The organism is Roseomonas sp. BN140053, from assembly GCF_047690175.1.
In the GTDB taxonomy this organism is placed as follows: domain Bacteria; phylum Pseudomonadota; class Alphaproteobacteria; order Acetobacterales; family Acetobacteraceae; genus Roseomonas.
Genome location: NZ_JBLLEB010000002.1, coordinates 333,414 through 387,572, shown reverse-complemented (window position 1 = coordinate 387,572; position 54,159 = coordinate 333,414). Strand labels below are relative to the sequence as shown.

Sequence of the window (54,159 nt, the reverse complement as noted above, 5' to 3'; positions counted from 1 at the left end):
TCCACCGCCGAGCAGCCCGCGCCGGAGCTCGCCGGGGCGTGACCCGTCCCCTCGCCGTTGCGCTCGCGGGCCTGGGCACCGTGGGCGCGGGAACGCTCGCGCTGCTGCGCGCCAACGCCGATCTGATCGCCGCCCGCGCCGGGCGCCCCATCGCCGTGACCGCCGTGGCGGCGCGCGACCGCTCGCGCGACCGCGGCCTGCCGATCGACGGTTTGCGCTGGTACGACGACCCCGTGGCGCTCGCCGCCGACCCGGCGGTGGACGTGGTGGTGGAAGCCATCGGCGGCGCCGAGGGCCCGGCCCGCGCCACGGCCGAGGCCGCCATCGCCGCCGGCAAGCCGCTGGTCACCGCCAACAAGGCGCTGCTGGCGGTGCACGGCGCCGCCCTGGCCCATGCCGCGGAATCGCGCGGCGTGCCGCTGTTCTTCGAGGCCGCGGTGGCCGGCGGCATCCCCGCCATCAAGGCGCTGCGCGAAGGGCTGGCGGCCAACCGCATCGGCCGCGTGTCCGGCATCCTCAACGGCACCTGCAACTACATCCTTTCCACCATGCGCGAGCGCGGCCGCGAGTTCGGCGAAGCGCTGGCCGAGGCGCAGAAGCTCGGCTACGCCGAAGCCGACCCGAGCTTCGACGTAGACGGCGTGGACGCCGCCCACAAGCTGGCGATCCTGGCGGCCCTGGCCTTCGGCCGGCCGGTGGACTTCGCCGCCGTGCACGTCGAGGGCATCCGCGGCGTTTCCGCCCTGGATATCCGCCTGGCGGAGGAGCTGGGCTACCGCATCAAGCTGCTGGGCCTGGCGCGCTGGACCGAGGCGGGGATCGAGACGCGGGTGCACCCCTGCATGGTGCCGCTGGCCTATCCGCTGGCCCACGTGGAGGGCGTGTTCAACGCCGTGGTGGCGGAAGGCGACTTCGTCGGCCGCGTGGTGCTGGAAGGCCGCGGCGCCGGCGCCGGGCCCACCGCCAGCGCCGTGGTGGCGGACCTGATCGACCTCGCGCGCGGGCGGCACACGCCCGTCTGGGGGGCGGGGCTGGAAGCGCTCTCCCCCGCGCCCTCCGTGCCGATGAGCGCGCGCAGCGGCGCCTATTACCTGCGGCTGATGGTGGTGGACCGCCCCGGCGTGATCGCCGACGTCACCGCCGCCCTGCGCGACGCCGGCATCAGCCTGGAAACCCTGCTGCAGCGCGGCCGCGCCCCCGGCGAGGCGGTGCCTGTCGTGCTGACCACGCACGACGCCACCGAGGGCGCGATGGCCGCCGCGGTGGCGCGCATCGAAGCCCTGGATACGGTGGTGGAGCGGCCCGCGCTGATCCGCATCGAGACGTTCTGAAGGAGCCGGAAGAAGTTATCATGTCCGACATCAAGCGCGACCCCACCCCCGTTGACCGCAACCTGGCCATGGAGCTGGTGCGCGTCACCGAGGCCGCGGCGCTGGCCGCCTCCGCCTGGGTGGGCCGCGGCGACAAGAACAGCGCCGACGGCGCCGCCGTGGACGCCATGCGCCGCGCCTTCGACACGGTCGCCATCTCCGGCACGGTGATGATCGGCGAGGGCGAGATGGACGAGGCGCCGATGCTCTATATCGGCGAGAAGGTCGGGCTCGGCGGGCCGCAGGTGGATATCGCCGTGGACCCGCTGGAGGGCACCTCCATCACCGCCAAGGGCGGGCCCAACGCCATCGCCGTGCTGGCGGTGGCGGAGGCCGGCGGCTTCCTCCATGCCCCCGACATCTACATGGAAAAGATCGCCGTCGGCCCCAACCTGCCGGCCGGCGTGGTGGACCTCGACGCCTCGCCCGAGGAGAACCTGCGCGAGCTGGCCCGGGCCAAGAAGTGCTCCGTCAACGACCTCGTGGTCTGCATGCTCGACCGTGACCGGCACCAGGAAACCATCAGGGCCTGCCGCGCCGCCGGGGCGCGCATCATGCTGCTGGGCGACGGCGACGTGGCCGGCGTGGTGGCCTGCTCGCAGCCCGATGCGGGGGTGGACATGTATCTCGGCTCCGGCGGCGCGCCGGAAGGGGTGCTGGCGGCGGCGGCCTTCCGCTGCATCGGCGGCCAGCTGCAGGGACGCCTGCTCTACGAGGACGACTCGCAGATCGAGCGCGCCAAGGCCATGGGCATCACCGACCCGCACCGCAAGTTCGCCACCCACGAGATGGCGCGCGGCGAGGTGATGTTTGCGGCCACCGGCGTGACCACCGGCGCCTTTCTGCGGGGCGTGCGCCGCACGGCGGCAGGGGCCATCACCCATTCCATCGTGATGCGCTCCAAGACCGGCACGGTGCGCTACGTCGAGGGGCACCATAACCTGACCCTGAAGCCCGGGGCCTTCTTTGGCTGAGGGCAGTTTCCCGCCGGCCGAGGCGGTGCTGGGCGTCACGCACAGCATCACCGGCCGGCGCTGGATCTGGCGCGGCGCCGACGAGCGGCTGGGCCTCGCGATCGCGCAGCGCCTCGCCCTGCCGGAAATGGTGGGGCGCATGCTGGCGGCGCGCGGCGTCGGCGTGGACGGCGCCCCGGACTTCCTGGAACCGACCCTGCGGGCGCTGCTGCCCGACCCGTCCTGCCTGCGCGACATGGATGCCGCGGCCTCGCGTATCGCGGACGCCGTGCGCCGCGGCGAGCGCGTGGTGGTCTACGGCGACTACGACGTGGACGGCGCCTGTTCCGGCGCGCTGACCGTGCGCGCCCTGCGCGGCCTGGGCTGCGAGGCGGCGCATTACGTGCCCGACCGGATCAAGGAAGGCTACGGCCCCAACGCGGCGGCCATCGCGCGGCTCTGCGACCAAGGGGCCGGGCTGATCATCTGCGTGGACTGCGGCACGGCGGCGGGCGAGGCGCTGGACGCCGCGCGCGGCCGCGCCGATGTCGTGGTGCTGGACCACCACAAGGCGGAGGGCGTGCTGCCCGACGTCGCCGCAGTGGTGAACCCGAACCGGCTGGATTGCTCCTCCGGCCTCGGCCACCTTTGCGCCGCGGCGGTGGCCTTTCTGACGGCGGTGGCGACGCAGCGCGTGCTGCGCCGCGCCGGCTTCTTCGAGCGCCAGGCGGAGCCGCGGCTGCTGGAGCTGCTGGACCTCGTGGCGCTGGCCACCGTCTGCGACGTGATGCCGCTGACCGGGCTGAACCGCGCCCTGGTGGCGCAAGGGCTGAAGGTGATGGCGCGGCGGGAGCGGGCCGGGATCGCCGCCCTGCTGGAACTGGCGGCGGTCAAGGATGCCCCCACCGCGCACACGCTGGGCTTCGTGCTGGGCCCGCGCATCAACGCGTCGGGGCGCATCGGCGAGCCCGACCTGGCGCTGCGGCTGCTGGTGGGGGACGACCCGGTCGAGGCGCGCGCCATGGCCGAACGCCTGGACGTCACCAACCGCCGCCGGCAGGAGGTCGAGGCCGACGTGCTGGGTGCCGCTTTCAGCGAGGCCGAGCGCCAGGCCGATGCCGGCAGCCCCGTGCTGCTGGTGTGCCGTTCCGGCTGGCACCCCGGCGTGGTCGGCATCGTCGCCGGCCGGGTGAAGGAAAAGTTCAACCGTCCCGCCCTGGTGGCCGGCATCGCCGACGGGGTGGCGCGCGGGTCCGGCCGCTCGGTGCCGGGGGTGGATCTCGGCGCCGCGGTGATCGCCGCGCGGCAGGCCGGGCTGCTGCTGACCGGCGGCGGCCACGCCATGGCGGCCGGCTTCTCCTTCGCCGAAGCGCGCGAGGCGGAGCTGCGGGCCTTCCTGGCGGAGCGGCTGAGCCATGCCAACAGCCTGCCCATGGCCGCGGACCTGCCGGTGGAAGGCACGCTGTCCGTGCAGGCCGCCACCACGGAGTTCGCCGGGCAGGTCGGACGGCTCGCACCCTTCGGCGCCGGCAACGAGGAACCGGTCTTCGCGCTGCGCCGCGCCCGGATCGTCCGCGCCGACCGCGTCGGCAAGGAGGGCGCCACGGTGCGGGCCTTCCTGGAAGGCGAGGAAGGCGGGCGGCTCAAGGCGGTGTGCTTCCGTGCCAAGGACGGGCCGTTGGCGCAGCTGCTGCTGGGCTCCGGCGGCGCGCCGCTGCACCTGTGCGGCACGCTGCGGGCGGAAAGCTGGAACGGCACGGTGACCACCAGCCTGCACGTGCAGGATGCGGCGCGGGCCTGAGAAGTGAAGCCGGGGGGAGGTATCCTCCCGGACCCCCTTCTATTTTCGGGAGTCTGCGGCTGCGCCCGTGGCGGCCGTCGCTCTTTTACTCCTGAAAAAAGGAGGGGGTCCGGGGGAGTTCACTCCCCCGGCCTTATTCCGCCGCCACCACGCTCACATGCGCCGACACCACCCGCCAGCCTTCGGGAAAGCGCACCCAGGTCTGGCTCTGCCGCCCCACCTTTCCCGGCGCCGTGTCGCGCGTGAACATGGTGTTGGCGGTCGCGAGGTCGCGGCCGTAGGTGGTGATGGCCGTGCGCTGCAGCGTCCGCGCCAGGCCCACGGACGGCCGCGCCCGGCGAAAGGCGCGGATCTCCTCCATGCCGTAGAGGTTCTCCGCGGCGCCGTAGCGGATGGTTTCCGGCGCGTCGCGGAACAGCTCCTCCAGCACGGGCACGTCGTTGGTCACCAGGGCAGTCTCGTAGCGGGCGAAGGCGGCCTCCACTTCGGCCACGATCTCGGGAATGTTGATCTGCACGGGGTTCTCCTCGGTGTCCGATGGCGGGAGCACGCGGTATGCCACGCCCCGGCGCGGCGGGCGCGCCCCGGCCGCGACGCGGCGGCGCGCACCGCCGGAAACACGGGCAGGAGAACACGAGGCATGCGGCTCTATCGGCTTCCCAAGAGTGGCGCGATCGAGGACCTGACCCTGGCGGAAGTGGAGCAGCCCCGCCCCGCCCGTGGGCAGGTGCTGGTGCGGATGCGCGCGGCCTCGCTGAACTACCGCGACCTGATGGTGGTCACCGGCCGCTACGGCGGCGGCGGGGTGAAGCCCGGGCTGGTGCCGCTCTCGGACGGGGCGGGCGAGGTGGTGGAGGTCGGCGCCGACGTGTCGCGCGTGGCGGTGGGCGACCGCGTGGCCGGGACCTTCATGCAGAACTGGATCGCCGGCGGCGTGGCCGAGGAGCACAACGGCACCGCCCTGGGCGGCGCGGTGGACGGCGTGCTGGCGGAATACGTGCTGTTCGAGCAGGACGGGCTGGTCCGCCTGCCCGAACACCTCAGCTTCGAGGAAGGCGCCTGCCTGCCCTGCGCCGGGGTGACGGCCTGGAACGCGCTGAACACCGAACGTCCGGTGGGGCCCGGTCAGACCGTGCTGCTGCTGGGCACGGGGGGCGTTTCCATCTTCGGGCTGCAATTCGCCCGCGCGGCGGGGGCGCGGGTGATCATCACCTCTTCCTCCGACGAGAAGCTGGCGCGGGCGAAGGAACTGGGCGCCGATGCCGGAGTGAACTACCGCGCGCACCCGGACTGGGAAGCGCAGGTGCTGGCACTGACCGACGGGCGCGGGGTGGACCACGTGGTGGAGGTGGGCGGGGCCGGCACGCTGCCGAAATCCATCCTGTCCACCCGCGTCGGCGGTTCCGTCCACCTGATCGGGGTGCTGACGCAGGGGCAGATCAACCCCAGTCTGATCATGCGCCGCCGCGCGGTGCTGCGCGGCATCTATGTCGGCTCGCGCGAGATGTTCGAGGCGATGAACCGCGCCATCGCCTTCCACGGCATCCGCCCGGTGATCGATCGGGTCTTCTCTTTCGCGGAGACCCTGGACGCCTTCCGTCACCTTCAGGGGCAGTCGCACCTGGGCAAGGTGGTGATCCGGATCGGCTGAGGCCCGGCGCCGGTCGCGTCAGAGCGCCGCGACCGGCGCCCGCGCCACGCCGTCCCGTTCCAGCTGGCGCGCCACCCGCAGCGCCACGTCTTCCCGCCAGGGCGCCGCGATCACCTGCACGCCCAGCGGCAGCCCGCCGTCGAGCCAGACCGGCACCGCCGCCACGGGCAGGCCGATAAAGGAGATCGGCTGGGTGAAGACGCCCAGGTTGGGGCGGACGGGTAGGGTGACCCCGTCCAGCACGAAGCTCGCCTGTCCCAGGGCCGGGGCGCGGCAGGGGGTGGAAGGGGCGAGGATCACGTCGACCGAGTCGAACAGCGCCAGCACCCGCTCGCGATACCACCGGCGGAAGCGCTGCGCCGCCTGCACCCAGGCCGCGGGGATCGTGGCGCCGGCGATCAGGCGGTCGCGCGTGGCAGGGTCGAAATCCCCCGGGCGGCGTTGCAGCCGCGCCAAGTGCAGCGCCGCGCCCTCGGCAGCGGTGATCGTGAAGGCGGCGGCGCGGGCGCGGTGCGCTTCGGGCAGTTCCACCCGCGCCGTGGCGCCCAGGGCCTCCGCCACCCTGGCCACGGCGGCGAAGACCTCCGGGTCGCCGTTGCGGGCGAAGTGGCCGCCTGCCACGGCGATGCGCAGGCCGGCGATGCCTGCCTCCAGGCTGGGCAGCACCGGCTCGGGCGCGCGGTCGGCCAGGACGGGGTCCTCGGGGTCGGGGCCCTGCAGGGCGTCATAGGCCAGCGCGAGGTCCGTCACCCCGCGCGCGAAGGGCCCGAGGTGGTCGAGGCTGTCCACGAAGGGAAAGGTTCCGGCGCGGCTGAGCCGCCCATAGGTGGGCTTCAGCCCGAAGATGCCGCACAGCGCCGCGGGCACGCGGATGGAACCGTTGGTGTCGGAACCCAGCGCGATCGGCACCAGCCCTGCCGCCACCGCCGCCGCCGAGCCGCCGGAGGAGCCGCCGCTCATGTGGCCGAGGTCGTGCGGGTTGCGCGAGGGCCCGTCATGGGCGTTCTCGCCGGTGAAGTCGTAGGCGTATTCGCCCATGTTCAGCGCGCCGACGAGGATCGCTCCCGCGCCTTCCAGCCGCCGGATCAGGGCGGCGTCGCGCGCCGCGGGCGGGCGTTCCCGGTTGATGCGCGACCCCGCGCGGGTCGGTAGCCCCGCCACGTCGAACAGGTTCTTCACCGCGAAGGGCACGCCGGCCAGGGGGCCGGTCGCCTCGCCGGCCGCGTGACGGGCATCGAGGGCTCCGGCGGTGGCGAGGGCGCGGCTGGCGAGGAGGTCGGTGAAGGCGTTGGTGCGGCCGTCGATGGCGGCGATGCGGTCCAGCGTTGCCGCGGTGGCGGCGCGGGCGGTGATGGTGCCCGCGGCGATCCCGGCCGCGAGGGCGGCGGCACTCCCGGTATTCATGCGCGGAACACCGGGGCCGCGGCGGCCTCCTCGTCCAGCGGGAAGTCCAGCACCAGCGCGGCGGCGTTGCGGATGCCGCGGAGGTTGGCCAGCGCCTCAGCCCGCCAGGACGGGTCCATCGGGATGCCGGCCAGGGCCACCGCCGCGTCCAGATAGGCGGCGAGCGTCTCCTCCTCCGGGGAAGGCGGGATGGGGGCGGGACCGCTCACCGGCGCACCGGCGCAGCGGGGAAGGGGCATGGCCGGAATGCGCCGCGGGGTGCGGCCGGACGGGCGGTGGACGGCCCGGTGCCGCCGGTTCCTGCATCGATGCGCATGATGGCCCTTTTCCCGAACAGTCCGGGCCGGAGCATCCAAGCCGCGTGCCAACCGCCGGGCGGGCGCGGCCCGGGGCCTTCAAACGCTGTCGGCGTAGCGCTCGTAGGCGACCTCGACCGTGGTGATATGGGCCCGCATCTCGCGGGCGGCGGCGTCGCGGTCGCCGCACAGGATGGCAGTCACCACGCGCTCGTGCTCGGCATGCGATTGCGCCAGGCGGCCGAGGGAGCGGAACTGCGCCCGGCGAAAGGGCGACAGGCGCCCGCGCGTCGCCAGGGTGATCTCCGCGAGGTAGTCGTTGCCGCTACCGGCATAGATCGCCTCGTGGAAGCGCTCGTTGCCCTCGTGGTAGGATTGCGGGTCGCCGCCCCGCACCAGCGCGGCGAGGCTCTCGTGCAGCGCTAGCAGTTCCTGCCGTTCCGCCGGGCGCATGGTGGTGGCGCAAAGCCCGGCGCAAAGGGCTTCCAGCTCCGCCATCACGTCGAACATGCCGCGCAGCTGTTGCAGCGATGGACGCGCCACCAGCGCGCTGCGGTGGGAGCGGGTCTGCACCAGGCCGGAGGCGGCGAGGTCGCGCAACGCCTCGCGCACCGGCGTGCGGGACACGCCGAAGCGCCGGGCGAGCTCCACCTCCTCCAGCGGCGTGCCCGGCGCCAGCGCGCCGCGCAGGATCTCGTCCGCGATGGTGGCCCGCAGCTTCCCGGTCCGGGTCGCGGCGGGGCCGGTGCGGCAGGTGGTCTCGGCGGCCATGCTGGGCAGCAGGTAGCCCCGATCCGCCGGCGCGGCCACCCGCGCGGCCCGCTCAGCCCTTCAGGCCGGACATGTTGATGCCGCGGACGTAGTAGCGCTGCAGCAGCAGGAACAGGATCAGCACCGGCGCCGTGCTGACCGCGATGGCCGCCTGCTGCAGGGATTGCTGGCCCACGTCGTCGAAGGCGTTGCGCAGCAGGTAGATGCCCACCGGCACGGTTTGCAGCGCCGGTGCCGCGCGGGTTACCGTCATGGTCCAGATGATCTCGTTCCACTGGTAGATGAAGACGAAGATCCCCAGCGTCGCCAGGGCCGGCTTGGCCAGCGGCAGCACGATGCGGAACAGGATGCGCAGTTCCGAGGCACCGTCGATGCGGGCGGCGTCCAGCAGCTCGTCGGGGATGGTCAGCATGAACTGGCGCATCAGGAAGATGCCGTACCAGGACACCGCGAAGGGCAGGATCAGCGCGACGTAGCTGCCCAGGAACCCGCTGCCGCCCTGGCCGAACAGGTCGTTGCCGCCGACCAGCGGCCAGTAGCGGATCAGCAGGAAGATCGGGATCACCAGCAGGAAGAAGGGCACGATCTGCGCCGCCAGCACCACGCGCAGCAGCGCCTCGCGCCCGGGGAAGCGGTACTTGGCCAGGGCGAAGCCGGCCATGGAGCTGGTCAGCAGCTGGATCGCGGTGATGGACACCGTGACCAGGGCGGAATTGCCGAGCCAGAGCAGCATCGGCAGTTCCGTGAAGACCCGGCGGAAGTTGGTCCAGGCGGGGTCGCCGGGCCAATAGGCCGGGGGCCGGGCCAGCAGCTCCGCGGGGGTGCGCAGTGCGCCGATCACCGTGTCGGCGAAGGGCAGCAGCATCGCCACTGCGCCCAGGGTGAGCAGGGCATAGCGCAGCGCAGCCCCCAGCGAGCCGCGCCAGGACCGGCCGCGCCGCCGGCGACGCGGCGCAGCGGCCGCGGATCGCCCGCTAATGCGCATCCAGCCCACCCCGGCGCAGCACCCGCACCTGCAGCAGCGTCAGCAGCAGCACCAGCACGAACAGGATCAGCGCCGCCGCCGAGGCGCGGCCCATGCGCAGGTGCTCGAAGGCCATCTGGTAGATGTAGAGGGCGGACACGTTGGTGCTGCCTTCCGGCCCGCCGGCGGTGAGCAGCAGGATCAGCGCGAAGGTGCCCAGGCCGCTGATCAACCCGGTGACGCTGGCGAAGAGCAGCGTCGGGCGCAGCAGCGGCAGGGTGACGTGGCGCAGGATGCGCCAGGGGCCCGCGCCATCCAGCCGCGCGGCCTCGTAAAGGCTCTCGTCGATGCTTTCCAGCCCGGCGGCGAAGAGCAGGATGTTGTGCCCCAACCCCATCCACACCGAGACCGCCACCACGGAGATCATGGCCGTCGTCGGCGAGCCCAGCCATTCCGGCCCGCCCAGCCCGACGAGTTCGAGCAGGCGGTTGAGCAGCCCGTAGGATGGGTCCAGCACGAAGCGCCAGGCATAGGCGACGGCGACGACGTTGGTGACCATCGGCAGCCAGAAGATCACCCGCCAGTACGCCTTGCCGCGGCTGAGCGAGATGGCCCAGGCCACCAGCAGGGCCAGGGGGATGCCCACCACCGCGCCGCCGATCGCGAACACGAAGGTGTTCAGCAGCGTGCGGTAGAAGGTCGGGTCGATGCTCAGCAGGTAGGTGTAGTTGCGCCACCCCACCCAGCGGGGCGCCGAGAGCAGGTTCCAATCCGTGAAGGACAGGATCAGCGAAACGCCCACCGGCAACAGGTAGAACAGCACCCCGGGAACCAGCGCGGGCGCGAGGAACAGGTAGGGCGCGAAGCGCGGCCCGAAGTTCCGGCGCCGCCGGCGGCGGGGCAGGCCCACCGTTCCCGTTGCGGGGCGGGAAGCGACAGCGCCCGGCCAGGCTTCGCCCGTGCCGGCGGGAACGCCCGGCGGCGTCACGGGGCGGCCCGCAGCCTCCTAGCGCTCATCCGCCAGCAGCGGCGCGATCTCCCGGTCCGCCTGGCGCAGCGCCTGGGCGGGGGTCAGCGCGCCGCTCCAGGCCTTCTCGATGGCGTTGCGCAGCTGCTGCTGGATTTCCGTCATGCGGATCAGGTTGGGCGCCGCCACCGTATGGCCGGAAGCGATGGCCTCGACATAGGGGCGGGTGAAATCGTCGCCCAGGTCGCTGGCGGAGGCGGCGATGTCGGCCTTGTTGCCGGTCAGCCCGCCCATCCGCACCAGCATCTCCCCGGTGCAGGAGCGCTGCCCGGCGGCGCGCGGCGTGTTCAGCCAGCGCAGCAATTCCCAGGCGGCTTCCTTGTTGCGGCTGCGCGCGTCCACGCCCCAGGAAAAGGAATACTGGAAGGTCCGCCAGTCCGCCGCAGCCGTGGGGATCGGGGCGACGCCCACCGTGTCGGCGAAGCGGTCGCCGAAGCCCTGGCGCAGCGTGTCCTTGAACCAGTTGGCGATGATCGCCATGCCCACCGTGCCGCTGGGGAAGTCGCGCACCTGGACGGCGTTGCTGGTGGCGCCGTCGGTGAACAGGCGGGCCATGCCCGACAGCACCGCCTCCGCTTCCGGCCGCGCCAGGTTGGTGCCGCGGGCGCCGTCCTGGAACGGGCTGACGCCCTGCGACAGCATCAGCGAGAAGAAGGGGTGCACGGCATTGGCCACGGTGGGGCCGAAGGCGTAGCCGGCGGTGGTGATGTTGCCCTGGGCGTTGCGGCGCGTGATCTTGCCGGCCATCTCGCGCAGCTCGTCCCAGGTGCGCGGCGGTGCGTCATAGCCGGCCTGGCGCAGCAGCGCCTTGTTGTAGACCAGCATGTAGGTGCTGATCTCCGCCGGGATGCCCCAGACCTGCCCGCGCGCGCGGACGCCTTCCACCGTGCTGGGGACGTAGTTCTCCTCGATGAAATCCAGGATCGGCCGCGGCGGCACGTCCAGCAGCCCGGCTTCCGTCATCTGCCCGGACCATTGGGCATAGACGCTGTAGATGTCCGGCGAGGTGCCGCCGAGCCGTGCCGTCATTACCGTTTGCAGGAAATCGGCGATGGCCGATTGCTGGTACACGATGCGGATGCCGGGGTTCAGCCGCTCGTACTCGCGGTAGCAGGCCTCCAGGGGTCGCATCTGGTCGGCAGTGTAGTGCGCCGCCACGGTGATCGTGCGCCCCTGCGCCCGCGCGGGGCTGGCCGTGGCCGACAGGGTGGCCAGGGCGACCATGGCCAGGCCGGCCGCCGCTGTTCCGCGCAGTGCCATGTCTCGACGTCCTTTTCTGCCCGCCCCGAACCGGCCGTGCACGCCGCACGCCGCGCTTCGCGACTCCCCCGCCCGCATACTGCCCGTGGCCCGCCGCACCACCAAACGGCGCCGCGCCGGGCCACCCCGGGGTCCTGCGAAGCCGAGTAGATCGGCGCGAAGCTCGGTCCGGCAAGGGCGGCGCTTGGCCGGCCGAATGCGCCGGGCTGCGGCCCGGGCCCGGGCGCGGGGTCGGGGGGCGCCGGTAGCGGGCGGTTAACGCGGCCGCGCCTAGGGTGGTCCGATCGGGTCCGGCTCCCTGAACCCCCGGCCCCGCACAGGTCCGCGACGCCCATGTCTTCTCCCCACAGCCGCAGGATGCTGCTGGCCACCCTCGGCGCGCTGCCGGGGCTGGGCTTCCAACGGACGGGCCGGGCCCAGCCGGCGACGCTGCCCACCCGCATCGTCGGAGCTTTCGACACGCTGTTCGCCGGCCCGCACGAGGGACGCCGCGCGGTGCACGGCAACGGCCTGCTGGTGTCCGGCGGCTTCACGCCCGCGCCCGATGCCGCGAACTGGTGGCGCGCCCCGCACCTGCGCGGCGGAGAGGTGCCGGTACTGGTGCGCTTTTCCTGCTTCGCCGCGGTGCCGGGCCTGCCCGAGAACGACCCCGCCGCCAGCCCACGCGGCATGGCCGTCCGGTTCCTGCTGCCCGATGCCGAAGCCGACATCGTCGCGCATTCCTTCAACGGCTTTCCCGCCGCCACGCCGGAGGAGTTTCTGGGCTTTCTCGGCGCCCTGGCCTCCGGGCCGGCTGGGCTGGAGGCCTTTGCCACCGCCCATCCCGCCGCGCGGAACTTCCTCGACACGCCGAAGCCTGCCCCGGTCAGCTACGCCACGGAGGAGTTCTTCGGCGTCAGTGCCCTCCGCTTCATCGGCGCGGACGGCGTGCGGCGGGCCGGGCGATACCGGCTGGTTCCGGCGGCGGGCAAGGCGCATCTGGATGCCGCCGCCGCTGCGCTGGAAGCGCCGGACTTCCTGTCGCGCGAGCTGCCGCCGCGGATGGCGCGCGGGGAGGCCGATTTCCGCCTCCTGCTGCAGCTGGCCGGCCCGGGCGACCGCACCGATGACGGCACGCGGCCCTGGCCCGAGGACCGCCCCCTGGTGGAGCTCGGCCGCCTGCGGCTGCGGGACATGGTGCCGGATGGGGAAGCGCGGCAGCGGCAGCTGCTGTTCACGCCGCTGAACCTGGTGGACGGGATCGAGCCGGGCGACGACCCCATGCTGCTGGCACGCACCCGCGCCTACCGGGTGTCGGCGGAGCGCCGCCTGGCGCCGGAGGCACGCTGATGCCCGACGCTCCCCTCGGCCGCTTCTGGCACTCCCCGGCGGCAACGCTCGGGCTCTTCGCCGCCCTGTTCCTGGGCACGCAGCCCCTGCTGGTCGCCCTCGCCGCCGGGCCGGTCACCGTGTCGCAGCAAGGGCGCAACTTCGGCCAGAGCGCGGTGGAGATCCGCCGGGGCGAAACCGTCCGCTTCCTCAACCAGGATGAGTTCCCGCACCAGATCCTGGTATCCGGCGCCAGCACCGTGCTGCTGGACTCGGACCTGCAATCGCCCGGCGTGGTGCTGGACGTGCCCTTTCCCGAGAGCGGCCTGTTCTCGGTGCAGTGCGGCATCCATCCCCGCATGCGGATGACCGTGCGGGTGCGCTGAGGAGCCGTTCTTCAGGGTCCGGAAAGCTCCCTGCCCCAGCATGGCGGGCGAGGCGTCCGGTCGCCCCCGGCCGGACCGTCCCGTTTGTTGCAGGAAGCACTCCCGGCCATGCCGATCCGCCTGAAGATCCTGCTGGCCTGCCTGGGCCTGACCGCGCTGACCCTGGCCCTGGGCGGCTATACCCGCACCGCGCAGAAGGAGCTCGGGGACGTCGCCATCCGCATCTACGACGACGCCTTCCTGGCCGTCAGCTATCTCCGCTCGGCGCAGAACAACCTGGTCCGGTCGGAGGCCTCCTTTCTGCGCGGCGGCCCCGACAGCGAGGAGGCGCTGGCCGCGGCCCTGCCGGACGTGCTGGAAGACCTGGAGGTCGCCAAGGCGCGCGCGATGTCCGAGGCCGGGCGCCGTTCCACCGCACAGCTGGCGGAGGACGTCACTGAGCTGGCCCGGCAATCCCTGCAGGACCGCGACGCCACCCTGGCGACGCTGAACCGGATCGAGGACCGCTTCCAGACGGCGGTGGAGATCTTCGCCGGCGACGGTTTCCGTTACCGCCGCAGCGTCGGCGAGATCGTGGAGCGTTCGGCGCGGCGGACCTGGTTCGCCATCCTGTTCTCCGTGCTGGTGGCGCTGGTGATCACCGTGGTGCTCACCCGCTCCATCGTGCCGGCGCTGCGGCGCGCGGTGGCCATCGCCGATGCCATCGCGGAAGGGCGGCTGGAGAACCGCATCCCCATACGCGGCGGCGGCGAAACGGGGCAGCTGCTGCGGGCGCTGTCCACCATGCAGAACAGCATCGCCGCCTCGCTGGCCCGCATCCGCGCCCTGATGCGCGAGCAGGAATCCAGCCATGCCGGCAAGATCGCGGCGCAGCACGCACAGCTGGACGCCGCGCTGAACAACATGACCCAGGGCCTGTGCCTGTTCGACGCCAACCGGCAGCTGGTGGTGTCCAATCACCGCTTCGCCGAGATGTTCGGGCCGCCGGCGCCGGGTGCTGCGCCGGAGGCCGTGTTTCCCACGCCGGAACTCGCCAGCCTGCTGATGGGCCGGGGCACCGCGCAGGAGGTGTTCCAGTGCGACCTGCCGGACGGGCGTTCGGTGGCGGTGTCGCGCCAGCCCGTGGCCGGGGGCGGCTGGGTCACCACCTACGAGGACGTGACGGAGCGCCGCCGCGCCGAGGCCAAGCTGTCTTTCATGGCGCATCACGACGCGCTGACCGGCCTGCCCAACCGCGTGATGTTCCGCGAGCACATGGAGCACGCCCTCGGCCGTGCGCGGCGCGGCCACGGGCTGGCGGTGCTGACGCTGGACCTGGACCAGTTCAAGGCCGTGAACGACACGCTCGGCCATTCGGTCGGGGACGGGCTGCTCTGCGCGGTGGCCGGGCGGCTGCTCGGCTGCGTCCGCGACTCCGACCTGGTGGTGCGGCTGGGCGGCGACGAGTTCGCCGTGGTGCAGGAACAGGCGGTGCAGCCGCAGGATGCCGCGGCGCTGGCGCGGCGGCTGATCGAGGCGCTCGCACCGCCTTTCCTGATCGAGGAGCATCAGGTGGTGATCGGCACCAGCATCGGCATCGTCCTGGCGAATGGCGGCGAGGACGGGCCGGATGCGCTGCTGAAATCCGCCGACCTGGCGCTGTACCGGGCCAAGGCGGAAGGGCGGGGCACCTTCCGCTTCTTCGAGGCCGAGATGGACGCCCTGGCCCAGGCGCGACGGAGCCTGGAGCTGGACCTGCGTCGCGCCCTGGTGCTGAACCAGTTCGAGCTGTTCTACCAGCCCCTGGTGGACGCCACCCACAGCGTGATCACCGGCTTCGAGGCGCTGCTGCGCTGGAACCACCCCGAGCGCGGCATGGTGTCGCCCGCCTTGTTCATCCCCCTGGCCGAGGAGATCGGGGTGATCGAGCAGATCGGCGGCTGGGTGCTGCGACGCGCCTGCCAGGACGCGGCGGGCTGGCCGGGCACGCTGAAGGTGGCGGTGAACCTGTCGCCCGTGCAGTTCCGCAACCGCGACCTGGCCAAGGAGGTGACGGCCGTGCTGGCGGCGACGCGCCTGCCGGCCTGCCGGCTGGAGCTGGAGATCACGGAATCCCTGCTGCTGCAGGACAGCGAGGGCGTGCTGGCCATCCTGCATGAGATGCGCGCCCTGGGCGTGCGCATCGCCATGGACGATTTCGGCACCGGCTACTCGTCGCTGAGCTACCTGCGCCGCTTCCCCTTCGACAAGATCAAGATCGACCAGTCCTTTATCCGCGGCCTGGCGGAGAACGAGGATTGCGGCGCCATCGTGCGCGCCGTGATCGGGCTCGGACGCTCGCTCGGCATGGCCGTGAATGCCGAGGGGGTGGAAACCGCCGAGCAGCTGGAAGCCCTGCGGGTCGAGGGTTGCTCGGAGGTGCAGGGCTACTTCTTCAGCAAGCCCCGCCCCGCGGGGGAGATCGCCGGCCTGCTGCAGGGCGGGTTCGGCCCGGGCAGCGCGGACAGCAGCACGGGCGCGGTGCTGGCCGAAGCGTCCTGAGCGGCCTCCGCGCCCCTCGCCGCCGTCAGCCGGCGGGGGCGACGGAGAGGCCGCGCACGCCGTGCCGCTCGATCAGGCTGGCGACGAGGCCGCTGGCCTTCGCCTCGGCCACGAAGTCCTGCAGGAAGGCCGCGCCGGCCGACTTGCCGCGGGCCGTGCCGATGGCCTGCTGCACGGCGGTGAAGCGGCCTTCCAGCACGCGGGCGCCGGGAAGCTTTTCCGCATCGCTGAGCAGGCGCGGGCGCAGGCCGGCCAGGACTTCGAGCTTGCCTTCGGTGAAAGTGTCGAAGGAGGCGTCGATGCTGTTGGCGCGGACCAGGGTGGCGTGGTGGATGTTGCGTTCCAGCCAAAGGTCGTAGGCCGACCGGGCAGCCACGGCGATGCGCGTCCCGGCGCGGTCCACCTCGGCGAGCGTCGTGATGGGGGAACCGGCGGGGACGAGATAGGTGGCCTCGATCTCCGCATAGGCGGCGGTGAAGGCGATGGTTTCGGCCCGCTGCGGTTCGGCGCCGATCAGCCCGATATCCCAGGCATCCCTGTTCGCGTCGTCGGCCAGCTCGCCCGGCCGGGGATAAGGCACGTAGCGGATCGGCACGCCCAGCCGGTCGGCGATGGCGCGCGCCATGTCGGGCGCCACGCCGGCGGGTTCGCCGGCCGGGCCGCGGCCCGTGACCAGCAGGAAGTTGCTCATGTTGATGCCGGCCCGAAGCACACCGTGCGGGGCGAGTTGCGAAAGGACGTCCGGGGACATGCGGCGGCGCTCCGTTGCACGGGGGAGGAATGGTGGCGGGATCAGCGCGGCGCGCTGACCACCACGCCGCGTTCGGCCAGCCCCGCGATCTCCTCCTCCGAGTAGCCGTGCTCGGCCAGCAGGGCGGCGCCGTCGGCGTTGAAGCCGGGCGGTGGGCGGCGGGCGCCGCCGGGGGTGCGGGACAGCTTGATCGGCGTGTTGAGGCCGCGGAACCAGTCCAGCTCCGCCACCATACCGCGGGCGGCGGTGTGGGGCGCCTGCACGGCCTCGTCCACGTGCAGCACGGGGCCGGCGGGGACACCGGCGCGGATCAGGCGGTCGCAGAATTCGTGGCCATCCTCGGCGAGGAGGCGGGCGTCCAGGATGGCTTCCAGCTCGGCGCGGTTCTCCACCCGGTTGCCGTTGGTGCGGAAGCGCGGGTCGTCCGGCAGTCCGGGCAGGTCGAGAAAGGCGCAGAGCTTGCGAAAGGTCGGGTCGTTGCCGCAGGCGATGAAGATCTCGCAGGTCTGGGTGCGGAACTTGCTGTAGGGGCTGATGTTGGGGTGCGGGTTGCCGGTGGCGCGCGGCCGCTTGCCGTTGAGGAAGTGGTTGGCCGCCTGCGGGTGCAGCAGCGCCAAGCCGCAATCGTGCAGGGTCATGTCCAGGTACTGGCCGCGGCCGGAGCGCGCGCGTTCCTGCAGCGCCATCAGGATGCCGATGGCGGAATACAGCCCGGTGGCGAGGTCCACCACGGGGGTGCCCATGCGCACCGTGCCGCTCTCGGCGTCGCCGTTGATGGACATCAGCCCGACCATGGCCTGCACCACCGCGTCGTAGCCGGGCAGCCCGCCCAGCGGCCCTTCGGCGCCGAAGCCGGACACGCGGCAATGCACCAGGCCGGGGAAGCGGGCTTCCAGCGCGGCGTAGCCCAGGCCCCAGCGTTCCATGGTGCCGGGCTTGTAGTTCTCCACCAGCACGTCGGCGCCTTCGAGGAGGCGCAGCAGCACCTCGCGCCCCGCGGGCTGCGTCAGGTCCAGCGCCAGGGCGCGCTTGTTGCGGTTGACGCCCAGGAAGTAGCTGGCGTCCTGGGCGCCGCGCGCGTCGGTGCGGAAGGGCGGGCCCCAGTGGCGGGTCTCGTCGCCCTGCGGCGGCTCGATCTTGATGACCTCGGCGCCGTGGTCGGACAGGATCATAGTGCAGTAGGGGCCGCCCAGCACGCGGGTGAGGTCCACCACCTTCAGCCCCGCCAGCGCGCCGCCGGAGGAAGCGCTGCCGGAGCGGGCGCCGGCAGCGGGCGGGCTGGATGCGGCATCGGTCACGTCGGCACTCTCCCCTGATCGCTCGGTCGGGTTGCCGCTCGCGAGCGGCGCCCGGCCTGTCCGCTCTTCTAGAGGCTGTTGCGGAATTCGCCCAAGCCTGCGGCGTCCGGGGCGGCGGGTTCGCCTTGCTTCCTTACGCTCTTACTTCCTGGCCGGCGACCACCGCGTCAGGCCGTCTTTCGGAAGATAATCCGATAACAACAAGGGCTTGATGGTTAAGCCCGGCCTTGCCTGTGGCAGATTCCGCGTATTCTGCCATTTCGCGCCGCCGCGCCGAGGAGCCATCCCGCCATGCCCGATCCGGCCATTGCCGCCACTGCCACGACGGGCGACGCCGCGCGGTCCCGGTCGACTGCCTTCCGTTCCGGCAGGCGGGAATCGCTCCACCAGGACGGTTCGGCGGGCCACCGCGGATGACGCCGATGGTCCTGGAAGGGGCGCGGCTGCGCCTGCGGCTCTGGCGGGCGGAAGACCGCGTGCCCTTTCTCGCCCTCAACGCCGAACCCGCGGTGCAGCGCTACCTGCGCCCGATGAGCCGCGAGGTGCTGGACGCCATGCTGGACCGCGTGGAGGCCGGCTTCGCCGAGCGGGGCTGGGGCTTCTGGGCGGTGGAGCACCGCGCGGAGGGCCGGCTGATCGGGATGTGCGGCCTGATGCCGGTGATCTTCGAGGCCTTCTTCACCCCGGCGGTGGAGATCGGCTGGCGGCTGGCGTCGCGCTGGCACGGGCAGGGGCTGGCCCGGGAAGCGGCGACCCTGTGCCTGGACGCCGCCTTCGGGCCGCTGGAACTGGACCGGGTGGTGGCCTTCACCGTGCCGGCCAACACGGCCTCCTGGGGGCTGATGCGGCGGCTGGGCATGCGGGAGATCGGCGGGTTCGACCACCCCCGGCTGCCGGAGGGCGACGCGCTACGCCGGCACGTCGCCTACGCCATCACCGCGGTGGAATGGCGGGCGGGGCGCGATCCGGCGGATCGAAGGGGCTGACGTCCAGCACCGCCAGCGCCGCCCAGGCATTGGCCGCCAGGTGGCCGCGCCGGGGATAGCGGAAGGGCACGTCCCCGTTGAAGAAGCCGGTGCTGAGCCAGGGGATGCTGGAAGCCCAGATCCAGCCGTCGCGCCGGCGCTCCCGCCCGAGGGTGGCGAGGAAACGGTCGGCCAGGGCACCGCGCCCGGCGCGGCGCAGCGCCAGCGCCGCCTGGGCCGTGCCTTCCAGCCAGATCCCGTCGCGGTCGTCGTTGAAATCCACCCCGTCCAGCTCCGCCGCCGGAGCGCCGGCGGGCAGGCCGTGGCGCGCCAGCACCCAGTCCAGCGCGGGGGCGAGGTCCGGGCCGGGCCAGAACAGCAGCGGCCACAGGTTGGCATCCACCGCCGAATCGCCGTTCACCGCGCCGGCCGGGTCCAGCCCGGCGGCGAAGCGCCCCTCCGCGGGCAGCCACAGGGCGCGCACCAGCGCCGCCGCGCGGCTCGCCTCGGGCACGCGGCCGAGGCGTTCGAAGGCGACGGCGAGGTCAAGGTTCTGCTCGGTGGAAAGCCAGCCCTGTTTGGCGGGGGTGGGTTCGTGGCCGATCGTGCCGCCGGTGAAGCCGCGGGGATGGGCGGCGTCGCGCGCCACCCAGTCGGCCGCCTGCGCTGCGGCCGCACGAAAGGCGGGGTCGCCCAGCGCACACCAGAGCAGAATGGCGAAGGCCACCGGGCCGGTGGCGGAGCCGGCGGCGTAGCCGTCCTCGATCCAGGTACCGCGCACCGCGTCCCACCAGCCCGGCGGGCGGGCGCTGCGCGGCGCCTCGGCGAAGAGCCGGCCGGCGGCGTAGGCGTTGCGCAGCCGGCCGTCAGTCCAGTGCCGGTCCTGGCCCTGCGCCAGGCGCAGGCCCTCGGCGAGGCGAGCCGCGGCGGGGCGGTCGCCGCCGGCCAGCAGGGCGAGGCCGGCCACGGCGTTGTCGTAGGTATAGGCGACCTCGGCGTGGCTGCGGTCGAAGGCCTCGTCGCCATCGGGGACAAAGGAGCGCAGCAGCCCGGGGCCGCCCAGCGCGTCGGCCGCCGCGCGGATCGGCGCGAGCAGGGTGGCGGCGTCCGGGGTGGCCGCCGCGGCCGGGCGGGGCAGGGCCGGAACGGCGGCGGCGAGGAGCAGGGCGCGGCGGAACAGCGGGGGCACCGGCCCAGGATGCGCGCCCCCGCCGCGCCGGGCCAGCCGCCGCCCGTGGGCCGGTGCGGTCCGGGGCCGCAGGAACGGCCGCGCGGGACGCCCGCCGCGCTCAGCCCGGCTGTTCGGCGGCGTCCGGGGCGGCGGTGGCGCGCTGGCGCTCGCGCAGGAAGATGAACAGCCCGGCGCCCACGATCACTGCCGCGCCCAGCAGGGTGAGGCGGTCCACCACCTCGCCGAAGAAGACGTAGCCGAAGATCAGCGCCCAAACGATCAGCGTGTACTGGTAGGGCACCACCACCGAGGCCGGGGCCAGGCGCAGCGCCGTGTTGACGCAGGCATAGCCGGCCATGGACAGCAGCCCGAGCAGCGCCAGCAGCCCGAGATCGGCGGTGCCCGTCGGGGCCCATTCGCCGCCCAGCACCATGACCGTGCCCAACAGCAGCGCGCCGCAGAGCTGCCCGGTGATCAGCAGCGAGCCGTGCGTGCCGGACAGCTTGCGCGTGGTGACCAGCAGGCAGGCGAAGGAGAAGGAGCCGGTCAGCGCCGCCAGCGCGCCCCAGGACATGCCCTCGGGCGAGGGGTGCAGCGCCAGCACCACGCCGACGAAGCCCACCAGCACGGCGGACCAGCGGCGCCAGCCCACGCGCTCACGCAGCACGAAGGGCGACAGGGCCGTCACGTAGATCGGGCCGGCGAGGTAGTAGGTGATCACCTCGGCCAGCGGCAGGGTGGTGAGGGCGGCATAGAACAGCGCGCTCTCGCCGGTGGAGAACACCACCCGCAGCAGCTGCAGCCGCGGGTGCGGCGCATCCCGCCAGGGCGCCAGCCCGGTGCGCCACAGGATCGGCGCCATCACCAGCAGCGAGGCGATGGAGCGGATGAACAGGATCTGGCCGACGGAGAAGCTGCCCACCAGGAACTTGCCCAGGGCGTCGTTGCCGGCAAACAGCGCGATGCCCAGCAGCATCATGCCGATGCCGCGGGAATAACCGGCCCCGGCGGGGGCGGCAGTGGGCTCGGCGGGCATCGGCGGCAGGACTTTCGGGAACGGGGGCGGCGCCGGCGCGGGGGCGGCACGGCGCGGCAGCGCGGGAAGGGCCGCCCCGCCGGTCGCCGCGGGGCGGTGGATCGCCGGGGGGAGAAGGGCCGGGCCGCCGCCGCGCGCCGCGACGGCGCGGCGGCGTCAGCCCGGCGCGGGGGTCAGCCCAGGCAGCGCTGCAGCAGTTCCGCGCTGCGGCCGTTGGCGATGGTGGCGGCCAGGCCGTTCCAGGAATGCCCGCCCATGCGCGCGAAGGCGTGGTCGGCGCCGGGGTAGGTGTACACCGTGGCCTGCGGGTGGCCGTCCAGCATGGCGCGGATCTTGGCCTGCGCCTCGGGGGGCACGAACTTGTCCTGCTCGGCGACGTGCAGGATCAGCGGCCGGGTGATGCGGCCGGCCGAGCCGAGCAGGTTGTCCAGGCCGACGCCGTAATAGGACACGTTGCAGTCGGCGTCGCTTTCCAGCGCCATCATGGTGGCCAGGCGGCCGCCCAGGCAGAAGCCCATGGTGGCGGCGCGACCGTTGCTGCCGGGCAGGGCGCGCACGGTGTTCAGGGTGGCCAGCAGGTCGGCCACGCCCTTTTCCTGGTCGAAGGCGTTCATCAGCGCGAAGGCCTTCTGCCACTCGGCCTCGGACCCGTCGGAAATGTCGACGCCGGGCTCCTGGCGCCAGAACAGGTCGGGGCTGATCGCGATGAAGCCCATGTCGGCGACCCAGTCGCACAGCGCGCGCATGGCGGCGTTCACGCCGAAGATTTCCTGGATCATCACGACCGCGCCGCGCGGCGCGTCCCCGGCGGGCCGGGCAAGATAGGCGTCGAAGCTGCCGCTGCCGTCGGTGGCCTGGATGCTGATGGTTTCGGCCATGTTGGCGCGCTCCCCGTGGTGGCGGAAGCGCTTCTAGCGCGGCCGGGGCCGTCGCGCAGGGGGGAGGGGGCGGAGAAAGAAAAAGGGCCGGACGCCCCGAAGGACGTCCGGCCCGGAAGCAACCCGGCGTGCGGCCGGGTTCAGACGGCGTAGCGGCGGTCTTCGACGGCGATCACCCGGGTGCCCATGCGGGCCCCGATGATGCTGGCCAGGGCGCCCAGCAGCAGGGCGGCGAAGATCCAGAAGGAGGCCGTGGCGGTGCCGGTGGCGGCGGCATCGGCCGCGGCGCGGGCGCGACGCTCGGCTTCCTGGGCGGTGCGCTGGGCCTGGGCCTCGTAGGCCTGGACGCGCTGCGCGGCTTCCTGCTCGGGGATGCCGGCCTCGGCGGCCACCAGCTGGTTCAGGCGGGTGCGGTCCGGGTCGGACAGGTTGCCGTCGGCGATGCGGCGGCCGACGATGGAGGAGATTTCGGCGCCGCGCTGCTCGGTGGTCATGCGGGCCGGGTCGCTCGGGCCGGACAGGGCGGCACGGGCGCGTTCCACCAGGGCGTTGGTGTCCACCTGCGGCGCGGCGGTGGAAGCGGCGGTGGTGGCGGCGCGGCCCAGGCCGCCCATCACGGAGCTGACGGCGCTGCCGGCGGTGGAAGCGGCGCCGGACACGACGTTGCCCAGCAGCACGGCGGAAACGAGGTAGGCGGTGGCCCAGGTGGACAGGCCGTGCAGGGTGGCGTCGGACCGGTCGCCGGTGCCGCTCAGCCGGGCCGCGACGTAGCCGCCAACCACGAGGCCGATCAGGTTGGCCACCAGCAGCCAGACGCTGGCGCCGATGCCGATGGTGGAGGCATCTGGGGTGGAGCGGTTGGTGGCGTCCACTACGGTGGCGCCGACGGCGAGGCCGAGGATGTTCAGCATGGTGCCGACGGCGATGGCGATCAGCGCGCCGGCGAAGATGGCGCCCCAGGACACGCGGCGGCGCGGGGCCGGTAGGGCTTCGGCGGCGTAGGGCGCGCCGCCCGGCAGGGTGGTGGACATGGCGAGTACTTCCCGGAAAGGTTTCGCGTTCAACGCCGGGTCGGGTGAGCCGTTGCGGTCCGTTGCAGGAGGGCGCGCGCTGTCTCCCATCTGCCACAGGTTTTCCCGGCGCTTTGCCGCGACAGGACCCTGAAACGAAAGAAGGCCCCAGGGCGCGAGCCCCGGAGCCTTCACATTGCGTGGGCCGTTATCCGGCCCGCGTAAACCTTAGAACCCCGCCCCGACAATGGCGTGAGCAGCGATCCAGGTTGCGGGCACGGCACCCGGCTTAAGGCAATGAGACACTGGATCACCTCCTTTCAGTTGTTGATGCCGTCCAAGTGGCGACGCCGCGGCGCCGCCACAAGGGGTGCGCGTCACATCTGGGCGTAGGAACCGTCGCGCCAAACGTAGAAGACGTAGTCCGGCACGGTGACGTCGCCCTTGCTGTTGAAGGAGATGTCGCCCAGCACGCAGGGGAAGGGACCGCCGGACTTCAGGGTCTGCGCCACCCGGCGCGGGTCTGCGCTGCCCACCTTGGCCGCGGCCGCCGCCCAGATCTGCACCGCGGCATAGGTGTAGAGGACGTAGCCCTCGGGGTCGACGTTGCGGGCGCGGAATTTGGCCACCACCTCGGCCGCCGTGGGGCGCTTGCGCGGGTCGGACGCGAAGGTCATCAGCGTGCCCTGGCCGGCGGCGCCGGTGATCTGCCAGAATTCGTTGGTCACCAGCGCGTCGCCGCCGATCAGGGTGACCTGCATCCCCTGTTCCTTGGCCTGGCGCAGGATCAGCCCGGCTTCCGTGTGGTAGCCGCCCACGTACATCACGCCGACATTGGCCGACTTCAGCCGCGACACCAGCGCGTTGTAGTCGCGCTCGCCGGGGGTGTAGGCGGCGTAGACGGCTTCGGTGACGCCGGCGGCGTTGAGCGCCTTCTTGGTCTCGTCCGCCAGGCCTTTGCCGTAGGCGGAGTTGTCGTGGAGGATCGCGACCGGCTGGCCCTTGAAGGTGTCGGCGATGTACTTGCCGGCCACCGCGCCCTGCTGGTCGTCGCGGCCGCAGGTGCGGAAGGTGTTCCAGCCGCCGGCATCGGTGAAGACCGGGTTGGTGGAGGCGGGGCTGATCTGCAGCACGCCTTCCTCGCCGTAGACCTTGCTGGCGGGGATGGAGGAGCCGGAGCAGAAATGGCCCGCCACCAGCCGGACCTGCCGGCCCGCGAGCTGGTTGGCCACCGACACCGCCTGGCGCGGGTCGCAGGCATCGTCGCCCACCTCCAGCGCCAGCTGCTGGCCCAGCACGCCGCCGGCGGCGTTGAGGTCGGCCACCACCTGGGTCGCGCCCTCGCGCATCTGGGCGCCGAAGGCCGCGTACTGGCCGGTCATCGGCCCCGCGGTGGCGATGCGCAGCGGGCCGGACTGGGCGAAGCCGCCGCGGGCGCCGAGGAGGGCGGGCGCGGCGAGGGTCGCGCCCAGCAGGGTGCGTCGGTTCACGAGGGTCATCGGCTTGCCTCTTCTGCTGCGGCCGGTGGCTCCGAGCCGTCGCGCGGAGCCTAGTGCGACGGCGCCGCCGCCGCCAAGCGGTTCACGAGCGCGGGAGCAACGATCCGGGGCGGCCGGCGTTGGCCCAGGGTGCCGGAGCTTCCGTCTTCCATTGCCGAGGTGCTGGACCACCGCGGCGCGCAGGAGCGCGTTTGGCGTGCCTCGCGCATCGCCTGGGTGGGTATGGCGGTGGCGCTGGCCCTGGCGGCGGCGGGGCTGTTCGGCGACGGGCCGCTGTCGCATCGTGACATCCGCGCGGGCGACGGCAGCCTGCGGCTGGAATACGAGCGCTTCCAGCGCACCGGCGGCACCACGGTGCTGGTGCTGCACGCCGCGGCGCGGGACGCCAAGGGGGAGCAGCGGATCTGCCTCGGCCGCGACCTGCTGGACGAATGGCAGCTGGTGCGGCTGGAACCCGATTCGGCGCGGCAGGTGATCACCCCCGAGGGGATGTGCCTGGACCTCCTGGCCGAGGCCGGGGCGCAGCCGCCGCCGATCCGTGCCTGGGTGCAGCCGCGCGCCATGACCTTCGGGGCGCGCGGGACGCTGCGGGCCGGGGACGGCGCGCCGCTGGTGATGCGGGCCTGGGTATGGCCGTGACGCGCCGGCCTCCTCCGGGGATGCGCCGATGACCGAGATGATCCTGCGCGCCGCCCTGGTGTGGCTGGGGCTGCTGGTGCTGCTGCGGCTGTCGGGGCGGCGGACGCTGGGGCAGATGAGCCCGGTGGACCTGGTGGTGCTGCTGCTGGCCAGCGAGATGCTGCAGCCGGCGCTGCTGGGCGAGGACAACAGCCTGACCAGCGCCTTCCTGGTGATCGTGACGCTGATGCTGCTCAGCGTGCTGTATGCCCTGGTGCAGAACCGCTGGCCGCGGCTGGGACGGGTGCTGGAAGGGGCGCCGACGCTGCTGGTGCGCGACGGCCAGCCCGATCACGCCGCGCTGCGCCGCGCCCGGGTGTCGCTGGACGACGTGATGGCCAGTGCCCGCGGGAGCGGTATCGCCGAGGTCGCGGCGGTGCGCTTCGCCGTGCTGGAAACCGACGGGCGGATCAGCATCATCCCCTTCGGGCCGCCGGCGGAACCAGCGGCGGCGAGCCCTCAGCCGCCCAGATAGGCTTCGCGCACCTCCGGCCGCGCCAGCAGGGCGGCGCCGGTGTCGGCCATGGTGATGCGGCCGTTCACCAGCACGTAGCCGCGATGGGCGAGGCGCAGCGCCTGGTTGGCGTTCTGCTCCACCAGCAGCACGGTCAGTCCCTCGCGGGCGTTGAGGTCGCGGATGGCGCCGAAGATCTGCTTCACCACCAGCGGCGCCAGCCCGAGCGAGGGCTCGTCCAGCAGCAGCAGGCGCGGGCGCGACATCAGGGCGCGGGCGATGGCCAGCATCTGCTGCTCGCCGCCCGAGAGCGTGCCGCCGCGCTGCGCCTCGCGCTCGCGCAGGCGGGGGAACAGGGTGAAGGCGCGCTCCAGGTCGGGGGCGGGGTCGTGGTCGAACTGCTGCGCGCCCATCAGCAGGTTTTCCCGCACGCTCATGCGCGGAAAGATGCGGCGGCCCTCGGGCGACTGCGCGATGCCCAGGCGGGCGATGCCGTGGGTGGGCAGGGCGGAAATGTCGCGGCCCTCGAACAGCACGGCGCCGGAGCGGGCGCGGGGCGAGCCGCAGACCGTCATCAGCAGGGTGGACTTGCCCGCGCCGTTGGCGCCGATCAGCGCCACGATCTCGCCGGGGGCCACGGTGATCGAGACGTCGTTCAGCGCCCGCACCGCGCCGTAGGCGGCGGACACGCCGCGCAGTTCCAGCATCGGCGTCGCGGTTGCCGGGCGGGTGGAAAGCTCCGCGCTCATGCCGCCACCTCGTCCGCGTCGCCTTCGCCCAGATAGGCGGCGATCACCGCCGGGTTGCGGCGGATCTCCCCCGGCGTGCCGGAGGCGATCTGCACCCCGTGGTCCAGCACCACGATGCGGTCGGAAATGCCCATTACCACGCCCATGTCGTGCTCGATCAGCAGCACGGAGGTGCCGGTGTCGCGGATGCGCCGCACCAGCGTGCCGAGCTCCTCGCTCTCGCGCGGGTTGAGACCGGCGGCGGGTTCGTCCAGGCACAGCAGGCTGGGACCGTCGGGGGCGTTGGAACACATGGCCCGCGCGATCTCCAGCCGACGCTGGTCGCCGTAGGGCAGGGCGCCGGCGGGGTCGTCGGCGCGGGCGGTGAGGTTGGTCTCGTCCAGCCAGCGGCGGGCGCGCTCGATCGCCGCGCGCTCGGCGGCGGGGTAGCGCGACAGGCCCAGCACCGCGCCGATGCCGAAGCCGGTGGCGGCCATCAGCGCGTTGTGCTGCGCCACCAGCAGGTTCTCCAGCACCGTCATGCCGGCGAAGAGGCGGATGTTCTGGAAGGTGCGCGCCACCCCGGCGCGCGAGATGCGGTGGCCGGCGAGGTTGTGCAGCGCCCGTTCGCCATTCGTCGCGTGCAGGGTGATGGAGCCGGAGGTCGGCCGGTAGAAGCCGGTGATGCAGTTGAACATGGTGGTCTTGCCGGCGCCGTTGGGGCCGATCACCGCGGTGATCTCCCCCTTGCCGGCCGCGAAGGACACGGCGTTGACGGCGGTGAGGCCGCCGAAGCGCATGGTCAGCGCCTCGACCGTCAGGATCGGGGCGGCGGTCATCCGTGGCCCTCCGCGACCAGGTCGCCCGAGATGGCGCGACCCTTCCTGCCGCTCAGCGTCACCGTGGGCGTGCGCGTGGACACCAGGCCGCGCGGGCGCCACACCATGATCACCACCATGGCGGCGCCGAACACCAGCATCCGCCATTCCTCCAACCCGCGGAACACCTCGAAGCCGCCGATCATCACCAGGGCGGCGATGGCGACGCCGAGCTGCGAGCCCAGGCCGCCCAGCACCACGATGGCCAGGATGATCGCGCTCTCGATGAAGGTGAAGCTTTCGGGGGAGATGAAGGCCTGCCGGGTGGCGAAGAAGGCGCCGGCGAAGCCGCCGAACATGGCGCCCAGCGCGAAGGCGGTCAGCTTGGTGACGGTGATGTCGATGCCCAGCGCGCGGGCGGCGACCTCGTCCTCGCGCAGGGCTTCCCAGGCGCGGCCGAGCGGTTGGCGGCGCAGGCGCAGCGTGACCCAGTTGGTCAGCAGGGCCAGCGCCAGGATCAGGTAGTATAGGAAGATCACGCGGTGGATCGGCGAGGGTTCCAGCCCGAAGAACTCGGCGAAGGAGCCGGGCCCGCCGCCGGCATTGAACTGCAGGCCGAACAGGGTGGGCCGCGCGATGCCCGAGATGCCGTTGGGGCCGCCGGTCAGCGACACCCAGTTCAGCAGCAGCACGCGGATGATCTCGCCGAAGGCCAGCGTCACGATGGCCAGGTAGTCGCCGCGCAGGCGCAGCACGGGAAAGCCCAGCAGCACGCCCCAGAAGGCGGCCATGATCCCGGCCAGCGGCAGGCAGATCCAGAAGTTCAGGCCGAAATGCTGCGACAGCAGCGCGTAGGAGTAGGCGCCCACGGCGTAGAAGGCGACGTAGCCGAGGTCCAGCAGCCCGGCGAGGCCGACCACGATGTTCAGCCCCCAGCCCAGCATCACGTAGGTCAGCACCAGCACCGCGAGGTCCAGCTCGTAGCGGCCGATGCCGGGGATGAAGGGCAGCACCACCGCGACGCCCAGGAACAGCGGCGCCAGAATGTGGCTGGGGCGGAGGCCGCCGGGGCGCGCCACCCGCACCGCGCGCGGGGCGCGATGGCGCGACAGGGCCAGGGCGAAGAGCACGACCGTGAGGGCCAGCAGCACGAACCACAGCGTCAGCGGCACGCGGCCGGCCAGCAGCAGCGCGGCGGGCTGGCGCAGCGCCTCGGCCAGCCCGTCGCTGGCGGCGACGCGCATGGCGGAGCCTAGGAACACCGCGGCCGAGGCGAAGCCGGCGGCGCGCAGGAACAGGCGGGCGGGGTTGCGGGCGCGGCCGTCCAGCGTCACGCGCAGCGCGAAATGGCCGACGAAGACCAGCACGGCCAGCAGGATCACCTCGGCCCAGCGGGTGCGCAGGAACAAGCTGCTGTTGGGGCCGACATCGGTGCGCAGCGCCACCAGCGGCACGAAGAGGCCCAGCGACACCAGCGCCGCCAGCCCGGCGTCGCGCAGGCCGCGCAGCGCGTCGAAGGGCGGGTGCGACGGTTCCGCCTCGCCCGGCACCGGGCGCGGGATGCCGCCGGCCTCGCCGGGATCGGGCACGCCGTCGGCGTGGTGGCCGGCGCCGCCAGGAATCGGGGCACCGCCGGACGGGTCGAGGCTGCCCGCCGCGCCGCCGGCGCCGGCGTTGCTCGCGGCGCCGCCGGCGCCGGGGGAGGCGTCCGGCCCGCTCATACCTTCTCGACCTCCTGGCGGCCGAGCAGGCCGGTGGGGAGGAAGATCAGCGTCAGCACCAGGATGGAGAAGGCGGCGACGTCCTTGTACTGCACGGAGAAGTAGGCGCTCCAGAAGGTCTCGATCAGGCCGATCAGCAGCCCGCCCAGCACGGCGCCGGGCAGCGAGCCGATGCCGCCCAGCACGGCCGCGGTGAAGGCTTTCACCCCCGCCAGGAAGCCGATGTAGAAGTCGATCACGCCGTAGCGCAGCAGGTACATGCCGCCCGCCACCGCCGCCAGCGCGGCGCCGATGACGAAGGCCAGCGAGATGGTGCGGTCGGTGTCGACGCCGAGCAGGGAAGCCATCTTGCGGTCCTGCTCCACCGCCCGCATAGCGCGGCCCAGGCGGGTGCGCGTCACCAGGACCGTGAAGGCGGCGAGGACGAACAGCGTCACCAGCACGATCGCCACCTGGATCCAGCTCAGCTGCACGGCGAAGCCGCCCTGCTCGAACAGCGTCACGCCGCCGGGCACCAGCGGCTCCATCGGCTTGACGCGGGCGCCCTGGCTGACCTGCACGAAGTTCTGCAGCACGATGGACATGCCGATGGCCGAGATCAGCGGCGCCAGGCGGAAGGAGCCGCGCAAGGGGCGGTAGGCGATGCGCTCCACCGTCCAGCCGTACAGGCCGGTGACCGCCATGGAGAAGGCCAGCGCCAGCAGGATGGCCGCGGAGCCATCCAGGAAGGAGCCGCCGACCAGCAGCAGCAGCCCCACCAGCATGGCGAAGGCGCCGATCATGAAGATGTCGCCGTGGGCGAAATTGATCATGCCCACGATGCCGTAGACCATCGTGTAGCCGACCGCGATCAAGCCGTAGATCATCCCCAGCGAGATGCCGTTGATCAGCTGCTGCAGCGCATAGGCCAAGAGCCGCGCCCCTTTTCTGCCAGTTATCCCGTTTCGTCCCGCAGGCTACGCCGGTCCGGCCTGCGGCACCATCATGGCTGCGCGGGGAACCGCGACCTTGCCCGCCGGGGGCTGCGGCGGTTGCCCGCGCTCCCGGCCAGTCCTAGCCTTTCGCCGTTCCCGAAGCGGAGGATCCGTCCATGATGCCGTTCCTGGGCCGGCCGGCGCGCCGGCTGCTGGCCGAGCCCGTCGCCGCGACTCCCGCCGCCGGGCCGTCGCGCCGCGGGCTGCTGGCGCTGGCCTGCGCCTGTTCCGCGCTGCCGATGCTGGCCGCGAAGTCCGTCCGCGCCGCGGTGGCGCCAGGGGCGGCCCGGCCGTTCCACGCGGCGCTGGACGCCGCGGCCGCCGCGATCGAGCCGCGCATGATCGCTTGGCGCCGCGACATCCACCAGAACCCCGAGCTGGGCAACCAGGAGAACCGGACCTCCGGGCTGGTGGCGGCGCACCTGCGCAACCTCGGTTACGAGGTGCGCGACAAGGTGGCGGTGACCGGGCTGGTGGCGGTGCTGCGCGGCGGCGGCGGCCCCGGCCCGGTGATCGCGCTGCGCGCCGACATGGACGCGCTGCCGGTGGCCGAGGAGGTGGACCTGCCCTTCGCCTCCCGCGCCAAGACCACCTGGGACGGCCAGGAGGTCAGCGTCATGCATGCCTGCGGCCACGACTGCCACACCGCGATCCTGATGGCCGCGGCGGAGGTGCTGGCGCAGCACAAGGACCAGCTGCGCGGCACGATCAAGCTGATCTTCCAGCCCGCCGAGGAGAACCTGCCGCGCGGCGAGATCGGCGGCGCCCGCCGCATGCTGGACGAAGGCGCCTTCGCCGATCCCAAGCCGGACGCGGTGTTCGGCCTGCACGTGGTGTCCGGCCTGCCGGTCGGCGCGCTGGGCTGGCGCCCCGGCCCGGCGGCGGCCAGCGCCGACGAGTTCCGCATCACCGTGCAGGGCCGGCAGACCCACGGCGCGCGGCCCTGGGCGGGCGTGGACCCGATCGTGGTGGGGGCGCAGATCGTTTCGGCGCTGCAGACCATCCAGAGCCGGCAGGTGGATGTGGGCGAGCCCTCCGTGCTGACGGTGGGGCAGTTCCATTCCGGCAACCGCAACAACATCATCCCCGACCGCGCCGAGCTGAACGGCACGCTGCGCACCTACGGCGAGGAGCGGCGGCAATACGTGATGAAGCGCGTCACGGAGATTTCCGAGAACGTCGCCAAGGGCATGGACGCCACCGCAACGGTGAACTGGGAGCCCAACGGCTATCCCAGCAACAGCAACGACCCCGCCCTGTCCGAACGCATGGCCCCCAGCCTGGCGCGCGTGGCCGGGGCGGAAGGGCTGCGGCTGATGCCGCCGGGGCTGGCGGCGGAGGACTTCGCCTACTTCTCGCGCGCCGTGCCGGGCTTCTTCTTCAACGTCGGCATTTCCACGCCGGGCGATGGGCTGCGCAACGCGGCGCCCAACCATTCGCCGCGCTTCCAGGTGGATGAGCGGGGGATGATCTTCGGGCTGCGCGGCATGCTGCACGCGGTGGCGGACTTCACCGGGAGCGGTACGCCGGCCTGAGGGTGGAAGAAGGCCGGGGGAGTGAACTCCCCCGGTCCCCCTCCTTCTTTCGGGAGTCCGGGGGGATACTTCCCCCCGGCTTGCTTTCCCCTACCCCGGCCGCGGCGCGGCGGCGCGTTCCAGGCGGTCGTTGATCGCGGCACCCAGGCCGTCGCGCGGCACCGGCACGGCGGCGATGCCGGTCAGGCCGAGGCGCGTGCCCTCCGCGTCCAGGGCGCGCAGGCCGGAAAACAGGCGCGCGGCGGCTTCCGCCAGGTCGCCGGCGGGGCTCAGGTTCCAGAGGGCGCCGGCGCCGGGCAGCGGCTCGGGGCCGAAGGCGAGCAGGGCTTCGGTGGCGGCCACGGAGGTCGCCTCCAGCCGCACCGGCAGGCCGGGGGCGTAGTGGGACAGCAGCATGCCGGGCGAGCGCAGCGTGCGCGTGGCGGCCGCCGCGGCCAGGGGCAGGGGGCGGCCGACCGGGCCGATGAGGGCCTCGATCGCCTCGGCCGGGACGCCGCCGGGGCGCAGCAACACCGCGCCGGGGCCGGTCAGGTCCAGCACCGTGCTTTCCACCCCCACGGCGCAGGGGCCGCCATCCAGCACGGCAGCGATGCGGCCGCCCAGGCCGTCCAGCACGTGCGCCGCAGTGGTGGGCGACACGCCGCCGGAGCGGTTGGCGGAGGGAGCGGCGACCGGGCTGCCGACCTCGCCCAGCAGCGCCAGGGCCAGGGGGTGCGCCGGCACCCGCACCGCCAGCGTGTCCAGCCCGGCCCCGGCCAGCAGGTCCACGCGGCTGGTGGCGCGGCGCGGCAGCACCAGGGTCAGCGGGCCGGGCCAGAAGCGCTCGGCCAGGGCCAGGGCGCGGCCGTCGGGCAGCACCTCGGCGAAGGCGGTGGCGGCGTCGAGGAAGTGGCAGATCAGCGGGTTGAAGTGGGGGCGGCCCTTGGCGTCGAAGATGGCGGCCACGGCGCGGCCCTGCCGGGCATCGGCGCCCAGGCCGTAGACCGTCTCGGTCGGGAAGGCGACCAGCTCACCGCCGCGCAGCAGCGCCGCCGCGCGGCCGAGCGCCGCGGCGGGCAGCTGTTCCGTCACGGCACGCCTTCGGGGTCCGGCGAGGTGCGGCCGGGGGCAGGCTGGCGGGGGATGGCGCCCGGGCGGCCCCAGGCCACGAAGGCGTCGTTCTCCAGGCCCGGCTTGCCGTAGCGCAGCCGCTCGCCGCTGGCCGCATCCAGCACGCGGCCGCCGGCGGCTTCCAGCAGCGCCTGAGCGGCGGCGGTGTCCCACTCCATGGTGCGGCCGAAGCGCGGGTAGAGGTCGGCCACCCCCTCCGCCAGGCGGCAGAACTTCACCGCGGCGCCGGTGTTCACCACCTCCGCCACCCGCCAGTCGCCCAGGAAAGGCTGCAGGCGGGGGTCGTTCATGGAATGGCGGCTGAACATCACCACCAGCCCGGCTTCCGGCGGCGGGCGGGCGGCCACGGGGCGGCGGCCGGCGGCGTCCTCCTTCCAGGCGGTGCCGGTGGCGACGATGCCGCCGAACACCTCGCCCGTGGGGGGGATGGCCACGGCGCCCAGCACCGGCGCGTCGCCCTGCACCAGGCCGATGCAGACGGCGTAGCTGTCGCGGCCGGCGGCGAATTCCCGCGTGCCGTCCAGCGGGTCCACCAGCCAGTAGCGATCGGCCAGGGCGGTGACCACGCCGGCGGCCACCTCCTCCTCGGCGATCACGGGGATGTCGGGGGTGGCGGCGCGCAGGCCCTCGGTGATGATGGCCTCGGCCACGCGGTCGGCTTCCGTGACCGGGGACGCGTCGGACTTGCGCTCCACCGCGAAGCCGGCGGCGCGCACCGCCTCGATGGCGGCGGCGGCGGTGCGGGCCAGCCGCGCCGCCAGTTCCAGGAGTTCCTCGTCGTTCATCCGCCGTGGATAGCCGCCCCGGTGCGGGAGCGCCATCGGGGCCGCCGGCCGCGGCGCCCGTGCGGCATCCGGTCGCGGGGGGTGAGGGGCTGCGGGGCGGGTCATAAGCCGGCGCAGGTGCCGCGGTATGGCGCTGCGCGGTGCCGCCGGGACGCAGGGCCCGCCGCCGGGGGCGCGGGGTGGCCGCTATTGCGCGCGACTTCCGGCCGGTCCTGGGTCAGGATGTCGTGAGCCATGGGTCGGACGGTGCGGCGATGGAACAGGTCACCACCCGCTGCTGCGTGGTCGGCGGCGGTCCGGCCGGGATGATGCTGGGGCTGCTGCTGGCGCGCGCGGGCGTGCCGGTCGTGGTGCTGGAAAAGCACGCCGACTTCCTGCGCGACTTCCGCGGCGACACGCTGCACCCCTCGACGCTGGAAGTGGTGCGCGAGCTGGGCTGGCTGGAGGCGCTGCTGGCCCGGCCGCACCAGCGGGCGCGCGAGATCGGCGCGCAGTTCGGCGACACGGTGGTGCCGATGGCGGACTTCTCCCACCTGCCGACGGCCTGCCGCTTCGTGGCCTTCATGCCGCAATGGGATTTCCTCGACCTGGTGGCCGAGCAGGCACAGCACTTCCCCGGCTTCGCGCTGCGGATGCGGGCGGAGGCCACCGAGCTGTTGCGGGATGGCGACCGGGTGGCGGGCGTGCGGGCGCGCACCCCGGCGGGCGGGCTGGAGGTGCGCGCCGACCTCGTGGTGGCGGCCGACGGGCGGCATTCCGCGCTGCGGGCGCAGGCGGGGCTGCGCGTGCTGGACCAGGGGGCGCCGATCGACGTGCTGTGGTTCCGGCTGCCGCGCGGCGAGGGCGACGCCACCCAGTCCCTGGGCCGGGTGGCGCGCGGGCGGCTCTTCGTGACCATCGACCGCGGGGATTACTGGCAATGCGCCCTGGTGATCCGCAAGGGCGGCTTCGACGCCGTGCGGCGGGCCGGGCTGCCCGCCTTTCGTGCCGAGGTCGCCCGCGTCGCCCCCGGCTTCGCCGCGCGGCTGGACGGGATCGCCGACTGGGACCAGGTAAAGCTGCTCAGCGTGTCCGTGGACCGGCTGCAGGACTGGTGCCGGCCGGGGCTGCTCTGCATCGGCGACGCGGCGCACGCCATGTCGCCGGTGGGCGGGGTGGGCATCAACCTGGCCATCCAGGACGCGGTGGCGGCGGCCAACCTGCTGGCCCCGGCGCTGCGGCGCGGCGTGCCGGACCTGCGCGACCTCCGGCGGGTGCAGCGGCGGCGGGAATGGCCGACTCGGGCGACGCAGCGGTTGCAGCGGCTGGTGCAGGACCGGCTGATCGGCCGCGTGCTGGCCGGCGGCGGGGGCGGCGGTCCGCCCTGGCCGATGCGGCTACTGGCCCGGCTGCCGGTGCTGCGGCGGGTCCCGGCCCGGCTGATCGGGATGGGCTTCCGGCCGGAGCACGTGGCCCCCGGCCCGTGACGGCGCCCCCCGTGCCGCGCCTCGCGCGGGATGGGCCGGCGTCGCGCATTCCCCGGGTCAAGGCGGCGCGAGCCCGGCGCGCCCCGCCCTGGCCACCCGGCGGTGGGGTGGTATTGATCGTCTCAACCTTTTCTCATGGATCGGTCGCACCGCATGCTCGACATCGATTTCGCCAAGCCCGCCCTGCCTGCCGGCGGGGGGCTCGCGCTGCTGCTGACGGAGGAGGATCTCGGGGGCGGGCACTGGACCGAATGGGACCGGGTGCTGGGGGGTGCCATCCATCGCGGCATCGCAGCGGCGGAGTTCAAGGCGCGCAAGGGTAGCACCGCGCTGCTGCTGGCCCCCGGCAACGGCTTGAACCGGCTGGTGCTGGTGGGGCTGGGCAAGCGGGCCGAGCTGGACGCCCCGGCCGCCGAGGCCGCGGGCGGCGTGGCGGCCGGCGCCCTCTCGGGCGAGGCCACCGCGGCGATCGATGCCCGCGCGGTGCCGGTGGCGGCGGATGCGGCGCTGGGGGCGGCGCTGCGGATGTACCGCTTCGACCGCTACCGCACCACGGAGAAGCCGGACGACAAGCCGCGCATGCGGGCGCTGAAGGTGTTGTGCGAGGACCCCGGCGCGGCGCGCGACGCCTGGGCGTCCCGCCGCGCCGTGGCGGAGGGCGTGTTCCTGACCCGCGACCTCGTCAGCGAGCCGCCCAACGTGCTGGACCCGCCGGAATTCGCCGACCGCCTGCGCGCGCTGGAGAAGCTGGGCGTGGAGGTCGAGGTGTTCGGCCCCAAGGAGATGCGCAAGCTGGGCTTCGGCGCGCTGCTGGGCGTGGCCCAGGGCTCCGTGAAGGAGCCGCGCATGGTGGTGATGCGCTGGAACGGCGCAGGCGGGAATTCGCCGAAGCCGCTGTGCTTCGTGGGCAAGGGCGTGACCTTCGACACCGGCGGCATCTCCATCAAGCCCGCCGGCGGCATGGAGGACATGAAGTGGGACATGGCCGGCGCCGGCGTGGTGTCGGGGCTGATGACGGCGCTGGCCGGGCGCAAGGCCAAGGCCGACGTCATCGGCATCGTCGGGCTGGTGGAGAACATGCCGTCCGGCAACGCCCAGCGTCCGGGAGACGTGGTGACCACGGCCTCGGGGCAGACGGTGGAGGTGATCAACACCGACGCCGAGGGGCGCCTCGTGCTGGCGGACGTCATGTGGTACGCCAAGAAGCGCTTCGACCCCGCCTTCATGATCGACCTGGCCACGCTGACGGGCGCGATCATCGTGGCGCTGGGCCACGAGCATGCCGGGCTCTTCTCCAACGATGACGGCCTGGCCGCGCGCATCGAAGCCGCCGGCAAGTCGGTGGGCGAGCTGGCCTGGCGGATGCCGCTGGGCGACGCCTACGACAAGGGGCTGAAGTCCGAGATCGCCGACATGAAGAATGTCGGCGGCCGTCCGGGCGGCTCCATCACCGCGGCGCAGTTCATCCAGCGCTTCGTGGACGGCTGTCCCTGGGCGCATCTGGACATCGCCGGCACCGCCTGGAGCAGCAAGGACCAGCCCACCACGCCCAAGGGCGCCACCGCCTGGGGCGTGCGCCTGCTGGACCGCATGGTGGCCGAGCACCACGAGGGCGCCGCGGCTCCCGCCCCGGTGCCGGCCGAGCCGGAGGACACCGCGGCCGTGGCCGGGGCCGGTGCCTCGGCCGCCCTGCTGTCCGAGGGCGAGCCGAGCCCCGTGCCGGCCTCGCCGCAGCCCGACCAACCCGCGGAGGGCACGGGTGGCAGCGCGGCCGCGGCAACCCCCGCCAAGCCGCGCGCGTCGCGGTCGGGCACTTCCCGCAAGCGCTGAAGACCGCGCCCTTGTCGTCCCCTCTCGCGGCGCTGCCCAAGCTTCGCTGGCGCCGCGATCCCAAGCCGGGCGTGCCGCGCGCCCTGCCGCTCGGGCCCGGCGTCCCCGTGCCGGACGCGCTGCGCGAGGCGGCCCGGGCCGCGGCTTTCACCGGGGCCGCCGGGCAGTCCGCCGCCGTGCAGGCCCCGGCCGATGGCGGCGGGCCGGTCTGGCTGCTGGGCACCGGCGCGGCGCCGGCGGCGGCCGGCTGGGAAGCCGCGGGTGGCGGGGCGGAGGCGCTGCGCGCCGGGCTGGGGAGCGGGGCGCCCGGGCGCTTCGCCCTGGACGCGCGCAGGCTGCCCCCCGCCGTCGCGGCGTCGCTGGCCGCGGGTGCCGTCCTGCGCGCCTGGCGCCCGGACGCGACGCGCCGGCCCGACCCGGACGCGGCGCCGCCGCTGCACCGGCTGGACGTGCTGACGGAGGACCCCTCCCTGGCGCTGCAGGCCTTCGAGGCGATGGCGCCCGGGCTGCGCGGCGCGATCTTCGCCCGGCAGCAGGTGTTCGAGCCGGCCAACCGCCTGACGCCCAAGATCTTCGCCGAACGGCTGGAAGCGCTGGACCGTACCGGGCTGGCCGTCGAGGTCTGGGGCCGCAAGCGCCTGACGGAAGCGGGGTTCGGGGCGCTGCTGGCGGTGGGGCAGGGCTCGGCCGCGCCGCCGCGGCTGGCGGTGCTGCGCTGGGCCGGGGATTCCGACGCCGCGCCGGTGGCGCTGGTGGGCAAGGGGATCTGCTTCGACACCGGCGGCATCTCGATCAAGCCCGCCGCCGGGATGGAGGAGATGCGCGCCGACATGGCCGGCGCTGCCGCCTGCGCCGGCGCGATGCTGGCGCTGGCGCTGCGCGGCAGCCCGGTGCCCGCCGTGGCGGTGCTGCCGCTCGCGGAGAACATGACCGGCGGGGGCGCCTACCGCCCCGGCGACGTGGTGCGCACCCTGTCCGGCCGCACGGTGGAGGTGATCGACACCGATGCCGAGGGCCGCATGGTGCTGGCCGACGCGCTGCACCACGCCTGCACGGCGTTTCGGCCGCGCGCGGTGCTGGACCTCGCCACCCTGACCGGCAGCATCGTGACGGCGCTGGGCTATCACCGCGCCGGGGTGTTCGGCAATGACGGCGCGCTGATGGCGGCGGCGGCGGCGGCCGGGGAAGCGGTGGGCGAGCCGCTCTGGCCCATGCCGATCGGGGCGCGCCACCGCAGCGACCTGGACAGCGACATCGCCGACCTCAAGCAGTGCCTGCCCTCGGGCGGCGGGGGCGGCTGGGCCGGGCGCTTCACCCCCGATGCCAGCCACGCCGCCGCTTTCCTGCGCGAGTTCGTCGGCGACACGCCCTGGGCGCATCTGGACATCGCCGGCGTCGAGAGCTGGTCGGAGGACCGTCCCACCGCGGCGGCCGGGCCGTCCGGCTTCGGGGCGCGGCTGCTGGATCGGCTGCTGGCCGACCGCTTCGCGGAGCGCCGGCGCCGCCGTGGCTGAGATCGGCTTCTACCACCTGACCCGCACGCCGCTGGAACAGGCGCTGCCGCGGCTGCTGGGCCGCGTGCTGGAAGGCGGCGGCCGCGCCGTGGTGCGCTGCGCCGGGCCGGAACGGCTGGCGGCACTGGATGCCTCGCTGTGGTTGTCGCAGGACCCGGACTGGCTGCCGCACGGCACCCCCGCCACCGGCCAGGCGGAGCGGCAGCCGATCTGGCTGACTACGGAGGACGAGGCGCCCAATGGGGCGAAGTTCCTGTTCCTGGTAGACGGCGCCACCAGCGACCGGCTGGCAAGCTTCGACCGCGTGCTGGACCTGTTCGACGGCAACGACGCGGCGGCCACGGCCGGGGCGCGGGACCGCTGGCGCCAGGCCAAGGCGGCGGGACACACGCTGACCTATTGGCGCCAGGGCGCGCGGGGCTGGGAAAAGGGCCCCTGAACCGGGCGCCACTCCGTTTTTCCGGCGTGACAGTTTCGCGCCACCAACGGCATCCTCAGCGCCTTCGCAACGAGGAGAATCGGCATGGCCGTCGGCACCAAGTCGCGCAGCACGGGGCGGGGGAGCGGCACCGCGGCGTCACGCGCGGGCAGCGGCGCGAAACGATCCGCCGCCGGCAAGGCCGCCCCGGCCAAGAAGGCGGCCACGGGGAAGGCTGCCGCCCCCGGGAAGACCGCCGCCGCCAAGGCCCCGGCCCGCAAGGCCGCGCCCAAGGCTGCGGCGCCGCGGGCGGCCAAGACCGCCCGGAGCAGCACGGCCACGCGGGGCAAGGCGGTATCGCGGGCGGAGTTCCAGGCGGTGCAAACGCAGCTCGACGACCTGCAGCGGATCCTGCGCGAGTTGCGCGACAAGATGGACCCGCCGGTGGCGCATGACGGCGGCGGCGATTCGGGCGGAAACGGCGGCGACGGCGTTTGAGCCGCCTCAGTCCGGCACCCCGGCCAGGGTGAGGCCCCGGAAAAAGGCCTCGCGCTGCGCCAGATAGGCCGGATGGTCCGAGAGCGGCCGTGCGCGGAACCAGGAGGCGGAAAGGCGCGGCGCCGTTTCGAGCACCTCGGCGGCGAGGTTTCGCGCCTCGTCCACCTCGCCGTTGAGGGCCAGGGCGGCCGCGAGATGCATCCGCAACTCCGCCGCCGGCATCAGGACGGGCCGCTCCAGCGCGCGGCGGAACCGTTCCACCCCGTGATCGCCCTGTCCGGACTGCAGCATGGCCAGGCCGAGATAGGTGTGCCAGCTGTGGATGAAGGCATGGGTCGGGCCGCCGGCCGCCATGGCGGCCAGGATCGGCGCCGGGGCTTCCGCGGGATGGCCGGTGAGCACCAGCATCATCCCGATATTGGCGCGTGAGGGGAGCTGGTTGTCGTCCAGCGCCACGGCCTTGCGATAGGCTTCCAGCGCCTCGGCGGGGCGCCGCTGCAGGCGCAGCACGGCCGCCTGGGCCGTGTGGGCCTGGCCCAGCCCCGGCGCCAGCGCCACGGCACGTTCCGCCAGCTCCTCGGCCGTGCGCAGGTCGGCGGCCGCATTCAGGCTGAAGTTGCTGAGCACCATGTTGGTGTAGGTCACCACGGCGCCGGTATAGGACGGCGCGAAGCCAGGGTCGGCCTCCATCGCCCGCTGGAACAGGCTGCGCGCCGAGAGCCATTTCGCCGCCGGCTCGCCGGGGCCGTAGAAGATGGCCTGCCCTTCGTTGAACAGCCGCTCCGCTTCCGCGCGCGGCGAGGCGGCCGAGATCAGCGGCAAGGGGTTGCCCGGCCGCGCTTCGCCCGGCGCGAAATACAGGGCCGCGAACAGCAGCGAAACGGTCAATAGGCCGCCCCCCAGCACGGCCGGGCGCCACGGCCGCGGCCGGCGCGGCATCTGCGACGGTATGGATGGCGGCGAAGTGCGCGACGCCGGCACGGGCAGGGGCCACGGCGCGTCGCCGGGGCCGGGCGGGGTTGCGGAGGCGGGTGGGCCCGGCGGTGTTGCGGGCAGCGCGTCGGCCGGTGCCGTCGCTGCCGGTTCCGCCGCCAAGGATGCCGCGGTTCCGTGGTCGGCCGGCGCGTCGTCCGCCGTGGGGATCGCGTCCGCGGCAGGTGGCGGCAGCATCTCGCGCCGCACCACCGCGTCCAGCAGGTAGCCGCGCTTGGGTACCGTCCGCAGCAGCCGCGGGCCCGCTTCGCCCAGGGCGCGCCGGATCTCGCCCACGCATTGGGTGACGCCGTCATCCGTCACGTGCACGCCCGGCCAGATCGCCGTCAGCAGGGCATCCCGGTCCACCAGCTGCCCGGCGCGCTCCAGCAGGTGGCGCAGCAGCGCGTAGGTCTTGGGTCGCAGCGGGATTTCCGCCCCGTCCGGTCCCAGCAGGGCGCCGCGGCCGAGGTCGAGCACGAAGCTGTCGAAGCGCAGTGCTTCCCGAGGCGCCATCGCAGCGATCCTTCCCGGCAGCGCCCTTGGGCCGCCCCGGACGCGGAGTTTCGGCCATCCTTCGGCGAGATTCCAGACCCCTTTCGGGACCGTGACGAGTCTTCGGTGGCTCCCTGCCGCACCGCCCGGCGCCTGCTGCCGCCGGGCGGCCGGAGGGTTCCCCGTCATGACACGCCTGTTTCGGCTCGCCTGCCTCGGCCCGTTTCTGCTGTCCCCGGCCCTGCCATCCCCGGCCCGGGCCGCCGGGCCCGGCCTGGAATACGGGCCGGAAGCGGAAGCCCGGTTCCTGTCGGCCTGCGAGGCCGGTGCCGATCCCGTCGCCTGCCGCTGCCTGCTGCGCGGGCTGGAGGATGCGCTGGGCTACGAGCAGTTCCTGGCGGTGGCCGGGGCCGGTCCCGCCGCCCTGGCGGCCTCGCCGGAGCCGCGCCTGGGCGCGGCGCTGCGGCAGGCCGGGCAGAGCTGCCCGGATACGCGCGCCCCGGGCGCGGCGGGCTAGCGGGCATGTCCGCGGTGCTGCAATCCGCCGCGCTGCGGCCGGAAGACACCATCCCCTGGCGCGGCTGGCCGCTGCGGCACGGCGGCGCGCTGCTGCCGCTCGCGGCCATGGCGCTGGGGCTGTTGTGGCCGGCCGGGGCGGCGCTGGCCGACCGCGCCACGCCGCTGCTGCTCGCGGCCACCACGCTGTTCGGCGTGCTCGCCCTGCCGGCCGGGGGCGCCCTGCGGACGCCGCTGCGGGCGGCGGCGCTGGCCGTGGCCCTGGGGGTGTTCGGCCCGCTGCTCGCGGGCGTGGCGGCCACGGCCCTGGGCGCGGGGGCGGAGCGCACCGGCTGGGTGGTGCTGGCCGCCGCGGCGCCGGTGGGAACCGGGGCGATCGGCCTGGCCGCCGCGCTGGGCCTGGGTGGGGCGCGAACGGCGGCGGTGGTGCTGGCCTCCGTGGCGTCCTGCCCGGTGCTGCTGCCGGGGCTGGCGGCGCTGCTGCAACTGCCGGGGGCGCTCGATCCCGGGGCGCTGGCGGGGCGCTTGTGGCTGATGGCGGTGCTGCCGGCCGTGCTGGCGCTGCCGCTGCGGCGCCTGCCCCGGCTGGCAAGCGGTTCGGCGCGCGGCGCGAGTGCCGCGCTGGCGGTGCTGGCCCTGGCGCTGACGGCGCTGGCGCGGATGCACGGCGTCGGCCCGGTGCTGCGGGCTGATCCCGCCGCGGCGCTGGCGCTGCTGGGGCTGGCCTGCCTGCCGGTGCTGTGCGGCGCTGCCGTGGCACTAGTGCTGCTGCGCGGCCGCGGTGGCGCCGAGGCGATCCTGGCCGGCGGCTACCGCAACGTGACGCTGATCTGGGCCGCCTGCGCGCCGGTTCTGCCGCCGGAAGGGCACCTGTTCATGGCGCTCACCGCGCTGCCGGTCTTCGCCACGCCGGCCCTGGCCGCCCTGGCGCGGCGGCGGCCGGGCGGCTAGCGGCGTGGGGCGCTATTCCTCCAGCTTGACGCCGGTCAGCTCCACCATCTGGCGCCAGCGCTCCACCTCGTCGCGCTGAAAGGCGGCGAAGGCTGCCGGGCCCTGGGGCGCCAGGGTGAAGCCCGCGGCGCCCAGGCGCTGACCGACGGTGCCGTCCTCCAGCGCGCCCAGCATCGCGCGCGACAGGGCCTCCGTCACCGCCGGCGGGGTGTCGCGCGGGGCGAAGAGGCCGAACCAGGCATCCACGAAGGGGTCGGGCTGGCCGGCCTCGGCGGCGGTGGGCAGGTCGGGAAAGCCTTCCACCCGCGCGGGGGCGCCGATGCACAGGGCGCGCAGCTTGCCGTCCCGCACCAGTGGCGACACGGACGGGAAAGTGGCGGTGTAGAAATCCACCACCCCCGTCATGGTGTCCGTGGCCGCCGGGGCGGCGCCGCGATAGGGCACATGCGTCGCCTTCATGCCCGTGCGCCGCGCCAGCGTTTCGCTGATCACGTGCGAGGCGGAGCCGGCCTGCGAGGACGCGTAGGTCACGGGCTGCTGCTGCCCGCGCACCACCAGCTCCGCCAGGGTGTTCGAGGGCGAGTTGGCCGGTACCACCAGCGCGTGGTGCACCGTGGCCAGCCGCGCCACGGGGGTGAAGCCCTCCACCACGTGGAAGGGCAGCCGCGCCATCATCCACTGGTTGGAGGCATGGGTCTGGTTGTGCCCCAGCACCAGCGTGTTGCCGTCGGGCGCGGCGCGGAACGCAACCTCGCTGCCGATCACCCCGCCGGCGCCGGCGCGGTTGTCCACCACCACCGTGCGGCCCAGGGCGGCCTGCGCCTTCTCGCCCACCACGCGGGCCAGGATGTCGGTGGGGCCGCCGGGCGGGGCGGGAACCACCAGCCGCAGCGGCGGGGCGCCGGTCTGGGCCCGGGCGCCGCGGGCCGCCAGGGCGGGCAGGGCGAGGCCGAGGGCCAGGGCGGCGCGGCGCGTGGGCATGGGGCGGTTCTCCCGGACTGGAGCCTGGCTGATCGCCCCCCGGCGACGGGGGGTCAAGAGTACGGGGGCTTCGGCGTGGCCGCCGCGCGGGCCGCAACCCGGCCGCCGCGGCACGGTTGCCCCGGCATCGCCGCTCGCCACCCGCGGCGACCGCAGGAGAACAGCGCATGACCCTTTCCCCCACCGCCCCAGGGGCGCCGGGTGGCCCGGTGCCCGACCGTCCCTCCGTCGCGGGGATGAGCGCGCTGCTGGCCCGCAACTGGTGGGCCATCGGGCTGCGCGGCGCCTTTGCCATCCTGTTCGGCCTGGTGGCGCTGCTGGTGCCCTTCGCCACCGTGGCGTCGCTGGTACTGGTGTTCGCCGCCTACATGCTGGCGGACGGCATCTTCGCGATCGTGGCCGGGGTCCGGGCCGCGGCCCGGCACGAGCGCTGGGGCCTGCTGATCCTGGAAGGAGTCGTGGACCTGCTGGCCGGCGTGGTGGCCTTTCTGATGCCGGGGCTGACCGTGCTGCTGCTGGTCACGCTGCTCGGCATCTGGTCGGTGGTGTCCGGCGCGCTGATGATCTTCGCCGCGTTTCGCCTGCAGGGCGGCCATGGGCGCTGGCTGCTGGCGCTGTCGGGGTTGGTGTCGGTGGTCTGGGGCGTGCTGCTCTACCTGTCGCCGGTGGCGGGCGCGCTGGTGCTGACCTGGTGGCTGGGCGGCTACGCCCTGGCCTTCGGCGTGGTGCTGCTGGTCCTGGCCTTCCGGCTGCGGGCGCGCCGGGGCGCCGTTCCGCCAGCAGGCGCCCTGCCGCGCTGAACCCGGCGCCGGGGCGGGGATGCGGCGTCCCCCGCCCGGCGTCCCGGGAAGACGACGCCCTGCCGCAGTGCCGCGCAACAAGCACCATGCCGGGGCGTTGCTGAACCAAACACAGCGCTCCGGAGGAACTCATGGCCGAGAACGAGACGGGCAGCGGCACCGGCGGAACCCAGCCGACGGGGACGGGCGGGCTGAACCCCGGCGACGATGCCGCGCCGGGAACGCCGGGCACCGGCGAGGATGTTTGCCCGACCTGCCAGGGCAGCGGTCGCGCTGCGAACGGCCAATGCCCGAACTGCGGCGGCACCGGCATCGTCATCAAGGGTGTCGCGGGCGGCTAGCGGGGAAATCTCCATCCTGCCCGCGCCGGTTCAGCATGGGGCGGCGCAGCAGGCAGGAGGGCAGCAGCAGGGTGATGCCCCGCGGCAACGCCGGTTTCTCCCCGGCGTTCTTCGCGCAGCCGCGGCGGGAAAAGGACAGGGCATGACCGGGAATTCCGTGACCACCAATGGCAACGCCGCCTCCGGCGCCCCCAGCCCCGGCGACGAGGCCGAGCCCGGCGCGCCGCAAACGGCCGAGAACAGCTGCCGCGACTGCGGCGGCACGGGAAGGCTGGACGGCGAGAACTGCCCGACCTGCGAAGGCACGGGGCTGGTCACGGTCACCGTGGGCGACGCCTAGAGGCGCGTCCGCGGCACGGTCGGGGCAGGCATGGCCAGGAACGAGCTGGCGGAATTGCGCGGGGAGATCGTGGCGCTGGAAACGGCGCTGGCGGCCGCCTTCGGCGAGATCGCGGCCCTGCGCGCGGCGGTGACCGGCGGCGGTGCCAGGGCGGCCAACGACGCCATGGAGGTGATGGCCACGGAGCTGGAAGGCTCCGTGCTGCGCGGCGTGGTGATCGCCGAAGAGGCCGGGCAGGAGGCCGCGGCCGCCGGCTTCGAGCGGCGCATGGAGCTCATCGCGCACGCCCTGCGCAACGCCATCGGCTTCCAGGAGCGCTGAGGGCCGGGCGGTTCAGGCAGCCTCTTCCAACCGCTCGCTCAGGCTCAGCCATTCCTCCTCCAGCAGCCCGACCTGGTGCGCGATGGCCGCGCGGCGGGTGGTGGCCCAGGTGATGTCGGCCGCCTTGCGCTTGTTGTAGAATTCCGGGTCCGCGAGCTTGCGCTCGATCAGCCGGTCTTCCAGCCGCAGCTTTTCCAGCTTGCCGTCGATCTCCTTGACCCGCTCGCGCAGCGGCGCCAGGGCGGCGCGCGCCTGGGCGCGGTCGCGGCGGTCGTCGCGCTTGGCCGGGGTGGCGTCGCCGCGCGTGGGCGCGCGGGCGCGGTCGGCCAGGATGGCGCGGTAATCGTCCAGGTCGCCGTCGAAGGGCTTCACCGTGCCGTCGGCCACCAGCCAGAGCCGGTCCGCCACCAGTTCCACCAGCCGCGGGTCGTGGGTGATCAGCAGCACCGCGCCGCCGAAATCGGCCAGGGCGCGGATCAGCGCGTCGCGCGCGTCCATGTCCAGGTGGTTGGTCGGCTCGTCGAGGATCAGCAACTGCGGCGCTTCGCGCGTGCACAGCGCCAGCAGCAGCCGCGCCTTCTCGCCGCCCGAGCAGGATTTCACCAGCGTGGTGGCGCGGTCCACGTCCAGCCCGAAGCGCGCCAGCTGGGCGCGGCACTGGGTTTCCGTGGCCTTGGGCAGCGCCGCCTGCATGTGCGTCAGCGGCGTGCCCTCGGGGTCCAGCTCGGCTTCCTGGTGCTGCGCGAAGTAGCCGACCTTGAGGCGCGGCGTGCGCTTCACCTCGCCGTCGATCGCCGTCATGCGGCCGGCGATCAGCTTGGCCAGGGTGGACTTGCCGTTGCCGTTGGCGCCCAGCAGCGCCACGCGGTCGTCGCCGTCCAGCCGCAGCTCCATGCCGGACAGCACCGGGCGGCCGTCATAGCCGGCGGTGGCGCCCATCATGGTCAGGATCGGCGGCGCGACCTCGGCCGGTTCGGGGAAGTTGAAGTGGGTGACCTTGTCCTCCACCACGGATTCCACCGGTCCCAGCCGCTCCAGCGCCTTGATGCGGGACTGCGCCTGCCGCGCCTTGGAAGCCTTGGCGCGGAAGCGGTCCACGAAGGCCTGCATGTGCTTGCGCTCGGCGATCACCTTGGCGTTGGCCGCCACCTGCTGCGCCCGGCGCTCCGTGCGGATGCGCACGAATTCCGTGTAGCCGCCGGGATAGGCGGTGATCTTGCCGCCATCCAGGTGGGCGATGCCGTCCACGCAGCGGTCCAGCAGGTCGCGGTCGTGGCTGATGATGATGGCCGCGCCGGCGAAACGCTTGAGCCACTGTTCCAGCCAGATCGTGGCTTCCAGGTCGAGGTGGTTGGTCGGCTCGTCCAGCAGCAGCAGGTCGGGTTCCAGGAACAGGGCGCGGGCCAGGGCCACGCGCATCCGCCAGCCGCCGGAATATTCGCCGATGGCGCGCGCCTGCGCCGCGGCGTCGAAGCCCAGGCCGCTCAGCACCGTGCCGGCCCGAGCGGGCGCGGTGTCGGCGGAGATGGCGCGCAGGCGCTCATGCACCTCGGCGGAGCGGTTGGCGGGGAGGTCGGGGTCCTCCAGTTCCGCCAGCAGGGCGGCGCGTTCGGTGTCGGCGGCCAGCACCGTGTCCAGCAGGGAGGCGTCGCCGCCCGGCGCTTCCTGCGCCAGGTAGGCCATGCGCGCCCGGGCGGCGAGGCGGATGTCGCCGCCATCGGGCTGCAGCTGCTTGGTCAGCACGCGGAACAGGGTGGACTTGCCGACCCCGTTGCGGCCGACGAGCCCGATCTTCTTGCCGGTGTCCAGCTGCAGCGCGGCGCCGTCGAGCAGCGTCCGGCCGGCGAAGCGCACGGTCAGGTCCTGGATGGTGAGCACGGTCATGGTGCGCGCCTTGTACCGCCGCGGCGCGGCGCAGGCCACGGCCACATAACAGCCCCTCGCCGGCGGCGGGGATCACCGCCGGCCACCCCACCGGTTCCGGCCGCCCCGGGCCGCGGCGCCGGGGTTCAGCCGCGTTCGGTCGGCGGCACCACCATGCAGGGGGAGGGGCCGCGCGGGCGGGCACAGCCGGCCTGGGCAGCCGCCCGCGTCAGGCCCGTGACGCGGGCGCGGAAAAAGGTCCGCCCGCCGACCTGCACGCGCTCCACCTCGGTGCGGGCACCGCGCCAGTTGCCGCGGCGCAGCGCCTCGGCCGCTGCCCGCTGGGCAACCGCGGGCGCGGCAAAGGCGCCGACCTGCACCGCCCAGGCGGCAGGGGTGGGAAGCGCGGCCGCCGCCGGCTGCGCGGCCCCCCGGCGCGGCGGGGCGGCGCGCATGGCGGCGGGGACGTCGGCCATCACCTCCGGCAGCGGTGCGACGCGCGACGGCACCGGGAAGGCGGCCGGGCGGCCCGGCAGGCCGCGCGACGGCAGCGGCAGGACCGGCGCCGCCATGGCCGAACCCACCAGGCGCGGCAGGCCCAGCCCCGCCACCATCATGTCGCTGCGCGGGACGCTGCGGGCGAAGCCATCGTCCAGCAGCGCCATCACGTGCTCGTCGCGTTCCTCGCCGCTGCTGCCACCGAACACCACGGCCACCAGCCGCGTGCCGTCGCGCTGCGCCGAGGTGACGATGTTGAAGCCTGACGCGTTGATATAGCCGGTCTTGATGCCGTCGGCGCCGGGGTAGCGCGCGTTGACGCGGTTGTGCCCCACCACCGCCTTGCCCTGCCAGGTGAAGCGCGCGGTGGAAAAGGCGGCGTAGCGTCCGGGGAAGTCGCGGATCAGGGCGAGGCCCAGGATGGCCATGTCGCGGGCCGTGGTGACCTGCCAGGAATCCGGCAGGCCGGAGGCGTTGCGGAACACCGTGCTGCCCATGCCCAGCGCCCGGGCGCGGCCGGTCATTTCCCGCGCGAAGAAGGCTTCGCTGCCGCCGCCGAGGAACTCGCCCACCGCCACCGCCACGTCGTTGGCCGAGCGCGTGACCAGGGCCAGGATGGCGTCGCGCACTGCGATGGAGGAGCCCGCCCGCAGCCCGAGCCGCGAGGGGGGCTGCGCCGCCGCGTTGGCCGAAACGGGAATGCGCGTGGCGGGGGAAAGCCCGTGGTCGCGCATCGCCTCGAACAGCAGGTAGAGGGTCATCATCTTGGTCAGCGAGGCCGGGAAGCGCAGCGCGTCCGGGCTGCTGGCGGACAGCACCGTGCTGCTGCGCGCGTCCAGCACGATGGAGGCGTAGCGGTCGCTGCCGATCTGTGCCTGGGCGCCACGCGAGGGCAGCCAGAGGACCGCGAGCAGGGCGAGAGCGAGGGCAGATCGCCGCGAGAACGCACCGGTTCGGGTCATGCGGTTCCAGTCCCCCTCCGGCGGACCGTGCCCCCCGGCTGTCCGCGCATCCCGCACGGAGAAGCCGGATCGACGTCCGCGGCAACCGCGGATCGGCCGGTGCCAGCCTGTTCGGCGGCATTCCCGGCGTGACCGCGTCCTGTCGGCCACACTACGGCGGCGTCATTTCCGGCGCGTTAAGACGCTTCGTTACCGGCTGAAACACGGCGTTGCGCGACGGGGCCGGTCGCCGCCTCGGTCCGGGCCGAGTCGCGGCTGGCCGAGTTTCGCACCGGCCGGGGCGGCCGCGCGTCGTTTCCCGGCGCTGCCGACGGGCTCGGTCGTGACCGGGTCGCGTGCCTCCTGCCGCCCGGTTCGCGGCGCTGCGGCCCTGCCGGATCACCGACGGTTCCGTGACGCCGCCCTGCCTTGAAGCGCGCTTCCCGCGAGTCGTACACGGAACACCGCAGCAACCACGAGAGCATATCGCTTGACCCGTTCCGTTCCCGCCTTCCCGCGCGCCCGCCACCCGGAGGCGGCGCGATGAGCGACGCTGCCGCCCCGCGCATGCGGGCCGCCGTGCTGTCCGGCCCGGGGCAGCTGCGGCTGGAGGAGGTCGCCCGCCCCGAGCCGGGTCCCGGGCAGGTGAGGCTGCGGCTGGAAGGCTGCGGCGTCTGCGCCTCCAACCTGACGCCCTGGGCCGGGCCGGAATGGATGCAGTTTCCCACCCAGCCCGGCGACCTCGGGCACGAGGGCTGGGGCGTGGTGGACGCGGTGGGCGAGGGGGTGGAGGGGCTGGCGCCCGGCGACCGCGTCGCCGCGCTGTCGTTCCGCAGCTACGCCGAATACGACCTGGCCGAGGCCGACGCCGTGGTGCGCCTGCCGGACAGCCTAGCCGGGCAGCCCTTTCCGGGCGAGCCGCTGGGCTGCGCCATGAACATCTTCCGCCGCTCCGGCATCGAGGCCGGGCAGACCGTGGCCATCGTGGGCATCGGCTTCCTAGGCGCCATCCTGTGCCGGCTGGCCACCGATGCCGGCGCGCGGGTGATCGCGGTGTCGCGCCGTCCCTTCTCGCTGGAGGTGGCGCGGCAGTTCGGCGCCGCCGAGACCATCCCGATGGAGGACCACAACGGCATCATCGCCTGCGTGAAGGAGCTGACCGAGGGCCGCTTCTGCGACGTGGTGATCGAGGCGGTGGGCAAGCAGTGGCCGCTCGACCTCGCGGCGGAACTTTGCAAGGAGCGCGGCCGGCTGATCGTCGCGGGCTACCACCAGGACGGGCCACGGCAGGTCAACATGTGGCTGTGGAACTGGCGCGGGCTGGACGTGATCAACGCCCATGAGCGCGACCCCAAGGTCTACCTGGCCGGCATCCGCGACGCGGTGGAGGCGGTGGCTTCCGGCCGACTGGACCCCAGCCCGCTCTACACCCACCGCTTCCCGCTGGACCGGTTGGGCGAGGCGCTGGACGCCACGCGCGACCGGCCGGACGGGTTCCTCAAGGCGCTGGTGACGGTGCGATGACGCCGGGTTCCGCGGGCCGTCCGCGCCTGGGCTTCCTGGGCGTGGGCTGGATCGGGCGGCACCGCATGCAGGCCATCCTGGACACCGGCGCGGTGGAAGTCGCCGCCGTCGCCGATCCGTCCCCCGAGATGGCAGCCGAGGCGGCCCGTCTGGCGCCGGGGGCCGCCCTGGTGCCCGACCTGGACGCGCTGCTGGCGGCCGGGCTGGACGGGGTGGTGATCGCCACCCCCAGCGCCCTGCACGCGGAACAGTCGATCCGCGCGCTGGAGCGCGGCGTGGCCGTGTTCTGCCAGAAGCCGCTGGGCCGCACCGCCGCCGAGGTGGTCGCGGTGGTGGAGGCGGCCCGCGCGGCGGACCGGCTGCTGGGCGTGGACCTGAGCTACCGCTTCACGGAAGGCATGCGCCGCATCCGCGAGCTGCTGCGCGGTGGCGAGCTGGGGCGCGTCTTCGCCGTGGACCTGGTGTTCCACAACGCCTACGGGCCGGACAAGCCGTGGTTCTACGACCCCGCCCTTTCGGGCGGCGGCTGCGTGATGGACCTGGGCGTGCACCTCGTGGACCTGGCGCTCTGGGCGCTGGACTTCCCGGGCGTGACGGAGGTGTCCAGCCGGCTCTTCGCGGGCGGCGAGCCGCTGGGCGGGCGGCCGGACCGTGTGGAGGACTACGCGGTGGCGACGCTGGGGCTGGAGGGCGGGGCGGCGGTGCAGCTGGCCTGTTCCTGGAAGCTGCAGGCAGGCCGCGACGCGATGATCTCGGCCGCCTTCTACGGCACGCAGGGCGGTGCGGCGCTGCGCAACGTCGATGGGTCCTTCTTCGACTTCACGGCCGAGCGCTTCCGCGGCACCGCGCGCGAGGAACTGGCGACGCCGCCGGACGACTGGGGCGGGCGGGCCGCCGCGGACTGGGCCAGGCGCCTCGCCGCGGGCGAGGGCTTCGCGCCGGAAGCGGCGCGGCTGGTCGAGGTGGCGCGGGTGCTGGACGCGATCTACGGGCGTTGAGGCTGAAGGACGGCGCTGGAGGCTGAGCCAAGCCGGGGGAGTGAACTCCCCCAGTCCCCCTCCTTTTTTCATGAGTCGAGAAGCGCGCGGGCGGCCACGGGAGCACCCGGGAACTTCCGAAAAGAGAAGGGGGTCCGGGGGGATGCTTCCCCCCGGCTTGCTTTCCTCGCTGCATGGTACCGAAGGCACGACGGCAGCCCCTGAAGGTCTGCGCGAATTGGGCCATTTCGGGAACCGGCCGGTAGCGGCGGACGGATTTGAACCGCCGACCAAGGGATTATGATTCCCCTGCTCTACCGCTGAGCTACGCCGCCAGCCGGAGGCGCGCGATTAGGCCGCGACGTCGCCGCTGTCAACGGCCGGGGCCCGCAGGAAGCCACCGCCCAGCACGCGGTCGCCGTCGTAGAGCACCAGCGCCTGGCCGGGCGCGACGATCACCGGGGCTTCCGGTGTCACGCGCAGCAGGCCGTTGGCAGCGTCCCATTCCGCCAGCACCGGCTGCGGCACCTCGCGCGCCCGGAACTTCGCCTGCGCGGCGAAGGGGTGCGCGGGTGGGATGGCCAGCCAGTTGACCTCGCCGGCGGTGGCCGTGGGGCGCGGCAGGGCGGCGCGGGGGCCGACCACCACGCGCCGGCCGGGAGCGTCCAGGCGGGCGACGAAGAGCGGCTCCGCGCCGTCACGCGAGGCGGTGCCGAGCCCACGGCCCTGGCCGATTGTGTAGCGACCGATGCCCTCGTGCCGGCCCAGCACACGGCCGTCGAGGTGGGTGATCTCGCCGGGCTCGGCGGCCTCGGGGCGCAGCTTGGCCACGGCCTCGTGGTAGCGGCCGGAGGGCACGAAGCAGATGTCCTGGCTGTCCGGCTTCTCAGCCACGGCGAGGCCCAGGCGGACGGCCTCGGCGCGCACCGCGGCCTTGTCCGGCATCTCGCCCAGCGGGAAGCGGCTGAAGGCCAGCTGCTCGCGCGTGGTGGCGAAGAGGAAGTAGGATTGGTCGCGCGCCGGGTCGGCAGCGCGGCGCAGCTCGGGGCCGTCCGGGCCCTCGGCGCGGCGGGCGTAATGGCCGGTGGCCAGCGCCTCGCAGCCGAGGTCGCGGGCCAGGGCCACGAGGTCCTGGAACTTCACCGTCTGGTTGCAGCGGATGCAGGGGATCGGTGTTTCGCCGCGGGCATAGCTGCCGGCGAAGTCGTCGATCACGGCGGAACGGAAGCGCGCCTCGCGGTCCAGCACGTAGTGCGGGAAGCCCAGCCGGTCCGCCACGTCGCGGGCGTCGTGGATGTCCTGGCCGGCGCAGCAGGCGCCCTTGCGGGAGGTCGCGGCACCGTGGTCGTAGAGCTGCAGCGTGGCGCCGACCACCTCGTGCCCGGCCTCGTGCAGCAGCCCGGCCACCACCGAGCTGTCCACGCCGCCGGACATGGCCACCAGGATCCGCATCGCGCGCTGCATCAGGCCACGCCGGACAGCGCTGCGACCGCGACGCCGACATCCTGGCGCGACGGCACGGCGTTCAGCCCCATCTGCCAGAAATCCGCTTCCAGCCGGGCGGCTTCCGCGAAGGTGGCCGTGAGCGAGGCGAGCCGCGCTTCGCCGCCGTGGCTGGCGCCCAGCGCGTCCAGCCGCGCCACGCCGCGGGCGGCGACCTGCTGGTAGTCGGCGCTGGCGTAGCTGCTGATCCAGGACTCGTAGGGGTTGTTGTCGCGGTTGCGGCCGGGATGCGCCTCGATGCGGCGGGCGACCTCGCCGTAGCCGACGGTGCAGGGGGCCAGGGCGACTTCCAGGTCCAGGATGTCGCCGGCGAAGCCGCGGTCCAGCACCCAGCGGGTATAGGCGACGGTTTCCGGCGCTTCCTTTTCCGCCACCACGGCGGCCTCGCTCAGCCCCCATTCGGCGCAGTAGCGCAGGTGCAGCTTGGTTTCGCTCAGGATGTTGCCCAGCACGGCCTGCTTGCGGCGCATGGCGTCCAGGCTCTCGGCCTTGAACAGCGCCAGGGCATGGGCGCGGGCGAACTGGATCAGGAACAGGTAGTCCTGCACGAGGTAGCGCTGAAAGGCGGGCAGGGGCAGCGTGCCCTCCGCCAGGCCCTGCACGAAGGGATGCCAGCAATAAGCGTCCCACTGCGCCGCAGCACCCGCGCGCAGGCGCTGAAACAGCCCGCCCGGCTGACCTTCCACGGACAGCGCCGCCTCCGCGGCCGGCGGGGCGGCGATGCCCCCCGCCGCCGCGGCCCGGGCGGCAGCGTCGGGGGTCGCGGCCGACCCCGCGCCGGCGGCAGCGGCCTGGGCGGCGCCCGGCGCGGTGTCGGCGCTCATCTCAGCCGCCGGCGTGCTTGCTGCCGGCGGGCAGCTTCACCACCAGGCCGTCCAGCGCATCGGTCATCACCAGCTGGCAGCCCAGGCGCGAGGTTTCCTGCAGGTCGAAGGCGAGGTCGAGCATGTCCTCCTCGTCCTCGGTCGGCTCCACCAGCTTGGGGAACCAGGACGGGTCCACGATCACGTGGCAGGTGGAGCAGGCGAGGGAGCCCTCGCAGGCACCCTCGATGTCCACGCCGTGCCGGTGCGCGATTTCCAGGACGCTGAGCCCGAGCGGCGCGTCCACCTCGCGGGGCGTGCCGTTGCGCTCGATGAAGGTCATCTTCGGCATGCGCCGTTCCCTACTCTGCCGCTCGTCGTGAAACCGTGGACTCCCAGGCGCGCGCCAGCAGCGCCGCGGCCCGGTCCACCTCCGCGGGCGAGGTAAAGCGCCCGATCCCCACGCGCAAGGTCGCGCGCGCCGCGGCCTCCTCCAGCCCGATCGCCCGCAGCACGTAGGACGGCTCCACCGCGGCCGAGGAACAGGCCGAGCCGGTGGAGACGCAAACGCCCGGCGCCGCGGCCATGATCGCCTGGGCGTCGGCGCCACCGGGAAAGGTCAGGTTGAGGTTGCCGGACACCCGACGCTCCGCGTGACCGTTGACCTGCAGCCCCGGCACCGCCGCCTGCAGCGCCGCCAGGAAGCGGTCGCGCTGCCCGGCGATGCGGCCCGCATCCAGCGTGCCTTCCAGCCGGGCGATGCGGGCGGCCTCGCCGAACCCGACCACCAGCGGGGCGGGCAGGGTGCCGGAGCGCAGCCCGCGCTCCTGCCCGCCGCCCGACAGCAACGGGGCCAGCCGCACCCGCGGCCGGCGGCGGACATACAGCGCGCCGATGCCCTTGGGGCCGTAGAGCTTGTGGGCGGACAGCGACAGCAGGTCGATCGGCACGGCGCCGACATCCAGCGGGATGCGCCCGGCCGCCTGGGCGGCATCGGTGTGGAACAGGGCGCCGGACACCTTGCTGATCGCGACCAGAACCGGCAGGTCCTGCACCACGCCGATCTCGTTGTTGACGGCCATCACGCTGACCAGCAGCGTGCGCTCGTCCACGGCGGCGCGCAGCACCTCCGGGTTCAGCAGCCCGTCGGGGCCGACCGGCAGGATCACCGGCTCGAAGCCTTCGGCCTGAAGGTCGCGGACGCTCTCCAGGACGCATTTGTGTTCGGTGGCGACGGTGATGATCCGTCGCCGCTCCAGGCCCGCGGCTGACCCGTCCGGCGCCTGCGACGCCGCGAAGCGCGCCGCGCCCTTGATCGCCAGGTTGTTGCTTTCTGTGGCGCCGGAGGTGAGCACGATCTCCCGCGCTTCCGCCCCGATCAGGGCGGCGATCTCGGCGCGGGCGGCTTCCACGGCTTCTTCCGCGGCGCGGCCCAGGGTGTGCTCGACGCTGGCGGGGTTGGCGAAGTTCTCCTCCCACCAGGGC

General features: G+C 73.8%; 53 protein-coding genes and 1 tRNA gene (2 of these 54 running past the window's edge). 25 read left to right on the top strand and 29 right to left on the bottom strand.

The genetic code is table 11. The features are described 5' to 3' along the window. The 4 genes in view from ACLIBK_RS03915 to recJ are tightly spaced (at most 20 nt apart) and all read left to right on the top strand, a layout consistent with a single transcriptional unit that may run on beyond the window. A protein-coding gene (locus ACLIBK_RS03915) for an LL-diaminopimelate aminotransferase (protein WP_415385913.1) crosses the window boundary here: on the top strand, positions 1-42 show its final stretch. Its footprint begins 1,215 nt before the window's first position; only the last 42 of its 1,257 coding nucleotides appear in the window; its start codon lies beyond the left edge, outside the window; its stop codon occupies positions 40-42. Continuing rightward, complete coding sequence (locus tag ACLIBK_RS03910; RefSeq protein ID WP_415385912.1) at positions 39-1,331, top strand: homoserine dehydrogenase; 1,293 nt, start codon at positions 39-41, stop codon at positions 1,329-1,331. Before ACLIBK_RS03915 ends, ACLIBK_RS03910 begins: the two co-directional genes overlap by 4 nt. 20 nt (positions 1,332-1,351) lie before the next feature. After that, positions 1,352-2,344: a class II fructose-bisphosphatase gene (gene glpX, locus ACLIBK_RS03905; RefSeq protein ID WP_415385911.1), complete on the top strand. Its 993-nt coding sequence runs from the start codon at positions 1,352-1,354 to the stop codon at positions 2,342-2,344. Then, a complete protein-coding gene (gene recJ / locus ACLIBK_RS03900; RefSeq protein WP_415385910.1) occupies positions 2,337-4,124 on the top strand; it encodes a single-stranded-DNA-specific exonuclease RecJ in 1,788 nt (595 codons plus the stop codon). The genes glpX and recJ overlap by 8 nt, the downstream gene beginning before the upstream one ends. A 133-nt stretch (positions 4,125-4,257) precedes the next feature. Here recJ and hpxZ read toward each other — a convergent pair whose 3' ends face one another. Next, positions 4,258-4,674 (bottom strand): oxalurate catabolism protein HpxZ, encoded by a 417-nt coding sequence (gene hpxZ / locus ACLIBK_RS03895; RefSeq protein ID WP_415385909.1) that lies wholly within the window; start codon positions 4,672-4,674, stop codon positions 4,258-4,260. Positions 4,675-4,764: 90 nt separating this feature from the next. On the opposite strand from hpxZ, the gene ACLIBK_RS03890 reads away from it, so the two are divergent. Continuing rightward, positions 4,765-5,775: a zinc-dependent alcohol dehydrogenase family protein gene (locus tag ACLIBK_RS03890; protein ID WP_415385908.1), complete on the top strand. Its 1,011-nt coding sequence runs from the start codon at positions 4,765-4,767 to the stop codon at positions 5,773-5,775. Between the two features lie 18 nt (positions 5,776-5,793). Here ACLIBK_RS03890 and ACLIBK_RS03885 read toward each other — a convergent pair whose 3' ends face one another. The 6 genes from ACLIBK_RS03885 to ACLIBK_RS03860 form a co-directional block, all read right to left on the bottom strand. Then, positions 5,794-7,179, bottom strand: a complete 1,386-nt coding sequence (locus ACLIBK_RS03885; protein WP_415385907.1) for an AtzE family amidohydrolase — start codon at positions 7,177-7,179, stop codon at positions 5,794-5,796. After that, positions 7,176-7,388 (bottom strand): DUF4089 domain-containing protein, encoded by a 213-nt coding sequence (locus tag ACLIBK_RS03880; protein ID WP_415385906.1) that lies wholly within the window; start codon positions 7,386-7,388, stop codon positions 7,176-7,178. The genes ACLIBK_RS03885 and ACLIBK_RS03880 overlap by 4 nt, the downstream gene beginning before the upstream one ends. 186 nt (positions 7,389-7,574) lie before the next feature. Next, positions 7,575-8,285, bottom strand: a complete 711-nt coding sequence (locus tag ACLIBK_RS03875; protein ID WP_415385905.1) for a GntR family transcriptional regulator — start codon at positions 8,283-8,285, stop codon at positions 7,575-7,577. A gap of 13 nt (positions 8,286-8,298) precedes the next feature. After that, positions 8,299-9,231 carry a carbohydrate ABC transporter permease gene (locus ACLIBK_RS03870; protein ID WP_415385904.1) on the bottom strand — a complete coding sequence of 311 codons (933 nt, stop codon included), beginning with the start codon at positions 9,229-9,231 and terminating at the stop codon, positions 8,299-8,301. Then, positions 9,221-10,198 carry a carbohydrate ABC transporter permease gene (locus ACLIBK_RS03865; RefSeq protein ID WP_415385903.1) on the bottom strand — a complete coding sequence of 326 codons (978 nt, stop codon included), beginning with the start codon at positions 10,196-10,198 and terminating at the stop codon, positions 9,221-9,223. Before ACLIBK_RS03865 ends, ACLIBK_RS03870 begins: the two co-directional genes overlap by 11 nt. 18 nt (positions 10,199-10,216) lie before the next feature. After that, positions 10,217-11,497 carry an extracellular solute-binding protein gene (locus ACLIBK_RS03860; protein WP_415385902.1) on the bottom strand — a complete coding sequence of 427 codons (1,281 nt, stop codon included), beginning with the start codon at positions 11,495-11,497 and terminating at the stop codon, positions 10,217-10,219. 333 nt (positions 11,498-11,830) lie between these two features. Here ACLIBK_RS03860 and ACLIBK_RS03855 point away from each other — a divergent pair, with 333 nt between their 5' ends. The 3 genes from ACLIBK_RS03855 to ACLIBK_RS03845 all read left to right on the top strand — a co-directional run bounded on the left by ACLIBK_RS03855 (position 11,831) and on the right by ACLIBK_RS03845 (position 15,711). Next, the gene (locus ACLIBK_RS03855; protein ID WP_415385901.1) at positions 11,831-12,826 is read left to right on the top strand and encodes a catalase family peroxidase; all 996 of its coding nucleotides are present in this window, start codon (positions 11,831-11,833) and stop codon (positions 12,824-12,826) included. Next, positions 12,826-13,191: a hypothetical protein gene (locus ACLIBK_RS03850; protein ID WP_415385900.1), complete on the top strand. Its 366-nt coding sequence runs from the start codon at positions 12,826-12,828 to the stop codon at positions 13,189-13,191. Before ACLIBK_RS03855 ends, ACLIBK_RS03850 begins: the two co-directional genes overlap by 1 nt. A gap of 108 nt (positions 13,192-13,299) precedes the next feature. Continuing rightward, positions 13,300-15,711 carry a putative bifunctional diguanylate cyclase/phosphodiesterase gene (locus ACLIBK_RS03845; protein ID WP_415385899.1) on the top strand — a complete coding sequence of 804 codons (2,412 nt, stop codon included), beginning with the start codon at positions 13,300-13,302 and terminating at the stop codon, positions 15,709-15,711. Positions 15,712-15,736: 25 nt separating this feature from the next. Here the strand turns inward: ACLIBK_RS03845 and ACLIBK_RS03840 are convergent, their stop codons facing one another. Both ACLIBK_RS03840 and ACLIBK_RS03835 read right to left on the bottom strand, forming a co-directional pair. Then, positions 15,737-16,462 (bottom strand): ABC transporter substrate-binding protein, encoded by a 726-nt coding sequence (locus ACLIBK_RS03840; protein WP_415385898.1) that lies wholly within the window; start codon positions 16,460-16,462, stop codon positions 15,737-15,739. Positions 16,463-16,503: 41 nt separating this feature from the next. After that, positions 16,504-17,760 (bottom strand): CaiB/BaiF CoA transferase family protein, encoded by a 1,257-nt coding sequence (locus tag ACLIBK_RS03835; RefSeq protein WP_415385897.1) that lies wholly within the window; start codon positions 17,758-17,760, stop codon positions 16,504-16,506. A gap of 413 nt (positions 17,761-18,173) precedes the next feature. Between ACLIBK_RS03835 and ACLIBK_RS03830 the strand changes: the two genes are divergently transcribed. Then, entirely contained in the window at positions 18,174-18,746 is a 573-nt protein-coding gene (locus ACLIBK_RS03830) for a GNAT family N-acetyltransferase (protein ID WP_415385896.1), read from the top strand. Here the strand turns inward: ACLIBK_RS03830 and ACLIBK_RS03825 are convergent. The 5 genes from ACLIBK_RS03825 to ACLIBK_RS03805 all read right to left on the bottom strand — a co-directional run bounded on the left by ACLIBK_RS03825 (position 18,694) and on the right by ACLIBK_RS03805 (position 24,319). Continuing rightward, entirely contained in the window at positions 18,694-19,914 is a 1,221-nt protein-coding gene (locus tag ACLIBK_RS03825; RefSeq protein ID WP_415385895.1) for a hypothetical protein, read from the bottom strand. The two genes, ACLIBK_RS03830 and ACLIBK_RS03825, sit on opposite strands and share 53 nt — an antisense overlap. A gap of 100 nt (positions 19,915-20,014) precedes the next feature. After that, a complete protein-coding gene (locus ACLIBK_RS03820; protein WP_415385894.1) occupies positions 20,015-20,932 on the bottom strand; it encodes a DMT family transporter in 918 nt (305 codons plus the stop codon). Between the two features lie 173 nt (positions 20,933-21,105). Continuing rightward, complete coding sequence (locus ACLIBK_RS03815; RefSeq protein ID WP_415385893.1) at positions 21,106-21,810, bottom strand: dienelactone hydrolase family protein; 705 nt, start codon at positions 21,808-21,810, stop codon at positions 21,106-21,108. Positions 21,811-21,950: 140 nt separating this feature from the next. Beyond that, positions 21,951-22,841: a hypothetical protein gene (locus tag ACLIBK_RS03810; RefSeq protein WP_415385892.1), complete on the bottom strand. Its 891-nt coding sequence runs from the start codon at positions 22,839-22,841 to the stop codon at positions 21,951-21,953. Positions 22,842-23,197: 356 nt separating this feature from the next. Continuing rightward, the gene (locus ACLIBK_RS03805; RefSeq protein ID WP_415385891.1) at positions 23,198-24,319 is read right to left on the bottom strand and encodes a branched-chain amino acid ABC transporter substrate-binding protein; all 1,122 of its coding nucleotides are present in this window, start codon (positions 24,317-24,319) and stop codon (positions 23,198-23,200) included. 129 nt (positions 24,320-24,448) lie between these two features. On the opposite strand from ACLIBK_RS03805, the gene ACLIBK_RS03800 reads away from it, so the two are divergent. Both ACLIBK_RS03800 and ACLIBK_RS03795 read left to right on the top strand, forming a co-directional pair. Then, complete coding sequence (locus tag ACLIBK_RS03800; protein ID WP_415385890.1) at positions 24,449-24,958, top strand: hypothetical protein; 510 nt, start codon at positions 24,449-24,451, stop codon at positions 24,956-24,958. Between the two features lie 28 nt (positions 24,959-24,986). After that, positions 24,987-25,472, top strand: a complete 486-nt coding sequence (locus ACLIBK_RS03795) for a DUF421 domain-containing protein (protein WP_415385889.1) — start codon at positions 24,987-24,989, stop codon at positions 25,470-25,472. Here the strand turns inward: ACLIBK_RS03795 and ACLIBK_RS03790 are convergent. The 4 genes from ACLIBK_RS03790 to ACLIBK_RS03775 are packed head-to-tail and all read right to left on the bottom strand — an operon-like array spanning position 25,457 to position 29,629. Next, on the bottom strand, positions 25,457-26,158 hold the full coding sequence (locus ACLIBK_RS03790; RefSeq protein WP_415385930.1) for an ABC transporter ATP-binding protein: 702 nt from the start codon (positions 26,156-26,158) through the stop codon (positions 25,457-25,459). The genes ACLIBK_RS03795 and ACLIBK_RS03790 overlap by 16 nt on opposite strands. 38 nt (positions 26,159-26,196) lie before the next feature. Further along, positions 26,197-27,018 (bottom strand): ABC transporter ATP-binding protein, encoded by an 822-nt coding sequence (locus ACLIBK_RS03785; protein ID WP_415385888.1) that lies wholly within the window; start codon positions 27,016-27,018, stop codon positions 26,197-26,199. Beyond that, the gene (livM, locus tag ACLIBK_RS03780; RefSeq protein ID WP_415385887.1) at positions 27,015-28,718 is read right to left on the bottom strand and encodes a high-affinity branched-chain amino acid ABC transporter permease LivM; all 1,704 of its coding nucleotides are present in this window, start codon (positions 28,716-28,718) and stop codon (positions 27,015-27,017) included. The genes ACLIBK_RS03785 and livM overlap by 4 nt, the downstream gene beginning before the upstream one ends. Then, positions 28,715-29,629, bottom strand: a complete 915-nt coding sequence (locus ACLIBK_RS03775; protein ID WP_415385886.1) for an ABC transporter permease subunit — start codon at positions 29,627-29,629, stop codon at positions 28,715-28,717. Before ACLIBK_RS03775 ends, livM begins: the two co-directional genes overlap by 4 nt. Positions 29,630-29,808: 179 nt before the next feature. On the opposite strand from ACLIBK_RS03775, the gene ACLIBK_RS03770 reads away from it, so the two are divergent. Next, entirely contained in the window at positions 29,809-31,227 is a 1,419-nt protein-coding gene (locus ACLIBK_RS03770) for an amidohydrolase (protein ID WP_415385885.1), read from the top strand. A 90-nt stretch (positions 31,228-31,317) separates the two neighbouring features. On the opposite strand, the gene ACLIBK_RS03765 is transcribed toward ACLIBK_RS03770, so the two are convergent. After that, positions 31,318-32,298, bottom strand: a complete 981-nt coding sequence (locus ACLIBK_RS03765) for an L-threonylcarbamoyladenylate synthase (protein ID WP_415385884.1) — start codon at positions 32,296-32,298, stop codon at positions 31,318-31,320. Then, complete coding sequence (gene cysQ / locus ACLIBK_RS03760; protein WP_415385883.1) at positions 32,295-33,122, bottom strand: 3'(2'),5'-bisphosphate nucleotidase CysQ; 828 nt, start codon at positions 33,120-33,122, stop codon at positions 32,295-32,297. Before cysQ ends, ACLIBK_RS03765 begins: the two co-directional genes overlap by 4 nt. Positions 33,123-33,349: 227 nt before the next feature. Here cysQ and ACLIBK_RS03755 point away from each other — a divergent pair, with 227 nt between their 5' ends. The 5 genes from ACLIBK_RS03755 to ACLIBK_RS03735 all read left to right on the top strand — a co-directional run bounded on the left by ACLIBK_RS03755 (position 33,350) and on the right by ACLIBK_RS03735 (position 38,848). Then, a complete protein-coding gene (locus ACLIBK_RS03755; RefSeq protein ID WP_415385882.1) occupies positions 33,350-34,588 on the top strand; it encodes an FAD-dependent oxidoreductase in 1,239 nt (412 codons plus the stop codon). 153 nt (positions 34,589-34,741) lie between these two features. Next, complete coding sequence (locus ACLIBK_RS03750) at positions 34,742-36,418, top strand: leucyl aminopeptidase (protein WP_415385881.1); 1,677 nt, start codon at positions 34,742-34,744, stop codon at positions 36,416-36,418. 11 nt (positions 36,419-36,429) lie between these two features. Beyond that, the gene (locus ACLIBK_RS03745) at positions 36,430-37,932 is read left to right on the top strand and encodes a leucyl aminopeptidase family protein (RefSeq protein ID WP_415385880.1); all 1,503 of its coding nucleotides are present in this window, start codon (positions 36,430-36,432) and stop codon (positions 37,930-37,932) included. Next, positions 37,925-38,371: a DNA polymerase III subunit chi gene (locus ACLIBK_RS03740; RefSeq protein WP_415385879.1), complete on the top strand. Its 447-nt coding sequence runs from the start codon at positions 37,925-37,927 to the stop codon at positions 38,369-38,371. Before ACLIBK_RS03745 ends, ACLIBK_RS03740 begins: the two co-directional genes overlap by 8 nt. 84 nt (positions 38,372-38,455) lie before the next feature. After that, positions 38,456-38,848, top strand: a complete 393-nt coding sequence (locus ACLIBK_RS03735; protein WP_415385878.1) for a hypothetical protein — start codon at positions 38,456-38,458, stop codon at positions 38,846-38,848. Positions 38,849-38,854: 6 nt separating this feature from the next. Here the strand turns inward: ACLIBK_RS03735 and ACLIBK_RS03730 are convergent, their stop codons facing one another. Then, entirely contained in the window at positions 38,855-40,336 is a 1,482-nt protein-coding gene (locus tag ACLIBK_RS03730) for a winged helix-turn-helix domain-containing protein (protein ID WP_415385877.1), read from the bottom strand. A gap of 166 nt (positions 40,337-40,502) precedes the next feature. On the opposite strand from ACLIBK_RS03730, the gene ACLIBK_RS03725 reads away from it, so the two are divergent. Together ACLIBK_RS03725 and ACLIBK_RS03720 are read left to right on the top strand one after the other, a co-directional pair. Then, the gene (locus tag ACLIBK_RS03725) at positions 40,503-40,832 is read left to right on the top strand and encodes a hypothetical protein (RefSeq protein WP_415385876.1); all 330 of its coding nucleotides are present in this window, start codon (positions 40,503-40,505) and stop codon (positions 40,830-40,832) included. 5 nt (positions 40,833-40,837) lie between these two features. Then, the gene (locus ACLIBK_RS03720) at positions 40,838-41,782 is read left to right on the top strand and encodes a hypothetical protein (protein ID WP_415385875.1); all 945 of its coding nucleotides are present in this window, start codon (positions 40,838-40,840) and stop codon (positions 41,780-41,782) included. Between the two features lie 12 nt (positions 41,783-41,794). Here ACLIBK_RS03720 and ACLIBK_RS03715 read toward each other — a convergent pair whose 3' ends face one another. Continuing rightward, a complete protein-coding gene (locus ACLIBK_RS03715) occupies positions 41,795-42,763 on the bottom strand; it encodes a Bug family tripartite tricarboxylate transporter substrate binding protein (RefSeq protein WP_415385874.1) in 969 nt (322 codons plus the stop codon). 167 nt (positions 42,764-42,930) lie between these two features. On the opposite strand from ACLIBK_RS03715, the gene ACLIBK_RS03710 reads away from it, so the two are divergent. The 4 genes from ACLIBK_RS03710 (at position 42,931) to ACLIBK_RS03695 (ending at position 44,565) form a co-directional block, all read left to right on the top strand. After that, the gene (locus ACLIBK_RS03710; RefSeq protein WP_415385873.1) at positions 42,931-43,563 is read left to right on the top strand and encodes an HdeD family acid-resistance protein; all 633 of its coding nucleotides are present in this window, start codon (positions 42,931-42,933) and stop codon (positions 43,561-43,563) included. A 131-nt stretch (positions 43,564-43,694) separates the two neighbouring features. Continuing rightward, the gene (locus tag ACLIBK_RS03705; protein ID WP_415385872.1) at positions 43,695-43,904 is read left to right on the top strand and encodes a hypothetical protein; all 210 of its coding nucleotides are present in this window, start codon (positions 43,695-43,697) and stop codon (positions 43,902-43,904) included. Between the two features lie 142 nt (positions 43,905-44,046). Beyond that, on the top strand, positions 44,047-44,244 hold the full coding sequence (locus ACLIBK_RS03700; protein ID WP_415385871.1) for a hypothetical protein: 198 nt from the start codon (positions 44,047-44,049) through the stop codon (positions 44,242-44,244). Positions 44,245-44,274: 30 nt separating this feature from the next. After that, complete coding sequence (locus ACLIBK_RS03695; protein ID WP_415385870.1) at positions 44,275-44,565, top strand: hypothetical protein; 291 nt, start codon at positions 44,275-44,277, stop codon at positions 44,563-44,565. A gap of 12 nt (positions 44,566-44,577) precedes the next feature. Here the strand turns inward: ACLIBK_RS03695 and ACLIBK_RS03690 are convergent, their stop codons facing one another. Then, positions 44,578-46,449: an ABC-F family ATP-binding cassette domain-containing protein gene (locus ACLIBK_RS03690; RefSeq protein ID WP_415385869.1), complete on the bottom strand. Its 1,872-nt coding sequence runs from the start codon at positions 46,447-46,449 to the stop codon at positions 44,578-44,580. A gap of 125 nt (positions 46,450-46,574) precedes the next feature. Further along, entirely contained in the window at positions 46,575-47,888 is a 1,314-nt protein-coding gene (locus ACLIBK_RS03685) for a D-alanyl-D-alanine carboxypeptidase family protein (RefSeq protein WP_415385868.1), read from the bottom strand. Between the two features lie 522 nt (positions 47,889-48,410). Here ACLIBK_RS03685 and ACLIBK_RS03680 point away from each other — a divergent pair. Further along, on the top strand, positions 48,411-49,391 hold the full coding sequence (locus tag ACLIBK_RS03680) for an MDR/zinc-dependent alcohol dehydrogenase-like family protein (protein ID WP_415385867.1): 981 nt from the start codon (positions 48,411-48,413) through the stop codon (positions 49,389-49,391). Then, on the top strand, positions 49,388-50,389 hold the full coding sequence (locus tag ACLIBK_RS03675) for a Gfo/Idh/MocA family protein (protein WP_415385866.1): 1,002 nt from the start codon (positions 49,388-49,390) through the stop codon (positions 50,387-50,389). The genes ACLIBK_RS03680 and ACLIBK_RS03675 overlap by 4 nt, the downstream gene beginning before the upstream one ends. Before the next feature lie 242 nt (positions 50,390-50,631). On the opposite strand, the gene ACLIBK_RS03670 is transcribed toward ACLIBK_RS03675, so the two are convergent. The 5 genes from ACLIBK_RS03670 to ACLIBK_RS03650 form a co-directional block, all read right to left on the bottom strand. Then, positions 50,632-50,703: transfer RNA gene (locus ACLIBK_RS03670), tRNA-Met, on the bottom strand. A gap of 16 nt (positions 50,704-50,719) precedes the next feature. Further along, complete coding sequence (gene mnmA, locus ACLIBK_RS03665) at positions 50,720-51,820, bottom strand: tRNA 2-thiouridine(34) synthase MnmA (RefSeq protein ID WP_415385929.1); 1,101 nt, start codon at positions 51,818-51,820, stop codon at positions 50,720-50,722. 11 nt (positions 51,821-51,831) lie between these two features. Then, on the bottom strand, positions 51,832-52,695 hold the full coding sequence (gene tenA / locus ACLIBK_RS03660) for a thiaminase II (protein ID WP_415385865.1): 864 nt from the start codon (positions 52,693-52,695) through the stop codon (positions 51,832-51,834). Position 52,696: 1 nt separating this feature from the next. Further along, entirely contained in the window at positions 52,697-53,026 is a 330-nt protein-coding gene (locus ACLIBK_RS03655) for a ferredoxin family 2Fe-2S iron-sulfur cluster binding protein (protein WP_415385864.1), read from the bottom strand. Positions 53,027-53,036: 10 nt separating this feature from the next. Further along, positions 53,037-54,159, bottom strand: partial view of a cysteine desulfurase family protein gene (locus ACLIBK_RS03650; protein ID WP_415385863.1) — the 3' portion only. 95 nt of this gene lie beyond the right edge of the window; 1,123 of the gene's 1,218 nt are visible here — the last part of the coding sequence; its start codon lies beyond the right edge, outside the window; the stop codon is at positions 53,037-53,039.

What these genes read in the sequence shown, in the direction of transcription:
- glpX (WP_415385911.1), top strand. Translation starts at nt 1,352, where the DNA reads ATGTCCGACATCAAGCGCGACCCCACCCCCGTTGACCGCAACCTGGCC.
- ACLIBK_RS03890 (WP_415385908.1), top strand. Translation starts at nt 4,765, where the DNA reads ATGCGGCTCTATCGGCTTCCCAAGAGTGGCGCGATCGAGGACCTGACC.
- ACLIBK_RS03885 (WP_415385907.1), bottom strand. Translation starts at nt 7,179, where the DNA reads ATGAATACCGGGAGTGCCGCCGCCCTCGCGGCCGGGATCGCCGCGGGC.
- ACLIBK_RS03870 (WP_415385904.1), bottom strand. Translation starts at nt 9,231, where the DNA reads ATGCGCATTAGCGGGCGATCCGCGGCCGCTGCGCCGCGTCGCCGGCGG.
- ACLIBK_RS03860 (WP_415385902.1), bottom strand. Translation starts at nt 11,497, where the DNA reads ATGGCACTGCGCGGAACAGCGGCGGCCGGCCTGGCCATGGTCGCCCTG.
- ACLIBK_RS03855 (WP_415385901.1), top strand. Translation starts at nt 11,831, where the DNA reads ATGTCTTCTCCCCACAGCCGCAGGATGCTGCTGGCCACCCTCGGCGCG.
- ACLIBK_RS03850 (WP_415385900.1), top strand. Translation starts at nt 12,826, where the DNA reads ATGCCCGACGCTCCCCTCGGCCGCTTCTGGCACTCCCCGGCGGCAACG.
- ACLIBK_RS03845 (WP_415385899.1), top strand. Translation starts at nt 13,300, where the DNA reads ATGCCGATCCGCCTGAAGATCCTGCTGGCCTGCCTGGGCCTGACCGCG.
- ACLIBK_RS03840 (WP_415385898.1), bottom strand. Translation starts at nt 16,462, where the DNA reads ATGTCCCCGGACGTCCTTTCGCAACTCGCCCCGCACGGTGTGCTTCGG.
- ACLIBK_RS03830 (WP_415385896.1), top strand. Translation starts at nt 18,174, where the DNA reads ATGACGCCGATGGTCCTGGAAGGGGCGCGGCTGCGCCTGCGGCTCTGG.
- ACLIBK_RS03820 (WP_415385894.1), bottom strand. Translation starts at nt 20,932, where the DNA reads ATGCCCGCCGAGCCCACTGCCGCCCCCGCCGGGGCCGGTTATTCCCGC.
- ACLIBK_RS03815 (WP_415385893.1), bottom strand. Translation starts at nt 21,810, where the DNA reads ATGGCCGAAACCATCAGCATCCAGGCCACCGACGGCAGCGGCAGCTTC.
- ACLIBK_RS03810 (WP_415385892.1), bottom strand. Translation starts at nt 22,841, where the DNA reads ATGTCCACCACCCTGCCGGGCGGCGCGCCCTACGCCGCCGAAGCCCTA.
- ACLIBK_RS03805 (WP_415385891.1), bottom strand. Translation starts at nt 24,319, where the DNA reads ATGACCCTCGTGAACCGACGCACCCTGCTGGGCGCGACCCTCGCCGCG.
- ACLIBK_RS03795 (WP_415385889.1), top strand. Translation starts at nt 24,987, where the DNA reads ATGACCGAGATGATCCTGCGCGCCGCCCTGGTGTGGCTGGGGCTGCTG.
- ACLIBK_RS03790 (WP_415385930.1), bottom strand. Translation starts at nt 26,158, where the DNA reads ATGCTGGAACTGCGCGGCGTGTCCGCCGCCTACGGCGCGGTGCGGGCG.
- ACLIBK_RS03785 (WP_415385888.1), bottom strand. Translation starts at nt 27,018, where the DNA reads ATGACCGCCGCCCCGATCCTGACGGTCGAGGCGCTGACCATGCGCTTC.
- livM (WP_415385887.1), bottom strand. Translation starts at nt 28,718, where the DNA reads ATGAGCGGGCCGGACGCCTCCCCCGGCGCCGGCGGCGCCGCGAGCAAC.
- ACLIBK_RS03770 (WP_415385885.1), top strand. Translation starts at nt 29,809, where the DNA reads ATGATGCCGTTCCTGGGCCGGCCGGCGCGCCGGCTGCTGGCCGAGCCC.
- cysQ (WP_415385883.1), bottom strand. Translation starts at nt 33,122, where the DNA reads ATGAACGACGAGGAACTCCTGGAACTGGCGGCGCGGCTGGCCCGCACC.
- ACLIBK_RS03750 (WP_415385881.1), top strand. Translation starts at nt 34,742, where the DNA reads ATGCTCGACATCGATTTCGCCAAGCCCGCCCTGCCTGCCGGCGGGGGG.
- ACLIBK_RS03735 (WP_415385878.1), top strand. Translation starts at nt 38,456, where the DNA reads ATGGCCGTCGGCACCAAGTCGCGCAGCACGGGGCGGGGGAGCGGCACC.
- ACLIBK_RS03730 (WP_415385877.1), bottom strand. Translation starts at nt 40,336, where the DNA reads ATGGCGCCTCGGGAAGCACTGCGCTTCGACAGCTTCGTGCTCGACCTC.
- ACLIBK_RS03725 (WP_415385876.1), top strand. Translation starts at nt 40,503, where the DNA reads ATGACACGCCTGTTTCGGCTCGCCTGCCTCGGCCCGTTTCTGCTGTCC.
- ACLIBK_RS03720 (WP_415385875.1), top strand. Translation starts at nt 40,838, where the DNA reads ATGTCCGCGGTGCTGCAATCCGCCGCGCTGCGGCCGGAAGACACCATC.
- ACLIBK_RS03715 (WP_415385874.1), bottom strand. Translation starts at nt 42,763, where the DNA reads ATGCCCACGCGCCGCGCCGCCCTGGCCCTCGGCCTCGCCCTGCCCGCC.
- ACLIBK_RS03710 (WP_415385873.1), top strand. Translation starts at nt 42,931, where the DNA reads ATGACCCTTTCCCCCACCGCCCCAGGGGCGCCGGGTGGCCCGGTGCCC.
- ACLIBK_RS03705 (WP_415385872.1), top strand. Translation starts at nt 43,695, where the DNA reads ATGGCCGAGAACGAGACGGGCAGCGGCACCGGCGGAACCCAGCCGACG.
- ACLIBK_RS03700 (WP_415385871.1), top strand. Translation starts at nt 44,047, where the DNA reads ATGACCGGGAATTCCGTGACCACCAATGGCAACGCCGCCTCCGGCGCC.
- ACLIBK_RS03695 (WP_415385870.1), top strand. Translation starts at nt 44,275, where the DNA reads ATGGCCAGGAACGAGCTGGCGGAATTGCGCGGGGAGATCGTGGCGCTG.
- ACLIBK_RS03690 (WP_415385869.1), bottom strand. Translation starts at nt 46,449, where the DNA reads ATGACCGTGCTCACCATCCAGGACCTGACCGTGCGCTTCGCCGGCCGG.
- ACLIBK_RS03685 (WP_415385868.1), bottom strand. Translation starts at nt 47,888, where the DNA reads ATGACCCGAACCGGTGCGTTCTCGCGGCGATCTGCCCTCGCTCTCGCC.
- ACLIBK_RS03680 (WP_415385867.1), top strand. Translation starts at nt 48,411, where the DNA reads ATGAGCGACGCTGCCGCCCCGCGCATGCGGGCCGCCGTGCTGTCCGGC.
- ACLIBK_RS03675 (WP_415385866.1), top strand. Translation starts at nt 49,388, where the DNA reads ATGACGCCGGGTTCCGCGGGCCGTCCGCGCCTGGGCTTCCTGGGCGTG.
- mnmA (WP_415385929.1), bottom strand. Translation starts at nt 51,820, where the DNA reads ATGCGGATCCTGGTGGCCATGTCCGGCGGCGTGGACAGCTCGGTGGTG.
- tenA (WP_415385865.1), bottom strand. Translation starts at nt 52,695, where the DNA reads ATGAGCGCCGACACCGCGCCGGGCGCCGCCCAGGCCGCTGCCGCCGGC.
- ACLIBK_RS03655 (WP_415385864.1), bottom strand. Translation starts at nt 53,026, where the DNA reads ATGCCGAAGATGACCTTCATCGAGCGCAACGGCACGCCCCGCGAGGTG.